The organism is Mycolicibacterium vulneris, assembly GCF_002104765.1.
Taxonomy (GTDB): Bacteria; Actinomycetota; Actinomycetes; order Mycobacteriales; family Mycobacteriaceae; genus Mycobacterium; species Mycobacterium vulneris.
In genome coordinates, this window is record NZ_NCXM01000040.1 from 1 (window position 1) to 46794 (window position 46794).

Consider the following 46794-nt stretch of genomic DNA (forward strand, 5'->3'; position numbering starts at 1 on the left):
GTAACCCACGAACATGGGTGAGCGAGGCCCCGGCCCGCAACCCCGACACAACGCCGACGGTCACTCATACCGTCTAGCGCGGTTACCGGGACCGGTCACTACCGTAAAGCGTTGGAGCTCAGATATGTTGCGGCATCGAACAATGCATACAGTCCGGCCGCCTACCGCGTCGTTGATGCCGTGCCCGACAACCGCAAAGCCTATAGCGGTGGTAGCTGGCCCTTGCAAATCAGCGTCTGCAGCTCGACGTACTCGTGCAGCCCCTCGGGCCCGAACTCACGGCCGATGCCGGACTGCTTGAAGCCGCCGAACGGCGCGCCGATGTCCAGGGTGTACATGTTGATGCCGTAGGTGCCGGTCCGGACGGCGGCCGCTACGTCCAGGCCGTGTTCGATGTCGGCGGTCCACACCGAGCCGGCCAGGCCGTAGTCGGTCTCGTTGGCGATGCGGATCGCGTCGTCCTCGTCGCGGTAGCGCAGCACCGTCAGAACGGGACCGAAAATCTCCTCACGGGCGATGCGCATGTCGTTGGTGGCGTCGGCGAACAGCGTCGGCCGCACGTACCAGCCGCGCTCGGACGGGCTCTGTTCCCCACCGAGCACGACGCGCGCGCCTTCGCTGCGGCCCGACTTGATGTAGTTCTGGACCCGGCGCTGTTGTCGTTGGGCCACAAGCGGTCCGATGTCCGTCGACTCGTCGGCCGGGTCGCCGACGTTCAGCGCCGACATCATGTCGGCCAGCGCGTCGACCACCTCGTCATGCTTACGGTCGCTGACCAGGATCCGGGTCTGCGCGACGCAGGCCTGACCGTTGTTCATCAACCCCGCGGACTTCAGGCCGGCCACCGTCTTGTCGATGTCGGCGTCGTCGAGGATGATCGCCGCCGACTTGCCGCCCAGCTCCAAACTCACCCGTTTCAGCTGCTCGCCGCACAGGGCGGCGATCCGGCGGCCGACGGCACTGGAACCGGTGAACGCGACCTTGTCCACCCCGGGATGGCGGACCAGCGCCTCACCGATCTCGGGGCCGCCGGGCAGCACCGACACCACGCCTTCGGGCAACCCGATCTGCTCGATCATCTCGGCCAACCACAAAGCGTCTAACGGCGTTTCGGGTGCGGGCTTGATGATGACCGTGCAGCCCGCGATCAGCGCCGGGATCAGCTTGGGCATGATCAGAAATTGCGGCACGTTCCACGGCACAATCGCGCCGACCACCCCGACCGGGGCCCTGCGCAGGTGGACCTCGCCGAGCACACCCTGGCGGCGTTCCTCCCACGGGAACTCGCGGGCGGCGGCCAGCGAGAGGTGGATCAGCGCCGCGGCGGCCGCCCCCTGGCCCATCCGGCTGAAGCTGCGCGGCGACCCCATCTCGTCGGTGATCAGATCGGCCATCTCATCGGCGTGGGGGGCGTAGATCCCGGCGAGCCGTTCGACCTTGGCCATCCGGTCGGCATGGCTCATCCGCGGCCACGGGCCGTGGTCGAAGGCGTGCCGTGCGGCGGCGACGGCGGCGTCGACGTCCTCGGGGCCCGCGACCTGGACATGCCCGACCGGCTCTTCGGAGTGCGGCGAGATCACGGCGAGCTGCTGGGGATTGGCGGGCTTGCGCCACTGGCCCCCGATAAACAGTTCGTTATAGGAGCGATGGCCGGAAGTCTCTGGCATCGGGGCACTTCCTCAGGGGATTGGACCGCGACCGCAATTTCGCTATTGACGCTAACATAGCGAAAAAAGCAGCGAGGCTCGATATGACCAGCGATTGGCGCAGTTACCCGTTCCAGTTGGTGCCCGGCGACAGCCAGTTGGACTTTCCCGCCGCCGAAGGCGAACACCCCAACCAGGAGTCGGACACCTGGTTCATCGCCGGTCAGCTTGACGCTGCCGAGACCGATCGATCGTTTGCGTTCCTGACCATCTTCAACAAGAACCGCCCCGCGGGAACCGTCGTCGCGGACTTCTACACGATGGCGCTGTTCAACCTCGACACCGGCGACTACGGCACCTTCACCGACTACGACATGCCGCCGGCCAATATGGAGCCCGGCGCCCAGCGCAAGCTCACGATGGCATCCGGCCATCTGGACATCACCTACCACAGCAGCGCGGGGACCGCGTCGTGGACGACCAGCCGCAACGGCGATGGCGAACTGCTGCCCTACACCTACCGGGTCAGCCTGGTCGGGCAGGACCAATCCGGGCGGCCGATGCGGCTGGACCTGGCCGTAACACCAACGCGCGCACCGACGCCGGTGGGCGCGTCGACGTACAACGGAAAGATCGTCTGCTTCGGTCAAAGCGACACCTACTCCTATTTCCAGACCGGCATGGCGATGACCGGCACCCTGCGCTGGGGTGACGTGGTGCAGCAGGTGTCCGGCGCCAGCGGGCACGTCGACCGGCAGTGGTTCCCCAAGTACGCCGGGGGCGGGGGATCGGGGGGAGACCCGCGGGCCAGGTCGCACGAATGGCGCACCATCAACTTTGACAACGGCGTCGACCTGAGCATCTGGCGCCAGTTCGACCGCACCAATGGCAATGCGCTGCAGCCGTTTACCGGGATCACGACAAGCCATCCGGACCCCGCGATCGCGCCGGAATGCGCCGAAGACATCGAGGTCACGGTGAGCAGCTACGTGCGATGGCCGGAGGCCATGCGGCCCCTGGTGCGACCCCTCGCCCCGGCCCGGTACCTGCCCGATCGGCACCGGATCACCTGTCCTACACTGCAACTTGACCTCATCGGCGAGCCGTTGGTGGCGGCCCCGGCGCACGGCCTGCCGATCGAGTACATGGAGGGCCCCTATCGCTACCGAGGAACGATGTGGGGGAAACCGGTGACCGGCTTCGCGTTCAACGAACGCTCGCTGGCGTTGTACCGGGATTGGGAACTCGTCGACGTGCTGTCCACTACCGTGGCGAGCCTGGCACCGCCGGAGCCCACTTTGCAGACCATGGTGGATCAGGTCGTGCCGCTGGTGGCGGCGGGCCGGCGCAAGGATGCCGTCGAGCTGCTGTTCCGCTCGGCGCCCGTCGAAAACGACACGCTGGCAAAGCTTCTCGACGATCTGATCGCGGTGCTGTCAGCCGACTCCAGCTGACTGGGACAGGGCCTGGGCCCACGTGATGTGGCGATGCTGCAAGCCCGGCTCGTTGCGGCCGAACACCAGGTGGTCGCGGGCGCCGGACTCGAGATTGGCTTGCAGCCCCTCGACCAGTCGGTAGTCCTCGTCGCGCACGGTCGCGTGCGCATAATCGAAAACGGCTTGGACGGCGGCTGCCACCACCTCATCGGAGACGTCCTGCGGAGTTGCGTTCTGGTGGACGGTGATTGACCTGCCGGGCCCATCTCCGGGGTATACCCGGAACAGCTCACCGTTGGCAATCGTCACCGAAAGCACGATGTTGGGGAACAGCGCATAGATCACCACCACGTTGTAGAACGGACTCCACTGATCCTCGGGTACACCATCGAGCTCCCGAATGGTGTTGAGCGGGAAGATCAGCCGGTGGTGCGGCCCGTAGGAGTCGAACACCGTGCAGTTGCTGCGCGCGATCGTGCCGAAGGTCTGCTGATGGACGGTGGCGAAATGGTAGTTCTCGGCGAAGGTGTCGATCGCCAGCTTCCAATTGATCGGGGAGTCCAGCACCTTCTCGCCCAGCGGCGACCAGCGCCCGATGCCCCACGAGTCGAGTTCGTCGGCGAGCGGGCCCAGGTGCGCCGCCACGTCCAGTGTTGCGCCGGGATCCAGTGCCACCCAGAGGAATCCGGCGAATTCGGCGGCCGGGAGCTCGGTCAGCCCGTCGGAATTGATGGCCACTTTCGGGAACCCCTCGCGTCCCGGAAGCGCCACCAAGTGCCCCGTGTTGTCGTATGTCCAGGCGTGGTACGGACAGGTGAACCGCTTGGCGGTGCCGCAACCCGACGCCACCCGCGACTGGCGGTGCAGACATACGTTGTTGAACGCCTTGACCGTTCCCTGCGAGGTTCGCGTCAGCAGGATGGAGCGCCCCATCACCGTCTTCGTGCAGTACGCACCCGGGGCGGGAAGTTCCGACACGTAGCCGACCAGCTGCGGACTGGCCAGCAGCATGGCCCGATCCCGGTGGTGCCGCTCGACACTCGTGTAGTCCCGCGCGTCGACCGTGTGCTGGGCCGGAGCGAGATCGGTCGTCTTGTCGCGCGCCAACTTCAACGCGCGCCGCGTCAGGTCGATGAGCTGGTCGTGCTCCATCTGCCCAGTACAGACCTTGTCACAGTTGTAAGGTCAAGGGGTGGCTGAGCAGCTGCTGATCGGCGACGTCACGGCCTTGACTGGCATCGCTTCCGGCCGTATTCGCCATTACGAGAAAATCGGATTGCTACACGCCCAGCACCTGTCCAACGGCTACCGGGTCTTCGACGTCGAGCAGGTCCTCGACTTGCTGCGCATCGATCTGATGCGAAGCCTCGGCGTCGGTATCAACGACATTGCCCGGTTGATCGAAGGCGGGCACAGCACGCTGGCCGGCCTGCTCGACGAGCACCGCGCGCTGCTGGTGCAGCAGCGGGAGCGGATCGACCAGCTGATCCGGGCCATCGATGTCGCTACCGAGCGCGGCGACGCGGACCTCAACGAGGACATCCTGCACCGGCTGGCGACCACGCACCGCGACAGCATCGGGGTGATCGGGCGGCTCAGCGCGCCGCTGCCGGCGCCCGTCGCCGCGATGTACGCCGACCTGTTCGACGAATGGGACCTGCCGGTTCCCGCGTTGTTCGGGCAAATGGTGCTTCCGACGGCGGCGAGCACACTGTTGTCGCAACTGGCCGAGACCCCGGGCCACGAGGTGCTGTTCGCTCGGTTGCGCAGCCTGGCCGCCGACGTGGTCGCGTTGGGCGAACACGATGCCGCGGCACCGGAACTCGCGCGCCGCTGGATCGACCAGCAGCTGGCCGACCCCCTGCCCGACGAGGTGGTCGGCGTGCTGCGGGGCGTGCAACCGCTGCTGGAGCGCGATCCGGTCATCGTGCAGGGATTTCGCACCTGGGCGGGATCGATCAGCCCGGCGGCCGCCGACTTCGTCGACGAGATCGCCCAGCAGACCGCCCGGCGTGGACTGGAGGCTGTGAGCGTGATCGTGCTGCCCGCTCACCAACCCGTTCAAACGAACGATGCGGCACTGTGATACACATGTGACCGGTGTGATCAATGTGTCATACGGGGTTTTTGTCGTACCCTGTGGCTTGTGTCCTCCGTTTCGCGGCGCGATCTGCTCAAATTCGCGGCCGCAACCCCCGCCCTGCTGGGCTTGGGCGCAGCCGGCGGGTCGCTGAGCGCGGCGCCCGCATCGGCCTCGCTCGGCACCCTGCTGGACTACGCGGCCGGCATCATTCCGGCCAGCCAGATCCGGGCCGCGGGCGCCGTGGGGTCGATTCGGTACGTCTCGGACCGTCGCCCCGGCGGCAACTGGATGCTGGGCAAGCCGATCCAGGTAGCCGAGGCGCGCGACCTCAACAGCAACGGACTCAAAATCGTTTCCTGCTACCAGTACGGCAAGGCCAGCACCGCGGACTGGCTGGGCGGTGCCAACGCCGGCCTGCAGCACGCGCAGCGCGGGATGCAGCTGCACGCCGCGGCCGGCGGGCCCGCCAGTGCACCCATTTATGCCTCGATCGACGACGACCCCTCCTACGAGCAGTACAAGAGCCAGGTGGCGCCCTACCTGCGTTCCTGGGAGTCGGTTATCGGTCATCAGCGCACAGGCGTGTACGCCAATTCGAAAACCATCGACTGGGCGCTGCACGACGGATTGGGCTCCTACTTCTGGCAGCACAACTGGGGCTCGCCCAAGGGATACGCTCATCCGGCGGCCAACTTGCACCAGGTTGAAATCGACAAACGCAGCGTCGGAGGGGTCGGCGTGGACATCAACGAGATCCTCAAGCCCCAATTCGGCCAGTGGGCCTAAGGACCGATGCCGTCGCCCGGCCCCGTCGGGGCGCGGACTCTTAGAAATTCCAGCAAACACTCGTTCGCTCATTTTCCGGACGCGCGCGGGCGGGCGATAGTCGTCCGATGCCGCCGACGGCGCTGTGACGGCACTCCACGACCCAAAATTTTAATATAACGATTCGATAACAAACTTGCCTTGATCTGCGCAGTTATAGCTACTCGACCGTAACCACCTTCATGCAGCGGGTTTGGTAATCGGGTTCGCGCCGCCGGTGAAACCGGGTGTTACCCAGGACACGGTTACCCATGCGTAGAACTCATCAGTAACCGATCAGCACGCGAAACGCGGGTCGGTCCTTATGACACTCTTAGTACAGCCGATGGAGTCCGTCGCGCCGCTCAGTACCAGCCGGGCGGTCCGCAGACAACACACCGGCCAGCCGTTTTCCCGGCTGTGATTCGACGCTGAACCACGCCGCATCGACAGAACCCCGCCCGGCGGTGGTGACCGCCAGACGAAGAGACCTAAAGACGCATACAGGGGAGACAAAAAGGTGACGATCCACGAGCACGACCGGGTGTCCGCTGACCGCGACGGCCAAGGCAAGGGCCCACACGCCGGGGACACCCACGCACTCGTCGACCGCCTGACGGCCGGCGAGCCCTACGCCGTGGCATTCGGCGGCCAGGGCAGCGCCTGGCTGGAGACCCTCGAAGAATTGGTGTCGTCGGCCGGCATCGAGTCCGACCTGGCAACGCTGGTCGGTGAGGTCAACCTGCTCCTCGAGCCGGTGGCCAAAGAGCTCGTCGTGGTGCGTCCGATCGGCTTCGAGCCGCTGTCGTGGGTGCGTGCGCTGGCGGCCGAGGACCCGGTCCCCTCGGACAAGCACCTGACCTCGGCAGCGGTGTCGATTCCGGGCGTGCTGCTCACCCAGATCGCGGCCGTGAGGGCGCTGGCTCGTCAAGGCATGGACCTGAAGGCGACGCCCCCGGTGGCCGTCGCCGGACATTCCCAGGGTGTGCTCGCCGTCGAGGCGCTGAAGGCCGGGGGCGCCCGAGATGTCGAGCTGCTGGCGCTGGCCCAGCTGATCGGCGCGGCCGGGACCCTGGTGGCCCGTCGGCGCGGCATCTCGGTGCTCGGCGACCGCCCGCCGATGGTGTCGGTGACCAACGCCGATCCCGAACGCATCGGCCGGCTGCTCGACGAGTTCGCGCAGGACGTGCGCACCGTGCTGCCGCCCGTGCTGTCCATCCGCAACGGCCGCCGTTCGGTCGTCATCACCGGCACCCCGGAACAGCTGTCCCGCTTCGAGCTCTACTGCCAGCAGATCTCGGAGAAGGAAGAAGCCGACCGGAAGAGCAAGCTGCGCGGCGGCGACGTCTTCTCGCCGGTCTTCGACCCGGTGCAGGTCGAGGTGGGTTTCCACACGCCCCGCCTCGCCGACGGCATCGACATCGTCGGCAGCTGGGCCGAGAAGGTCGGCCTGGACGTCGAGCTGGCCCGGCACCTGACCGAGTCCATCCTGGTGCGTCCGGTCGACTGGGTCGAGGAGATCACCCGGGTCAACGACGCGGGCGCCCGCTGGATCCTTGACCTGGGTCCCGGCGACATCCTGACCCGGCTGACCGCGCCGGTGATCCGTGGCCTCGGTGTGGGCATCGTGCCCGCGGCGACCCGCGGCGGGCAGCGCAACCTGTTCACCGTCGGCGCCGTCCCCGAGGTGGCGCGGGCCTGGTCCAGCTACGCCCCGACCCTGGTTCGCCTGCCCGACGGCAGGGTCAAGCTCTCGACGAAGTTCACCCGGCTGACCGGGCGCTCGCCGATCCTGCTGGCCGGCATGACGCCGACCACCGTCGACGCGCACATCGTGGCCGCCGCGGCCAACGCCGGGCACTGGGCCGAGCTGGCCGGCGGCGGGCAGGTCACCGAGGAGATCTTCGCCGACCGCGTCCAGCAGCTGGCCGGGCTGCTCGAGGACGGCCGCACCTACCAGTTCAACGCGCTGTTCCTGGACCCGTATCTGTGGAAGCTGCAGGTCGGCGGCAAGCGGCTGGTGCAGAAGGCGCGTCAGTCCGGCGCGGCGATCGACGGTCTGGTGGTCAGCGCCGGCATCCCGGATCTGGAGGAGGCCGTCGAGCTGATCGAGGAGCTGGGCGAGGTCGGCATCAGCCACGTCGTCTTCAAGCCCGGCACCGTCGAGCAGATCCGCTCGGTCATCCGCATCGCGACCGAGGTGTCCACCAAGCCGGTGATCGCGCACATCGAGGGCGGGCGCGCCGGCGGCCACCATTCCTGGGAAGACCTTGACGATCTGCTGCTGGCGACCTACTCCGAATTGCGGTCGCGCGCCAACATCACCGTCTGCGTCGGCGGCGGTATCGGCACGCCGGAGCGCGCGGCCGACTACCTGTCCGGACGCTGGGCGCAGGCATACGGCTTCCCACTGATGCCGATCGACGGCATCCTGGTCGGCACCGCGGCGATGGCGGCCAAGGAGGCCACCACGTCGCCGTCGGTCAAGCGGATGCTGGTCGAAACCCAGGGCACCGATCAGTGGATCGGCGCTGGAAAAGCCTCGGGCGGAATGGCTTCCAGCCGCAGCCAGCTCGGTGCGGACATCCACGAGATCGACAACAGCGCCTCGCGCTGCGGCCGGCTTCTCGACGAGGTCGCCGGTGATGCCGACGCCGTCGCGGAGCGTCGCGACGAGATCATCGCGGCAATGGCCAACACCGCCAAGCCGTACTTCGGCGACGCCGGTGAGATGACCTACCTGCAGTGGCTGCAGCGCTACGTCGAGTTGTCCATCGGTGACGGCGATTCCACCGCCGACACCGCTTCACCCGGTAGCCCGTGGCTGGCCGACACCTGGCGCGACCGCTTCGAGCAGATGCTGCAGCGAGCCGAAGCCCGTTTGCATGCACAGGATTTCGGTCCCATCGAGACGCTGTTCGACGGCTCCACCGACGATGGCGCGCGGCTGCTGGAAAATCCTGCCGAGGCCATCGCCACCCTGCTGGCGCACTACCCCGACGCCGAACGCGTGCAGCTGCACCCGGCCGACGTTCCGTTCTTCGTCACGCTGTGCAAGCTGCTGGGCAAGCCGGTCAACTTCGTGCCGGTGATCGACAAGGACGTGCGGCGCTGGTGGCGCAGCGATTCGCTGTGGCAGGCGCACGACGCCCGCTACGACGCCGACCAGGTGTGCATCATCCCGGGTACCGCCGCCGTCGCGGGCATCACCCGGATGGACGAGCCCGTCGGTGACCTGCTGGACCGTTTCGAGCAGGCGGCCATCGACGAGGCGCTCGCCGCCGGAGCGGAGCCCAAGGCCGTCACGTCACGCCGGACGGGCCGCGCCGACGTCACCGGCCCGCTGGCCGTCGTGCTGGACGCCCCCGATGTCCAATGGGCCGGCCGCACCGCGACCAACCCGGTCCATCGCATCGCCGACCCCTCCGACTGGTTGGTGCACGACGGACCCGAAAGCCGCCGCGCCACGCATTCGTCCACCGGCGCGCGGCTTCAGGTCGACGACGACCGCGTCGTGCTCAGTGTCCCGGTGTCGGGTTCCTGGATCGACATCCCATTCACGTTGCCGCCCAACACCGTTGACGGCGCCACCCCGGTGGTCTCCACCGAGGATGCCGCCACGGCCATGCGTGCCGTGCTGGCCATCGCGGCTGGCGTCGACGGGCCGGAGTTCCTTCCCCCTGTTACCGACGGAACGGCGACGGTCACGGTGGACTGGGACCCTGAGCGGGTCGCCGATCACACCGGCGTGACGGCCACCTTCGGGGAACCGCTGGCGCCCAGCCTCACCACCGTGCCCGACGCGCTCGTCGGACCGTGCTGGCCCGCCGTCTTCTCCGCGATCGGCTCGGCCGTCACCGACGCCGCCACCCCCGTCGTCGAGGGCCTGCTGAGCCTGGTGCATCTGGACCACGCCGCCAACATGGTCGGCAAGCTGCCGACGACGCGGTCGCAATTGACGATCACCGCAACGGCTTCGGCGGCCATCGACACGGACATGGGGCGCGTCGTCAGCGTCGCGGTCATTCTCAAAGATTCAGCCGACACCGACGGCCAGGCGATCGCCACCCTCGATGAGCGGTTCGCCATCCTGGGCCGCACCGGGGCCGCCGAACTGGCCGACCCCATGCGCGCCGGTGGCGCGGTCTCGGAAAACGCGACCGACACCCCGCGCCGGCGCCGCCGCGACGTCACCATTACCGCGCCGGTCGACATGCGTCCGTTCGCGGTGGTCTCCGGTGACCACAATCCCATCCACACCGACCGGGCCGCCGCGCTGCTGGCCGGTCTGGAATCGCCCATCGTGCACGGCATGTGGCTGTCGGCCGCCGCCCAGCACGCGGTGACCGCCACCGACGGTCAGGCCCGGCCGCCGGCGCGGCTGATCGGCTGGACCGCGCGCTTCCTGGGCATGGTGCGACCCGGCGACGAGGTCGCGTTCCGCGTCGACCGGGTCGGAATCGACCAGGGCGCCGAGGTTTTGGAGGTCACCGCCAAGATCGGATCCGATCTGGTGATGTCGGCGACGGCCCGCCTTGCGGCCCCGCACACCGTCTACGCGTTCCCCGGCCAGGGCATTCAGCACAAGGGCATGGGCATGGACGTCCGGGCCCGGTCCAAGGCCGCCCGCAAGGTGTGGGACAAAGCGGACAAGTTCACCCGCGACACCCTGGGCTTCTCGGTTCTGCACGTGGTGCGGGACAACCCGACCAGCATCATCGCCAGCGGTGTGCACTACAACCACCCCGAGGGCGTGCTGTACCTGACGCAGTTCACCCAGGTCGCGATGGCGACGGTGGCCGCGGCGCAGGTCGCCGAGATGCGCGAGCAGGGCGCCTTCGTCGAGGATGCGATCGCCTGCGGACACTCCGTCGGCGAGTACACCGCGCTGGCCTGCGTGACCGGCATCTATGAGCTGGAAGCCTTGCTGGAGACGGTGTTTCACCGCGGATCGAAGATGCACGACATCGTGCCGCGCGACGAGCTGGGCCGGTCCAACTACCGGCTGGCTGCCATTCGGCCGTCACAGATCGACCTGCCCGACGATGAGGTGCCGGCATTCGTCGCCGATATTGCGGCGAAAACCGGTGAATTCCTCGAGATCGTCAACTTCAACCTGCGCGGGTCGCAGTACGCGATCGCCGGCACGGTGCGCGGCCTGGAGGCGCTCGAGGAAGAGGTGGAGCGGCGCCGCGAGATCACCGGCGGCAAGCGTTCGTTCATCTTGGTACCCGGTATCGACGTGCCGTTCCACTCGCGCGTGCTGCGGGTCGGTGTGGCGGAGTTCCGGCGATCACTCGACCGGGTCATGCCGCGCGATAAGGATCCCGACGTCATCATCGGGCGCTACATCCCCAACCTGGTGCCGCGGCCGTTCACCCTGGACCGCGACTTCATTCAGGAGATCCGCGACTTGGTGCCGGCCGAGCCGCTCGACCCGATCCTGGCCGACTACGACACCTGGCATGCCGAGCGCCGCATCGAGATGGCCCGCATCGTCCTGATCGAGCTGCTGGCATGGCAATTCGCCAGCCCGGTGCGCTGGATCGAGACCCAGGACCTGCTGTTCACCGAGGAGGCAGCCGGCGGCCTGGGTGTGGAGCGGTTCGTCGAGATCGGTGTGAAATCCGCACCGACCGTCGCGGGCCTGGCCACCAACACCCTCAAGCTGCCCGAATATGCCCACAGCACAGTGGAAGTGCTCAATGCCGAGCGCGATGCGGCGGTGCTGTTCGCCACTGACACCGACCCCGAGCCGGAGCCGGAGGACGAGCCCGAGGCGCCCGCCGACAGTGCGTCGGCACCGGAGGCGGCCGCGACCGCTCCGGCGGCCCCCGCCGCCGCGCCGACCGCGCCCTCGGGTGCGGCCCGACCGGACGACATCGGGTTCGACGCCGCCGACGCCACCCTGGCGCTGATCGCGCTGTCGGCCAAGATGCGCATCGACCAGATCGAGGAGCTGGACTCCATCGAATCCATCACCGACGGCGCGTCGTCGCGGCGCAACCAGCTGCTGGTGGACCTGGGTTCGGAGCTCAACCTGGGCGCCATCGACGGCGCCGCCGAAGCCGACCTGGCCGGGCTGCGCGCGCAGGTCACCAAGTTGGCGCGCACCTACAAGCCTTACGGCCCAGTGCTTTCCGACGCGATCAACGATCAGCTGCGCACCGTGCTGGGGCCCTCAGGTAAGCGGCCCGGGGTCATCGCCGAGCGGGTCAAGAAGACCTGGGAGCTTGGCGAGGGCTGGGCCAAGCACGTCACGGTCGAGGTCGCGCTGGGCACCCGCGAGGGGACCAGCGTCCGGGGCGGCGCCATGGGCCACCTGCACGAGGGTGCACTGGCCGACGCGGCCGCCGTCGACAAGGCGATCGACGCCGCGGTGGCTTCCGTCGCCGCGCGTCGTGGCATCGCGGTGGCGCTGCCGTCTTCGGGCGGTGGCGGCGGCGGTGCGACCATCGACGCCGCCGCGCTGGGCGAATTCACCGACCAGATCACCGGCCGCGACGGCGTGCTGGCCTCGGCGGCGCGCCTGGTGCTCAACCAGCTCGGCCTGGACGACCCGGTCAGCGCTTCGCCGGCGGCCACCGATGCCGAGCTCATCGACCTGGTGACTACCGAACTCGGCGCCGACTGGCCGCGGCTGGTGGCGCCGGTGTTCGAGCCCAAGAAGGCCGTGCTGTTCGACGACCGGTGGGCCAGTGCCCGCGAAGACCTGGTCAAGCTCTGGCTGGCCGACGAGGGCGACATCGACGCCCGCTGGGTGGAGCTGTCCGAAAGGTTCGAGGGCGCAGGCCATGTCGTGGCCACCCAGGCCACCTGGTGGCAGGGCAAGGCCCTGTCCGCGGGCCGGCAGATTCACGCATCGCTGTACGGGCGGATCGCGGCCGGTGCCGAGAACCCGTACCCCGGCCCCTACAGCCACGAAGTTGCGGTTGTGACGGGCGCTTCCAAGGGCTCGATCGCGGCATCGGTCGTCGGGCGGCTGCTCGACGGCGGTGCCACGGTGATCGCCACGACGTCCAAGCTGGACGACGAGCGGCTGGCGTTCTACCGCGGGCTCTATCGCGACCACGCCCGGTTCGGCGCGGCGCTGTGGGTGGTCGCGGCCAACATGGCGTCCTACTCCGACATCGACGCTCTGGTCGAGTGGGTGGGCACCGAGCAGACCGAAAGCCTTGGGCCGCAATCGATTCACATCAAGGACGCGCAGACCCCGACGCTGCTGTTTCCGTTCGCCGCACCGCGGGTCGCGGGCGACCTGTCCGAGGCCGGCCCGCGCTCCGAGATGGAGATGAAGGTGCTGCTGTGGGCCGTGCAGCGGCTGATCGGCGGACTGTCGAAGATCGGCGCCGAGCGCGACATCGCGTCGCGGCTGCACGTGGTGCTGCCGGGCTCACCGAATCGCGGAATGTTCGGCGGCGACGGCGCATACGGTGAAGCCAAGTCGGCGCTGGACGCTCTGGTGAGCCGCTGGCACGCCGAGTCGTCGTGGGCGGCACGGGTCAGCCTGGCGCACGCGCTGATCGGCTGGACCCGCGGCACCGGGCTGATGGGCCACAACGACGCCATCGTCGACGCGGTCGAGGAAGCCGGCGTCACCACCTACTCGACCGACGAGATGGCGGCAATGTTGCTGTCCCTCTGCGACATCGAGTCCAAGGTGGCCGCGGCCGGTGCGCCGATCAAGGCGGACCTGACCGGCGGGCTGGGCGAGGCCAACCTCGACATGGCCGAGCTGGCCGCCAAGGCCCGCGAGCAGGCCACCTCGGGTGAGGAGGCGGCCGACGAGGCCGGCGCCGAGGGCACCATTGCCGCGCTGCCGTCGCCGCCGCGCGGCTTCACACCGGCGCCGCCGCCGGCATGGGCGGACCTCGACGTCGACCCGGCCGATCTGGTGGTCATCGTCGGTGGCGCGGAACTCGGCCCCTACGGCTCGTCGCGGACCCGCTTCGAGATGGAGGTCGACAACGAACTGTCGGCGGCCGGCGTCCTGGAGCTGGCCTGGACCACCGGCCTGATCCGCTGGGAGGACGACCCCCAACCCGGTTGGTACGACACACAATCCGGTGATCTGGTCGACGAGTCCGAGCTGGTCGAGCGCTACCACGACACCGTCGTCGAACGCTGCGGCATCCGCGAGTTCGTCGACGACGGCGCGATCGACCCCGATCACGCCTCGCCGCTGCTGGTGTCGGTGTTCCTGGACAAGGACTTCGCGTTCGTGGTGTCCTCGGAGGCCGACGCGCGCGCCTTCGTCGAGTTCGATCCGGAACACACGATCATCCGGCCGGTGCCCGACTCCAGTGACTGGCAGGTCATCCGCAAGGCCGGCACCGAGATTCGGGTGCCGCGGAAGACCAAGCTGTCTCGGACCGTCGGCGCGCAGATCCCGACCGGGTTCGACCCGACCGTGTTCGGCATCAGCCAGGACATGGCCAGCTCGACCGACCGGGTGGCGCTGTGGAACATCGTCGCGACCGTCGATGCGTTCCTGTCCTCGGGATTCACGCCGGCCGAGTTGATGCGGTGGGTGCACCCGGGCCTGGTGGCCAGCACGCAGGGCACCGGTATGGGCGGTATGACGTCGATGCAGACGATGTATCACGGCAACCTGCTCGGCCGGAACAAGCCGAACGACATCCTGCAGGAGGTTCTGCCGAACGTCGTTGCCGCGCATGTCATTCAGAGCTACGTCGGAAGCTACGGCGCGATGATCCACCCGGTGGGCGCATGCGCGACCGCGGCGGTGTCGGTCGAGGAGGGCGTCGACAAGATCCGACTCGGCAAGGCCGAACTGGTGGTCTCCGGCGGATTCGACGACCTGACGTTGGAAGCCATCATCGGCTTCGGTGACATGGCGGCCACCGCCGACACCGGCATGATGCGTGGCCGCGGCATCCACGACTCGAAGTTCTCCCGGCCCAACGATCGGCGCCGGCTCGGATTCCTCGAGGCGCAGGGCGGCGGCACCATTCTGCTGGCGCGCGGCGACCTGGCGCTCAAGATGGGGCTGCCGGTGCTTGCCGTGGTGGCCTACGCGCAGTCGTTCGCCGACGGCGTGCACACGTCGATCCCGGCGCCGGGGCTGGGCGCGCTGGGCGCCGGTCGCGGCGGCAAGGATTCGGCGCTGGCGCGGTCGCTGGGCAAGCTCGGTGTGGGAGCCGACGACGTCGCGGTGATCTCCAAGCACGACACGTCGACCCTGGCCAACGATCCCAACGAGACCGAACTGCACGAGCGACTCGCCGATTCGCTCGGGCGCTCCGAGGGCGCGCCGCTGTTCGTGGTGTCGCAGAAGAGCCTCACCGGGCACGCGAAGGGCGGCGCAGCGGTCTTCCAGATGATGGGCCTATGCCAGATACTGCGCGACGGGGTGGTCCCGCCGAACCGCAGCCTGGACTGCGTCGACGACGAGCTGGCGGGCTCCGCCCACTTCGTGTGGGTCCGCGAGACCCTGCGCCTTGGGGAGAAGTTCCCGCTCAAGGCCGGCTTGGTGACCAGCCTTGGGTTCGGCCACGTTTCTGGGCTGGTGGCGCTGGTGCACCCGCAGGCGTTCGTCGCCGCGCTCGATCCGGAGCAGCGCGCGGACTACCAGCGGCGCGCGGATGCGCGCCTGCTGGCCGGTCAGCGGCGGCTGGCATCGGCGATCGCCGGTGGCGCGCCGATGTACGAACGGCCGCCGAACCGTCGCTTCGACCATGACGAGTCCGAGAAGCGTCAGGAGGCGGCGATGCTGCTGAACCCGGATTCGCGTCTGGGTGACGGCGATGCCTACCAGGTCTCCGCCGGATGACGTCGGTCCGTTAGCCTGGCGACCCATGGGAATTGTCGGTGTGGGGATCGATCTCGTCTCCATCCCTGATTTCGCCGAGCAGGTCGACCAGCCGGGAACCGTCTTCTCCGAGACGTTCACCCCGGGGGAGCGCCGCGACGCGTCGGACAAGAGTTCGTCGGCGGCGCGTCACCTGGCGGCCCGATGGGCCGCCAAGGAGGCCGTGATCAAGGCGTGGTCGGGATCGCGGTTCGCCCAGCGGCCGGTGCTGCCGGAGGACATCCACCGCGACATCGAGGTGGTCACCGACATGTGGGGCCGCCCGCGGGTCCGGCTGAGCGGCGACATCGCCAAACACCTGGCCGACGTGATCATTCACGTCTCGCTGACGCACGAGGGCGATACCGCCGCCGCGGTGGCGATCCTGGAGACGACCGCCGACTAGCCTCGATCCCATGAGCGATCTGGTTGAGCGCGTCCGCGAGCTGCTGCCGTCGGTGCGTCGCGATCTGGAAGACCTGGTGCGCATCGAATCCGTGTGGGCCGACCCCGGCCGCCGCGACGAGGTACACCGCAGCGCGCAGGCCGTCGCGGACCTGTTGTCGCAGGCCGGTTTCGGCGACATCCAGATCGTCAGCGAAGGGGGAGCGCCGGCGGTCATCGCGCGTCACCCCGCGCCCGCCGGCGCGCCGACCGTGCTGCTGTATGCCCACCACGACGTCCAGCCCGAGGGCGACCGCAGCCAATGGCTGTCGCCGCCCTTCGAACCCACCGAGCGCGACGGCCGGCTCTACGGGCGCGGCAGCGCCGACGACAAGGCCGGAATCGCAACGCATTTGGCGGCGTTTCGGGCGCATGGCGGGCAGCCGCCGGTGGGTGTGACGGTGTTCGTCGAGGGCGAGGAGGAATCCGGGTCGCCGTCGCTGGGCCGGCTCCTGGCCGCGCACCGCGAGGCGCTGGCCGCCGACGTGATCGTCATCGCCGACTCGGACAACTGGAGCACCGAAATCCCGGCGCTGACGGTAACGCTGCGCGGCCTGGTCGACTGCGTAGTCGAAGTCGCCACGCTCGACCACGGCCTGCACTCCGGCATCTGGGGCGGCGTGGTGCCCGATGCGCTGAGCGTGCTGGTGCGGCTGTTGGCCAGCCTGCACGACGACGACGGGAACGTGGCCGTCGCCGGCCTGCACGAAAGCACCGCCCCCGCAGTCGATTACCCGCCCGAGCGGGTGCGTGCCGATTCGGGGTTACTGGACGGGGTGTCCGAAATCGGTTCGGGTTCGGCGCCGCAGCGGCTGTGGGCCAAACCCGCGATCACCGTGATCGGCATCGACACCACACCCATCGAGAAGGCGTCCAACACGCTGATCCCGAGGGCCCGCGCCAAGATCAGCATGCGCGTCGCGCCCGGCGGTGACGCGGCGGCACACCTGGACGCATTGACCGCGCACCTGCAACAGCATGCGCCGTGGGGCGCACAGGTCAGCGTCACCCGCGGCGACATCGGTGAGCCCTACGCGATCGACGCGACCGGCAGCGTCTACGACGCCGCGCGGGCCGCGTTCCGTCAGGCATGGGGCGTCGACGCGATCGACATGGGCATGGGCGGGTCGATTCCGTTCATCGCCGAATTCGCCGACGCCTTCCCGGAGGCGAAGATCCTCGTCACCGGCGTAGAGGACCCCGCAACGCAGGCCCACAGCATCAACGAGAGCCTGCACCTCGGGGTGCTGGAACGCGCGGCGATCAGCGAGGCGCTGCTGCTGGCCAACCTGGGGTGAGCGGGAAACTCGACCGCCAGAATGCTTAACGAGACCGATGGTCTCGTCGCATACTGCTTCTAGACGCAGCCACTCGTCCGCAGGAGACGCCACCGTGAGCACGGAAACCACCCTGACCGGAGACGCCGGCAAGATCAACCGTTACCACTTTGATCGCCACACCCCGGAGTACCGCGAGCGGTTCACCGCGATCACCGAGGACATGCACGCCAGGTGCCCGGTGGCGTGGACCGACACCTACGACGGGCATTGGGTGGCCGCGGGCAACCGGGAAGTCTTCGAACTCGCCCGATGCCCGCACGTATCCAACGACCACGACGTCACCGGCGAAGGCACCGGCTACAAGGGCATCACGATTCCCACGCTGCCGCAGGGCACCGGCGTCCGTGGCGGCATGCTCGAGATGGACGAACCCGAGCACTCCGCCTACCGCAGCATCCTCAACCCCTACCTGTCGCCGGCGGCCGTCAAGCGCTGGAAGCCATTTGTCGACGAGATCGTGCGGGCCAGCATCGACGAGAAAATCGAAGTCGGGCGGATCGACTTCGTAGACGATCTCGCGAACGTCGTACCCGCCGTCCTGACTCTGGCAATGATGGGTGTTCCCCTGAAGAAGTGGCAGCTCTATTGCGAACCGGCCCACGCCAGCGTCTACACCCCCGCCGATTCCCCGGACGCCCCAAGGGTTTTGGAGCAGACGATGGCGATGGGAGCGGACCTGTTCAACCACCTCATCGAGATCCGCGAGGACCCACGCCCCGGGATAGTGGACGCGCTGGCAAGACTGAAGATCGACGGCAAACCCGCCCCCGACGCCGAACTGCTCGGCATGCTCGGCTTGATCATCGGCGGAGGTTTTGACACGACGACGGCGCTGACCGCGCACGCGCTCGAATGGCTTGGTGAAAATCCCGAGCAGCGCGAACTGCTGAGGCGGGAATCGGAAACGCTGCTCGACTCGGCGACCGAGGAATTCCTGCGTTACTTCACGCCCGCCCCGGGCGACGGCCGCACGATCGCCGCCGATCTCGAAATAGCGGGCACGCAGTTCAAGGAGGGCGACCGCCTGTGGCTGTCCTGGGCGATGGCCAACCGCGATCCCGCGGTGTTCCCCGAGCCGAACCGATTGGACCTGAGCCGAAAGAACAACCGGCACTTCAGCTTCGGGCTCGGCATCCACCGCTGTATCGGCTCCAACGTCGCGCGTGTCGTGTTCAAGTCGATGCTCACGGCGGTGCTCGACCGGATGCCCGACTACCGCTGCGACCCCGAGGGCACCGTGCACTATCCGACGATCGGCGTGATCCAGGGCATGCAGCACCTGCCGGCCACCTTCACGCCCGGCAGCCGGCTCGGACCGGGGATCGACGAGACGCTGGAGAAGCTGCAGCGGGTCTGCGACGAACAGGGGGTCGCGCGGCCCATCACCGAATACAACCAGCCGGCCGTCATCGGCGCCTGACTACACCGACAGATCGCGGCGCAGCTTGGCGACGTGGCCGGTGGCCTTCACGTTGTACTGGGCGACGGCGATCTTGCCCTTCTCGTCGACCACGAACGTCGAGCGGATGACGGCGGTGACCGTCTTGCCGTACATCTGCTTCTCGCCGTACGCGCCATAGGCCGTCAGCACCTTGCGCTCGGGATCGGACAGCAACGGGAACGTCAGCTTCTCGGCGTCGCGGAACTTGGCCAGCTTCTCCGGCTTGTCGGGGGAGATCCCGATGACGTCGAGGCCGGCGCCGTTGAGCTCGGCCAGGCTGTCACGAAAGTCGCACGCCTGCTTGGTGCAGCCCGGCGTGGACGCGGCCGGGTAGAAGTACACGACGACGCGACGCCCCTTGTAGTCGGCCAGGGTTACCCTGTTGCCGTCGGCGTCGGGCAGGCTGAAGGAGGGCGCTTTGTCGCCCGGTGCAAGCCGCGTGGTCTCGGTCAAGGTGGGTCCCTTTCTGTTCACCGGAGCGTTGGGGTTACCGCCAGCTGATCTAGGGTAGTTCGGGCAGGTGCATGAGCCGGATAGTGGGCGAGTTGGAGGACACAGTGGCGGACCGGGACCCCGAAGCCATCAAGCAGGACATCGACGTCGCCCGTGACCAGCTGGCGGCCACCGTCGACTCGCTTGCAGAGCGGGCCAACCCTCGGCGCCTCGCCGACGACCTCAAGATCCGGGTGATCGGATTCGTGCAGAAGCCGGCGGTGCTGGCATCGCTGGCCGGGGTGGGGGCCCTCGTCGTGGTGGTGGCGGTGCGCCGCGTCAGGAATCGGTGACGCGGCCGGCCTGGACGTACACCGGAATGTCGTCGGCCCAGGGCTGATTCGTTGCCATGTCGTCGACGTCGCAGTAGCCGCGTTCGAATTCGCCCGTCGCCGCGTCGACCAGCCGGTATTCCTGCCGCTGGTGATGGATGGGCTGGGCGTCCAGGATGACGACCCGCACCTCGCCCGGCTCGAACCCGCACCGCTGCTGCAGCGCCTCGATCAGGCACTCGTTGTGCATGTGCCCGTCGCCGAAGTTCCAGCCCAGAACCATTGAGCACAGGACTTCGCCCTCACACAGGTTGTAGTCGTCCTCGTCGTAGTCGGCCATGGCCCGGTGCGCCAGGGTGAGCAGCGCGCGTCCGTGCGTATTCATGCCCCGAAACGCCAGGGCGAGGTGCAGCGGGATCAGGGTTTCCTCTTTGCTGCCGTACAACCGCTCGAGCTGCAGATGCTGCATCGGGCCCAGGGCGCGGGAGCCGACGCGGAACTTCTCGTCGGCCGACGGCCGCACGCACCACAGCGTGGTGTCCCAGTTGCCGGCGTAATACCGCATGCCGGGCAGGAACGAGACCTTGCGCGGGTAGAGGTTCCCGAGGACGACGGTGCCGGCGATGACCGCGAACAGGACGGCGATCGGCAGCGGGTGGGCGATGTTCGACAGCCCCAGGCGCGCGTGCGCGACGAACAGCCACAGCACCCCGAAGATCATGAACACGTTCCACTCCAGCGGCACGCCCATCGGGAAGGCCAGCAGGATGTTCAGGTGGAACACGATCATCACGAAGGCGGCGAGAGCCGTCGGCCACCCGCCGTGTGAGAAGAGCAGCACCAGCGGGACCAGGCCCTCCACCGCGGTCGAGAAGTGCGCGATGAAGCCCGCCAATGGGCTGGGCCGCAGGTCGTCCGGATGGTGCTTGAACATCGACCGCTTGAGCGGGCCCGACGGGATGAACGGATTGTTCGCCAGCATGGTCGAGATCACGAATGGGAAGTGCTTGTTCAGCTTCGAGGTCGCCGCGCCCAGCCAGATCACCATGAACACGACCTTCGCCCCGACGACGATGTCCACCCCCGTGAACAGAAACGTCAGCGCCAGCGGCACATAGACCTCGCCCCGCGCGGCCAGAAAGATCACCTTGTCGCGCAGGCTGAGCACTGCCAGCACCGCCAGAACCGCGGCGGTCCGCCACCACGGCAACACACCGATCACCGTGTGCAGAGCGGGAATTGGCCCGCTGCCGTCGGCCAGCAGCGCGGACACCAGCAGCAGCAGCAGAATGCCGTACAGCAACGCGTCGAACGGAGTCCGGTTGCTGCCGTTGGTGAACGGCACCCGGGTCGGCCAGGGTGGCAACCGGATGGTGCCCGGCCGCAGCCAGTACAGGATCGACCCCATCGGGGGGAAATAGCGCCCGGCCAACGGGCCGAAGCAGCAACCGAGGCCGATGACCTCGAACAGCATCGTGTAGAGCACGGCCTTCTGGAACACGATCGGCTCCGACCACCACGCGCCGACCTGTGTGAAGCCGCCGATGCCGGACGTCGACCAGGCGAACAGCCAGCCGCCGAGGATGTACAGCGCGATCTTCACGCCGTACATCACGTGCATCACCAGTGGGGTGCCGAACCCGTGCTCGGCGATGTGGCGCGCCATCGGCACGATCCGCTCGGCCCGTGAGCGGGCGCTCCACTCGGCCATGTCGACGACGGGCAGGTTGGGCCGGATGAACCCCATTGCAGCTCCTTCGACGCAGCGTGTCTCAAGGGGGCCTATCGGCGCTTCTGGCGCCAATCGGTGCCAGCAAGAAATTACTGCAGGAGGGGCTTTTGCGATGCGACACGACGGCAAACGGGTATTGTGCCCGGCGTCTCCGTGGCGACGGTGGTTCGGCCTACTCCCAGCCGGGCGGGTCGTTCTCGGCCATGTAGGCCTCCCATGCGGCGCGGCGCATGGTCCGGGTGTGCAGGTTCTGGCAGATCGCTTGCGCCTCGGCGGCGGTGGTGGCCCGGCCCAGGGCGTGGTGCACAAAGCCGTCATCGACGCGCTCGGCGCGGAAGCCACCAGTCGACACCGCATGGACTCGGTACTCGCTGCGGTCATCGATGTTGGCATGGAAGTGGCCGTCGTAGGGTTCGACCCACTTCAGCTCAGTTTTCACAAGTCCCCTCTGAAAAACCCCGTCGCAGAGATGGTAGGGCTCGCGGGGGCGCTGGGAACTCGCGGGCGCGCTGGGAAAAGGATTCCGGGGAGATTATTAGCCAACGGGCGAACCCCCATCGAAGTGGAGAAGCCCCCAAATAGATATCTGGTGGGCTGGTGCGCCGTCAGGGTTTCGAACCCCGGACCCGCTGATTAAGAGTCAGCTGCTCTACCAACTGAGCTAACGGCGCTTGTGGTCGGCCGAGACCGCGTAGGCGACAATAACAGGCGTTGCGCCACGGAGTGAAATCCCGACCCCGTTCCAGGATAGCTGCCCGGCGGTGTGCACGCTGGTAAACGTCCGAGCTCGCTCCGGCCGGCGATCGCCTGACTACCGTCTGCTTTTCGCCGCGCAATTCTGTGTACTGCTGAAAGATGTTGTCGCGCACTAAATTCGGTTACAACACCGTGCCGCAGAAGGGGGTCCGGTCGGTGCCGAACGCCGCGTCCAGCTCGCCCGGCGCTCCCTGGCGCACTTCGGTGATGCGGTTGGCGCGGGCCAGCTGCGAAGCCCGATGCGCCCCCATGTAGATGGTGGCCAAGTCGGCCAGCCCGATCTCGATGTCGGGGGACCCGTCGTGGGGCGTGCACTTCCCGGCGCCGTCGCGGATCTGCAACTGGAAGCGCCCTCCCGCCAGGCCGAGGGGGTCTGTGACTTCCAGCACGATGTCGGCATCGGCACGGTAGGTGCGGGCGCCGAGCGTTTCGGGGACGTCGTTGATGCGCACCCACAGGAAGTCACTCACGCCCGTGGTTTCGGCGGCGCGCAAGTCGACGAGTTTGAGCGGCAGCGGATCGTCGGGGGGCGCGTCGATCTCTATGCGATAGAACATCTCCAAGACCAGGAGCGTCTGCAGCAGCTCGGTGTGCGCTTCATCGGTGATGGGGCAGAAGTCTTCGACGACCACGGTGCCCAACGGCGGCCGGAACGCGTGCTGTTGTGAGCCGACGACACGGTAGGTCAGGAAGCCGTCGGGGTGGATGGTGTAATGCAACGCAGATCCGTTGCCGCGCTGGGTCGGTCGGTCGTCCAGCGAGTCGGCCCACCACGCGTCGTCCCGGGATATCGCGCCATTGGTTGCGGCACACCATCGTTCGTAGAGCTCGGGCAGGTGCCGTCGCGCCTCGACGGCGTTGACCTCGCGCGCACGGATCGGGCCGGGCTTGTCGCGCAACTTCGCGAAACGGCGGTCGATGGCGTAGGTGTGGCTGTAACTCGACACCCCCGCGCCGAAACCGTCGTACATCGCGGTCTGCGTCGGGACGCCACACACGATCGGATAGCCACGGTCCAGCAATATGCCAAGGCCGGGTGCGGTGACCTGGACCCCGGAGCTATACGCGTGCATTCTGGTCGCGGTGGGGGGCGTCGCGTGGAGCCAGTCGGCGTTTCGAGCGGGTCCGCTGACCGCGTCGATGCCGACCTTGCAGATGTCGCAGCCCGTGGTGGCGGCGGTGCTCGGCGTCGTCGTGCTCGGCGAGACGCTGAACACGGGCCGCGCCGGGATGATCGCCCTGGTGGCGGCGGCGTTGGTGATGACGGCGGCCATCGTCAAACTCGCGCGTCGAGGCCGTCAGCACCCGCGACAGGGTCGAGGCGCAGCGGCGCGACGAGGTCGGCTCGCCGGCCTGATCGGCCCGCGGCGGGGCCCGAATGACGAATTAATTGCGGTGGTGACACCGATCGGCAGCCCCGCCTCGCATGGGCAGGGGAGTGTCGGCAAAAGCCATTAGAATGCCTGCAGCTACCTCGCTGGTCAGCGGTGACCAACTGGAGATTCATACGGAAGGTCACTGGATGACGCATTTGCGGAAACGACGATCGTGGCTGCTAGTCGCGATGGTTCCGATTGCTGTCTTGGGTGCCGCATGCAATGGCAACCATGCGGCGGCGCCCGCGAAGGTCATCTTCGACAAAGGCACCCCGCTGGCCGATCTGCTGGTCCCCAAGCTCACCGCGTCGGTGACCGACGGCGCCGTCGGTGTGACCGTGGATGCGCCGGTCACGGTGGCCGTCGCCGACGGCGTGCTCGCGTCGGTCACCATGGTCAACGAGAACGGTAGGTCGATCAGTGGGCAGCTCAGTCCCGACGGGCTGCGCTGGTCGACCACCGAACAGCTCGGCTACAACAGGCGCTACACGCTGAACGCGAAGGCGACCGGCCTGGGCGGCGCGGCCAGCAAGCAGATGACCTTCGAGACTAGTTCACCGGCGCACCTGACCATGCCCTACGTCAGTCCGGCCGACGGCGACGTGGTGGGCATCGGTGAGCCGGTGGCGATCCGCTTCGACGAGAACATCGCGAACCGCGCGGCCGCCCAGAAGGCCATCAACATCACCACCAACCCTCCGGTCGAGGGCGCGTTCTATTGGCTCAACAATCGCGAAGTGCGTTGGCGCCCCGAGCGTTTCTGGAAGTCGGGAACCGCCATCGACGTGGCGGTCAACACGTACGGAGTGGACCTGGGCGACGGGATGTTCGGCGAGGACAACGTCAAGACGCACTTCACCATCGGTGACGAGGTGATTTCAACGGCCGACGACACCACGAAGACGGTGACCGTGCGGGTCAACGGTGATGTCGTGAAGACCATGCCGACGTCGATGGGCAAGGACAGCACCCCAACGGCCAACGGCGTCTACATCATTGGTGCGCGGTTCAAGCACATCATCATGGATTCCTCGACCTACGGCGTTCCGGTCAACTCGCCCAACGGATATCGCACCGAAGTCGACTGGGCCACCCAGATGTCCTACAGCGGCGTCTTTGTGCACTCCGCGCCGTGGTCGGTGGGCGCCCAAGGCCACACCAATACCAGCCACGGATGCCTGAACGTGAGTCCGAGCAACGCCGAGTGGTTCTACGACCACAGCAAGAGCGGCGACATCGTCGAGGTGGTGCACACGGTCGGGCCGACGCTGCCGGGCATCGAGGGGCTCGGCGACTGGAACATCCCGTGGGTGCAGTGGAAAGCGGGCAACGCCAACACCTGACGGCGGTCAGTCGATCTTTTGCCAGGTCCCGCAACTGCGCGTCATGAATGCGGTATCGGTCGGCAAGATCCGGACCACCTGAGGCCCGTCGCCGACGTTGTTGTCGATGATGTCGTTGGTGTTGAAACTGCGCAGCCTGGCCCAGTAGCACCCGTACTTGCCGCCCTCGGTGCGATAGGTGCCCGCCGCGATGTCCTTGTTGACGATGAAGGTGCCGTTGTTCTCGATCGAGGTCTTGGGCCCGGGCGGGGGCGGCGGGGCGACGGTCATCGTCACCGTCTTGGTCTCCGCCGGCACCGTCGACGTGACGGTCATCGTGGTGTGTGTCGACTCGCCGCAGCCCGCGAGGAACAGCGCGACCCCCGCGACAGCCGCTGGCCCCGGGCGGATGCGCCCGGGTCGGTGCGGGGCGGGACTTTGGCTGTTCACTACTTTCCACTCACGGGTGCGTCGGCGTTTGCGCGGAAACGGTAGCACCAAAAAAGGTCAGGGAGCGGTGATGCTCCCTGACCTGTGGGGTGAGTGACGGGACTCGAACCCGCGACATTCAGGATCACAACCTGACGCTCTACCAACTGAACTACACCCACCACGACCGCATGCCGACCCTCGCACGATGACGGTCAACGAGCGGCGACGTCGATACTAGCCGGTTGGCGGCGCGCTGGCCGAATCGCTTGGCCCCGGTGCGTCTCTTCCGCCGTCCAGGGCGGTGACCACCGCCTCGATTTCGCTGGTAGACGGCCCCGGCGGCGCGACAAACGCGGTTCGCCGGTAGAACTGCAGCTCGCGGATGGATTCGTGAATGTCGGCCAGGGCCCGGTGGGCCAGCCCCTTGACGGGCTGACCGAAGTAAATCCGCGGGTACCAGCGCCGGCACAGCTCTTTGATCGAGCTCACATCGATCATGCGGTAGTGCAGGAACGAGTCCAGGGCGGGCATGTCGCGCACGATGAAGGCGCGGTCGGTGGCGATGGAGTTGCCGGCGAGCGGCGCCGTCTTGGGTTGCTTGACGTGTTCGCCGATGTAATCCAGCACCATCGCCTCGGCGGTCGCCAGGTCAACGGTGGACGTCCGCACCTCGTCGGTCAGCCCGGAGCGCGAGTGCATTTCGGTCACCACGTCGCCCATCGCCGCGAGCGCGGCATCGTCGGCATGTATCACCACGTCGACCCCCTCGCCCAGAATGTTCAAATCGGCGTCGGTCACCAGCGCCGCGATCTCAATCAGCTTGTCCGAGCCCAGATCAAGCCCGGTCATCTCGCAGTCGATCCACACCAATTCGTCTCGCACAGCGCTCAGACTAGTGGCGATCGCAAGTGCGGCGGAGCCGGGCGGGGCGGGTCGCCACCATCAGACTCGGGCCCAGCTGGCGCCCGCGCCGGACCTCGCCCCCGGACAAGCTGGAGAAGTAGGGTGAGCGTTGTCGAACTGCATGCCGAATCATCGCCGGAACAGGGGCGCAGCACGATGAGCACTGATTCAGCGGCCACGGCCGCTGCGCGGATCGCCGACGGCTATGCCGTCGACGGCCAGGCACTGGAATTGGGCACGGTCGTCGTCGACGGCGCAGCCGATCCGACGGCGCAGATCCGTATCCCGTTGGCCACCATCAACAGGCACGGCCTGGTGGCCGGGGCCACCGGAACAGGCAAGACCAAGACGCTGCAACTCATCGCCGAGCAGCTCAGCGCCGCGGGCGTCCCCGTGCTGATGGCCGACGTGAAGGGCGACCTGTCCGGGCTGTCCAGGCCCGGCGAAGGCAACGACAAGACCGCCGCGCGGGCCAATGACACCGGCGACAACTGGAAGCCGACCGGTTTTCCGGTCGAGTTCTTGTCGTTGGGCACCAAGGGAATCGGCGTGCCGATACGCGCCACCATCGACAGCTTCGGCTCCGTTCTGCTGTCAAAAGTGCTGGGACTCAACGCTACTCAAGAGTCGACGCTTGGGCTGATCTTCCATTGGGCCAAGGATCAAAACCGCCGGCTGGTCACCACGGACGATTTACGCAGTGCCATCGGCTACCTCACCAGCGACGCGGGCAAGGAAGACCTGAAATCCCTGGGCGGCGTTTCGGCGACGACCGCGGGCGTCATCCTGCGGGCGCTGGTGAACCTTGATGCCGAGGGCGGCGACACCTTCTTCGGTGAGCCCAAGCTCGACCCGAACGACCTGCTGCGCGCCAACGGCCAAGGGCAGGGCATCATCTCGCTGCTGGAGTTCACCGGTCAGTCGGTGCGTCCCGTCATCTTCTCCACCTTCCTGATGTGGCTGCTCGCCGACCTGTACACCCAACTGGACGAGGTCGGTGACGTGGACAGGCCGAAGCTGGTGTTCTTCTTCGACGAGGCGCACCTGTTGTTCGCCGACGCGTCCAAGGCCTTCCTCGAACAGGTCGAACAAACCGTCAAGCTGATCCGGTCGAAGGGCGTCGGGGTGTTCTTCTGCACCCAGCTGCCCACGGACATTCCCAACGACATCCTCTCCCAGTTGGGCGCTCGAATTCAGCACGCGCTGCGGGCGTTCACGCCCGACGACCAGAAGGCGCTCAGCAGGACCGTCCGCACCTACCCGAAAACCGATGTGTACGACCTGGAGTCGGCGTTGACGTCGCTGGGAATCGGCGAGGCGGTGGTCACCGTGCTGTCCGAGAAGGGCGCACCGACGCCGGTCGCGTGGACCCGGATGCGGGTGCCGCGCTCGTTGATGGCGTCGATCGGCCCCGGGGACATCGAGGCCGCGGCGAAAGACAGTCCGCTGCAAACGAAGTACGGCCAGACGGCTCCCCAGCCCGCGCAGCCGCAGGCCGCACCACAGCCGCCGCAGGCGGTACCGCAGCCGCCGCAGGCCCAGTCCGGCTACCCGCCAGTCCCGCAGAATGAGCCGGTACCGCCGATGCCGGAGCCGGCGGAGCCGAAGGGCTCGAAGGGGCCCTCCATGTGGGAGGAGGTGCTGCAGAACCCGACGGTGAAAAGCGGGATCAACACCGCGATACGCGAAGCGGTCAAAAGCATCTTCGGTACCGGCCGCCGCCGGTAGTAGCCCCTACCCGCCGCCCAGCTTCTTGTAGAAAGCGCCGACGATGGGCGCCACGATTGCGCGTGGCCCGTACCCGCTGGCCACCGACATGGCCTTCGACGTCAGTCCCGGAACGACGCGCATCTTGTTGCGCGCCAACGCATCCAGCGATACCCGCGCGGTGTGCTCGGTCGAGATCCACAGGAAGTCCGGCACCAGCCGCTCGACGATCGAGGCCTCGGTGTCGTCGGGCAGGTCGGTCCGCACCGGGCCGGGCGCCAGCAGCGTCACGTTGACACCGGATCCGCGCAGCTCTCCGCGCAGCGACTCGCTGAAGGTGTTCGCGAACGCCTTGGTGGCCGCGTACGTGGCGTTGTAGGGAATCGGCGAATTGCCCGCCGCCGAACCGGAAATCAGGATCCCGCCGGACCTACGCTCGACCATTCCCGGCAGCACCGCCAACGTAAGGTCATGCACCCCAAGGACATTCAGCTGCAGCTGGGCCTTTTCGCCGGCCGGATCGAGCGTGGCGACCGGACCGAACGTCGCGGTGCCCGCGTTGGCACACAGGATCGAGATCGGGCGGGCGGCCAGCTCGTCACACAGCTTCGCGCGTTCGCCCGGGTCGGCCAGGTCGGCGGGGCGCACGTCGACGATGACGCCGTACTTGTCGGTCAGGCGGGCGGCCAGGTCCTTGAGCAGGTCTTCGCGGCGCGCGGTGACGATCAGGTTGTGTCCACGTGCGGCGAGTTCGGTTGCCAGCGCTTCACCGATGTTCTGCGAAGCTCCGGTCACAACGGCGCGCGCCTCGGGGCTTGGAGCGGGTAGCGGCATGCGCCAATCGTAGACAGCCGGCGAAATGGCGCCCGCAGCCGATCGCGAGCGCCTATAGAGTGCCGGGAATGAGCCAGCCGGAGTCGCGTTCCGTCAGCCCCGCGCGATCGCGGGTGGCGGCGTGGGCGCTCTGGGACTGCGGTTCGACCGGTCTGAATGCGATCGTGGCGACCTTCGTCTTCGCCGTCTACCTGACCAGCAGCGTTGGGGTGGGGATATCTGGCGCCACCACGCCGGCGAGCTGGTTGGGCCGCGCGGCGGCCGTCGCCGGGCTGACCGTCGCCGTGCTCGCGCCCGCCGTCGGCGTGTGGGTGGAGTCCCCGCACCGCAGGCGGGTGGCGTTGAGTGTGCTGACCGCCACGGCGGTGACGCTGACCTGCTTGATGTTCTTCATCCGGGACAGCCCCGGCTACCTGTGGGCCGGTCTGCTGCTGCTGGGGGCGACGGCGGCCTGCGGCGACTTGGCCAGTGTCCCGTACAACGCCATGCTGCGTCAGCTCTCGACGCCGCAGACGGCCGGGCGGATATCCGGATTCGGCTGGGCGGCGGGTTATGTCGGAAGCGTGCTGCTCCTGTTAGTGATCTACACCGGCTTCATCTCCGGATCCGGCAAGGGGCCCGACGCGACACGTGGTTTGCTGCGAGTTCCCTTGCGGGACGGGCTTTATGTCCGGGAGGCGATGGTGGTGGCCGCGATCTGGTTCGCGGTGCTGGCGCTTCCCCTGCTGTTCGTCGCGCACCGGCTGACGGAGTCGTCGGAGGGGTACCAGCCGACGAGCATGCTGGGTGGGTACCGCAAGCTGTGGACCGAGGTCGCCGCGGAATGGCGGCGCGACCGCAACCTGGTGTACTTCCTGTTCGCCAGCGCGCTCTTCCGGGACGGGCTGGCGGCGATCTTCGCGTTCGGCGCGGTGCTCGGCGTCAACGTCTACGGCATCTCGCAGGCCAACGTGCTGATCTTCGGGGTGGCGGCCAGCGTGGTCGCCGCGGTGGGCGCGGTGCTGGGTGGGTTCGTCGACCACCGGGTCGGCTCGAAGCCCGTCATCGTGGCGTCACTGTTCGCGATCGTCGTTCTGGGGCTGACCCTGATGACGCTGTCGGGGCCGGTGGCCTTCTGGGTGTGCGGGCTGCTGCTGTGCATGTTCATCGGGCCGTCGCAGTCGTCGTCGCGCGCCTTGCTGCTGCACATGGCCAAGCACGGCCGGGAAGGCGTCGCGTTCGGCCTCTACACCATGACCGGGCGGGCGGTGGCGTTCGTGGCACCGTGGCTGTTCTCGGTGTTCGTCGATGTCTTCGGCGCCGTGCGGGCCGGTCTGGGCGGAATTTCGCTGGTGCTGATCGCCGGATTGCTGGCGATGCTGGTGGTGCGGGTTCCGGCGCGCGGCGGCGCGGTGGCCGAACCCGCGGCCGAGCCGTCCTAGCCGGCTTGGAGGTAGCGGCTAGCCGCGAGCGTCGCAGATCGTCAGGCCGCCGCCGACGCGCTTGCTGACCTGAACCCCGTCGACGGTGAGCGTGCAGGTGACGCTGTGGCCGATGTTGACGATCGTGACATTGGGCGGGTGGTCAGCCGACTTCGACAGGCTGACCTCCTTGCTCCACGGCAGCGCGACGTTGAATTCGGTCTGGATGAGGCCACCGGTGTCGATGTACATGATGCTGATCGCGCGACCCTCACCCGAGACGGTGTAGACGACGTCTTGCATCGTGGCCGGCCCGGTCGTCTCGGGCGGCAGCTGGCCGCTGGTCGGCGGTATCGGGGCCGGGATGAGCGACGGCGACCGGTGCGGCGATGTCGTCGTCGTCTCCGGGGTCGGCTCCGGCATCGCCGGCAACGGCGGGACGGCGGTCTGGGTCTTGATCGCGTCGTTCGCCAGCACCAGGGCAATCACCAATGCGACGACCAGCAATACCGCCGCGCCGGCGCCGAGCCACAACCATCGCGACGATTTCGGGCCGTCGGGCGGCGGGGGGCCCATGGCGGTCGGTAGGTCGCCCGACGGGGGCAAATCCTGCTGCCAGTACGCCGGGAGCTGCTTTGTGGTGTTCGTCTCGTTCGGGGTGGGCGCCCAGGGCGACGCCGCCCCGCCATAGCTCTGCGCGTACGGCATCTGGTCGGCGTACGCGGGATCGGCGGGCGGCGCATACCTCGGTTGCTGTGGCCCCGGCTGCGATGTAGGAAACCGCTCGGTGGGACGTGAATCGTTCATGTCCACCTCATGGCTTGCAGGGTACCTGGGCTCGATGTTAAAACCCTGAGTCACCTTACGACGGACTGCTCAGCGGCACTGAATTTCCGGCCGCGAGCGCGGCCGCCGTCATTGCCCGCATGACGGCGCGCGACCTTGCCGCGCGGACGGTCTTGCTGCGCGAAGTATCGGGGGACTTCATGCTGTGCGGTGTCGAATTCAGCAGACCGAACACGGCGTGCGCGGCCAGCCGGGCATCGGCCTCGGCCAGCTCGGGGTTCAGCTCCCGCAGTACCCCCACCCAGACCTCGACGTATTGACGCTGGGATGTGCGCACCTGCTTTTCGGCGGCCGCGGGCAGGTACGCGAGGTCGCGATCCTGGATGCGAATCAGGTCGGGCTCGTTGAACACGAAGTCCAGATGGAAGTCGATCAGCCCGTCCAGGGCTGCGGCCGCGTCGGCGCCGTCGGTCTGCACCTGCCGGGCGCCGGCGAGCAGCCGCGTGCTGATGCCCACCAGCAACTCGACCAGCAGCGACTCCTTGTTGGGAAAATGCCGGTAGATGGCCGGACCGCTGACCCCGGCGGCCGCACCGATGTCTTCCAGCCGCACCGCGAGGAACCCGCGCTCGGCGAACAACCGCTCGGCGGCGGACAGCAGTTGTAGCCGGCGGTCGGACTTCAACTGGCTCCGGCGATTTGGAGCGTCAGCGGGACCGGCCTGGTCCTCGGAGGCGGACGCTGTCATGACGGACCTCCGTCTGGTCAACTGGCCCTAACGTAGCACGAGTTATTCGCGATTAACTCGCGCTTTGCGCCGACCGTGGTCCTCCCTGGACCGGTAACGACGGCAATGGTATTCTCGGCCCTTGAGTTAATGAGCATTAACTCAAGGGCCCGACCGCACGACGGCAAGGAGGCTGCTGCGGCGATGGACAACGTGGTGACCTCACCCGCCGAGGCCGAGGCGTCGTTCTCCGATGAGCACCGTCGGCTGGTGAGTGAGCTTAACGCCAAGCTCGCGGCGGCGGCGTTGGGCGGAAACGAACGCGCACGGGAACGTCACGTCAGCCGCGGCAAACTGTTGCCCCGCGAACGGGTGGACCGCCTGCTCGACCCCGGCAGCCCGTTTCTGGAGCTCTCCCCGCTGGCCGCGGACGGCATGTACGGCGACGAATCTCCGGGAGCCGGGATCATCACCGGCATCGGGCGCGTGTCGGATCGCGAGTGCGTGATCGTCGCCAACGACGCGACGGTCAAGGGCGGCACCTACTACCCGATGACGGTCAAGAAGCATCTGCGCGCCCAAGAGGTGGCACTGCAGAATCGGCTGCCTTGCATCTACCTGGTGGACTCCGGCGGCGCGTTCCTGCCCCGGCAGGACGAGGTCTTCCCCGACCGCGAGCACTTCGGCCGCATCTTCTACAACCAGGCGACCATGAGCGCCAAGGAGATTCCGCAGGTGGCCGCCGTGCTCGGTTCATGCACGGCCGGCGGCGCCTACGTGCCCGCCATGAGCGACGAGGCCGTCATCGTGCGCGAGCAGGGCACGATCTTCCTGGGAGGCCCGCCCCTGGTCAAGGCCGCGACCGGGGAGATCGTGTCGGCCGAAGACCTCGGCGGCGGCGACCTGCATTCCCGGGTCTCCGGTGTTACCGACCACCTCGCCGAAGACGACGAGCACGCCCTGCGGATCGTCCGCGCGATCGCGGCCACGTTCGGCCCGCGCGAGCCCAGCCCGTGGGAGGTGCGATCTCCGGTCGCGCCCCGGTGCGCCCAGACGGAGCTCTACGACGTGGTGCCGCCCGACCCGCGGGTACCCTACGACGTGCACGAGGTGATCGTGCGGCTGGTCGACGGCGGCGAATTCAGCGAATTCAAGGCCAATTACGGCAAAACGCTGGTGACCGCGTTCGCCCACATTCACGGCCACCCGGTGGGCATTGTGGCCAACAACGGCGTGCTCTTCAGCGAATCCGCTTTGAAGGGTGCGCATTTCATCGAGTTGTGTGACAAGCGCAAGATCCCGCTGCTGTTCTTGCAGAACATCGCCGGCTTCATGGTCGGCCGCGACTACGAGGCCGGGGGCATCGCCAAGCACGGCGCCAAGATGGTCACCGCCGTCGCCTGCGCCCGGGTGCCCAAGCTGACCGTAGTGATCGGTGGATCCTATGGGGCGGGCAACTATTCGATGTGCGGCCGCGCGTATTCGCCGCGCTTCCTATGGATGTGGCCCAACGCCCGCATCTCGGTGATGGGCGGCGAGCAGGCCGCGTCGGTGTTGGCCACCGTGCGCGGCGAGCAACTCGCCGGCGCGGGCAAACCGTGGTCGGCCGACGAGGAAGAGGCGTTCAAGGCGCCCATTCGCGAACAGTACGAAAGTCAGGGCAACCCCTACTACTCCACGGCCCGGCTGTGGGACGACGGGATCATCGACCCCGCTGACACCAGAACCTTTGTCGGACTGGCTCTTTCGGTGTGCGCCCAAGCACCGCTGGAGCCTGTCTCCTACGGCGTCTTTCGGATGTGAGTGCAGTGTTCGAGACCGTACTAGTGGCCAATCGCGGCGAGATCGCGGTGCGCGTGATCCGGACCCTGCGCCGGCTGGGCATCCGCTCGGTCGCCGTCTACAGCGACCCCGACGACGGCGCGCGGCACGTGCTCGAGGCCGACGAAGCGGTGCGGCTGGGACCCGCCGCGGCACGCCAGAGCTACCTGAACATCGACAAGGTGGTCGGGGCGGCCGTGCGCACCGGATCCCAAGCGATCCACCCCGGCTACGGATTCCTTTCCGAGAACGCCGATTTCGCCGCGGCCTGCGAGCGGGCCGGGGTGGTGTTCCTGGGGCCGCCGACCCGCGCGATCCAGGTGATGGGCGACAAGATCACCGCCAAGAACGCGGTGGCCGCCTTCGACGTCCCCGTGGTGCCCGGTGTCGCCAAGCCCGGGCTGAGCGATGACGAGCTCGTCGCGGCCGCGGACGAGGTCGGATACCCGGTGCTCATCAAGCCGTCGGCGGGCGGCGGCGGCAAGGGCATGCGGCTGGTGGAAGAACCGGGCAGGCTGCGCGAAGCGCTGGTGGGCGCGCGGCGCGAGGCCGCCTCATCCTTTGGCGACGACACCCTCTTCCTGGAACGGTTCGTGTTGCGGCCCAGACACATCGAGGTTCAGGTGCTCGCCGACACGCACGGCAACATCGTGCACCTCGGTGAGCGCGAGTGCAGCCTGCAGCGCCGCCACCAGAAGGTGATCGAGGAGGCGCCGTCGCCGCTGCTCGACGAGGCGACGCGGGCGCGAATCGGGGCGGCCGCCTGCGACACCGCGCGCAGCGTCGACTACGTCGGCGCGGGCACTGTCGAATTCATCGTCTCCGCGGACCGGCCCGACGAGTTCTTCTTCATGGAGATGAACACCCGCCTGCAGGTCGAGCATCCGGTCACCGAGGCGGTGACCGGGCTGGACCTGGTCGAGTGGCAGCTGCGGGTGGCTGCCGGCGAGAAGCTGGGGTTCGCCCAGGACGACGTCGAACTGCGGGGGCACGCCATCGAGGCCCGGGTGTACGCCGAGGATCCGGCGCGGGGCTTCCTGCCGACCGGTGGGCGGGTGCTGCAGGTGTCCGAGCCGTCCGGTGACGGTGTGCGGGTCGACTCCTCGCTGCTGCCGGGCACGCTGGTCGGCAGCGATTACGACCCGATGCTGAGCAAGGTGATCGCGCAGGGGAGCGACCGCGCCGAGGCGCTGGCGAAGCTCGACCGGGCACTGAGCCGAACCGCGATCCTGGGCGTCCAGACCAACATCGAATTCCTCCGATTCCTGCTCGCCGACGAGCGGGTGCAGGCCGGCGACCTGGACACCGCGCTGCTGGACGAGCGGCTGGCGGACTTCGCCCCCCTGCCGGCCCCCGATGACGTGCTGGCGGCGGCCGGCCTCTATCGGCAATCGGCCCTGGCCTTCCGGGCGGGCCGCTTCGCGGGCAACCCCTGGGCGGCGCCGACGGGCTGGCGGGTCGGCGGCACTCCGGCCCCGGTCCGCACCGACATGCGCACCCCGCTGCGCAGCGAGACGGTCTCGGTGCGGGGGCTGCCCGACGCGGCCACCGTGCAGGTCGGCGACGGTGAAACATTATCCGCCGCAGTGCAAGTCGAGCCGACACGGATGAGCGTGACACTGGACGGGGTACGCCGGGACTACCGCTGGGCCGAGGCCGACCGGCACCTGTGGATCGCAGACGAGCGAGGAACCTGGCACCTGCGTGAGGCCGAGGAGAACAAGATCCACCGCGCCGCGGGCGCGCAGCGGGCCGAGATCGTCAGCCCGATGCCCGGCAGCGTGATCGCGGTTCAGGCATCCTCGGGCACCAACGTTTCCGAGGGCGACGTGGTGGTCGTCGTCGAGGCGATGAAAATGGAACATTCGCTTGCCGCACCGGTTTCCGGACAGGTGGAGGTGCTGGTCTCCGTCGGTGATCAGGTGACGGTGGATCAGGTGTTGGCCCGGCTGGTGCCCGAAGAATCCAGCGCGGCAGCCGATTCGAGTAAGGACGCATCATGACCACATCCATCACCGCGGGGGCGTTGCCCAAGGAGTATCAGGATCTTCGCGACACGGTCGCCGAGTTCGCACGTACCGTGGTCGCTCCGGTGTCGGCCAAACACGATGAGGAGCACAGCTTTCCGTACGAAGTCGTGGCGAAGATGGGGGAGATGGGCCTGTTCGGCCTGCCCTTCCCCGAGGAATACGGCGGCATGGGCGGTGACTACTTCGCGCTGTCGCTGGCGCTCGAGGAACTCGGCAAGGTCGATCAATCGGTGGCGATCACCCTGGAGGCCGGCGCCAGCCTCGGAGCGATGCCCATCTACCGGTTCGGCACCGAAGAGCAAAAACAGAAGTGGCTGCCGGATTTGACCGCCGGCCGCGCGCTCGCCGGCTTCGGGCTCACCGAACCCGGAGCGGGCTCGGACGCCGGGGGAACGCGCACCACGGCGCGGCTCGACAACGGCGACTGGGTGATCAACGGCAGCAAGCAATTCATCACCAACTCCGGCACCGACATCACCTCGCTGGTCACCGTCACCGCCGTCACCGGAACCGCCGCGAACGGCAAGAAAGAGATCTCCTCAATCATCGTGCCCAGCGGCACACCGGGATTCACCGTCGAACCGGTGTACAGCAAGGTTGGCTGGAACGCGTCGGACACCCACCCGCTGAGCTTCGACGACGCCCGCGTCCCGCAGGAGAACCTGCTGGGTGCCCGCGGCACCGGCTACTCGGGCTTCCTGTCGATCCTGGACGAGGGCCGCATCGCGATCGCGGCGCTGGCGACCGGGGCCGCGCAGGGCTGCGTCGACGAAAGCGTCAAGTACGCCAAGGAACGCCAGGCGTTCGGCCAGCCGATCGGCGCCTACCAGGCGATCAGCTTCAAGATCGCGCGGATGGAGGCGCGTGCCCATGTGGCGCGTACCGCCTACTACGATGCGGCGGCAAAGATGTTGGCGGGCAAGCCCTTCAAGAAGGAGGCGGCAATCGCGAAGATGATCGCCTCGGAAGCGGCGATGGACAACGCCCGCGACGCGACCCAGATCCACGGGGGCTACGGCTTCATGAACGAATATCCGGTGGCACGACACTACCGCGACAGCAAGATCCTCGAAATCGGCGAAGGGACGACCGAAGTGCAGTTGATGCTGATCGCGCGATCGCTGGGACTGTCATGACCCGCGCCGGCGACGATGCAGAGCGGAGCGATGAGGTGGGGGCACCTCCCGCTTGCGGGGGAGAGCGGCGCTCATGACGGAAAGCAAGTCAGTTATCCAGCGCGGCTTGTGGTTTGAGGAATTCGAAATCGGCACCACCTACCTGCACCGGCCCGGCCGGACGGTCACCGAGGCGGACAACGTCTTGTTCACGACGCTCACCATGAACACCCAGTCGCTGCACCTGGACGCGGCGTGGGCCGCCGAGCAGCCCGGCTTTCGCGGCGAGCGGTTGGTGAACTCCATGTTCACCCTCTCCACGCTGGTCGGGCTGTCGGTGTCGCAGCTGACGCTCGGCACCATCGTGGCGAACCTGGGCTTCTCCGAGGTGTCCTTCCCCAAGCCGGTGTTCCACGGCGACACCCTGTACGCGGAGACGGTGTGCACGGGCAAGCGCGAATCGAAGAGCCGGCCCGGCGAAGGCATCGTCACCCTCGAGCACACGGGCCGCAACCAGCACGGCGATGTCGTCGCGCGTGCCGTGCGCACCACGCTGGTGCAGAAGCGCCCGAACGACGAGGAGACCACGTGAACCTGCACGCCGCCGGTCCCGGCTGGCTGTTCTGCCCGGCCGACCGTCCCGAACGTTTCGCCAAGGCCGCCGCTGCCGCCGATGTAGTGATCCTCGACCTCGAGGACGGCGTGGCCGAGGCGGACAAGCCGGCGGCACGCAAGGCGTTGCAGGACACACCGCTGGACCCCGAGCGCACCGTGGTGCGGATCAACGCGGCCGACACTGCGGAATATCCCCTCGACCTCGAGGCACTGGCCGGCACGGCGTACACGACGGTGATGCTGTCCAAGACCGAATCGGCCGCCCAGGTGACGGCGCTGGCGCCGCGCGATGTGATCGCCTTGCTGGAGACGCCGCGCGGTGCGGTGTTCGCCACCGAAATCGCGGCGGCACAGGGCACCGTGGCGCTGATGTGGGGCGCCGAGGATCTGGTCGCCACGCTCGGCGGTAGCTCCAGCCGCAAGGCCGACGGCAGCTACCGCGACGTCGCCCATCATGTCCGATCGACGGCCCTGCTCACGGCGTCCACCTTCGGTCGGGTTGCGCTCGACGCGGTGCACCTGGATATCCGGGACCTCGACGGCCTGCGGGACGAGGCCGAGGACGCCGTCGCGCTGGGCTTCGCCGGAACGGTGTGTATCCACCCGAGCCAGATCGCGGTGGTGCGCGAGGCGTATCGCCCCAGCGAGGAACGGCTGGACTGGGCACGACGGGTGCTGACGGCGGCGCGCTCCGAGCGCGGGGTCTTCGCGTTCGAGGGACAGATGGTCGACTCGCCGGTGCTCAAGCACGCGCAGATGACGTTGCGCAGGGCGGGTGAGACCGTCCCCGAGTGAAAGCCGGGCGGGGCACCCGCGGCGAAGCGCGACACGCTGCGCCGTCGTCGCAATCAGCGCGGTCTCTTCTCATTTGAGCGCATAATGGTGAGTACGTCAGTGTCGCGGCGAGCGAAGCCTTTCGTGTAACTGGCGATTGAACTCCGCTCGCGGTAGGTCCCGGCTGACCGTGTGCCGGGATCCGCTGTGGCTCACCGTGCCACGCGGCACCCCGGCGAGGGAGGCGGTGTGGCGCAGTGTCTTCGGTGCCGATGACTGTCGATCTCGAGCCGGTGCAGCTCGTCGCGCCCGATGGCTCACCGACTCCCGAAGACCGCTACAGCCGTGAGCTTCCCACGGAGACGCTGCGCTGGCTCTACGAGATGATGGTGGTCACCCGCGAGCTGGACGGCGAATTCGTCAACCTCAAGCGCCAAGGGGAGCTGGGGCTGTTCGCCTCCTGCCACGGCCAGGAAGCCGCTCAGGTCGGTGCCGTGGCGTGCCTGCGCAAGACGGACTGGCTGTTTCCCCAATACCGGGAACTCGGGGCATTTTTGGTGCGCGGCATCCCGCCCGGACACGTGGGGGCCGCGTGGCGCGGAACCTGGCATGGCGGCCTGGACTTCACCAAGAAGTGCTGCGCGCCGCTGTCGATTCCGATCGGCACCCAGACCCTGCACGCGGTGGGGGCGGCGATGGCCGCCCAACGCCTGGGCGAGGATTCGGTGACGGTGGCGTTCCTCGGTGACGGCGCCACCAGCGTGGGCGACGTGCACGAGGCGCTGAACTTCGCGGCGGTGTTCACCACGCCCTGCGTGTTCTTCGTGCAGAACAACCAATGGGCGATCTCGATGCCGATTTCCAAGCAGACCGCCGCACCGTCGCTGGCGCACAAGGCAATCGGTTACGGGATGCCCGGAATCCGGGTGGACGGCAACGACGTGTTGGCCTGCTATGCGGTGACGGCCGAGGCGGCCGCCCGGGCGCGCGCCGGCGGCGGCCCGACGTTGATCGAGGCGGTCACCTACCGCCTGGCCCCGCACACCACATCCGATGATCCGAGTCGCTACCGGACGCAAGACGAAGTCGACCACTGGTCCGCGCTGGAACCGATCGCGCGGTACCGCAGCTACCTGCAAGGCCAGGGCCTGTGGTCGGAACGGCTGGAGGAACGGGTTGCCGCCCGCGCGAAGCGGATGCGGACCGAATTGCGCGACGCGGTCTTCGACGCACCCGATTTCGACATCGACGAGGTGTTCACGTCGGTGTACGCGGAAATCACCCCGGGACTGCAGGAGCAGCGGCGGCAGCTGCGGGCCGAACTCGACCGAAGTGATTGAGAGGCGTCCATGACTCAGCTCGCTGATCGCCCGGCCGGCCACGACGAAACAATCACCGCGGCAGCGCAGGACGTCGCGCTCGGCGCGCAGTCGTTGACCATGGTGCAGGCGCTCAACCGCGCCCTGCACGACGCGATGGCCGCCGATGACCGGGTGCTGGTATTCGGCGAGGATGTCTCGGTCGAGGGCGGGGTGTTTCGGGTCACCGAGGGACTGGCCGCGGCGTTCGGCGAAAGCCGCTGCTTCGACACGCCCCTGGCGGAGTCCGCCATCATCGGGATCGCGGTGGGGCTGGCGCTGCGCGGCTTCGTGCCGGTACCCGAGATCCAGTTCGACGGGTTTTCGTATCCGGCTTTCGATCAGGTGGTCAGCCACCTGGCGAAGTACCGCACCCGCACCCGCGGAGAAATCAACATGCCGGTGACGGTGCGCATCCCGTCGTTCGGGGGAATCGGTGCCGCAGAACATCATTCGGATTCGACCGAGTCGTACTGGGCCCACACCGCGGGTTTGAAGGTGGTGGTGCCGTCCAGCCCGGCGGACGCGTATTGGCTGCTGCGTCACGCGATCAGCTGCCCGGACCCGGTCATGTATTTGGAGCCCAAGCGCCGGTATCAGGGTCGTGGCCTGGTCGACGTCACCCGGCCCGAACCGCCGATCGGGCAGGCGATGATGCGCCGGCCGGGCACCGACGTGACCGTCGTGACCTACGGCAGTCTGGTCAGTACCGCGGTCGGTGCCGCCGAAGAGGCGCAGCGGCAACGTGGTTGGAATTTGGAGGTCATCGATCTGCGGTCCCTGGTGCCGCTGGATTTCGATACCGTCGCCTCGTCGATCCACCGGACCGGACGTTGCGTGGTGATGCACGAGGGCCCGCGCAGCCTGGGGTATGGAGCGGGTTTGGCCGCCCGAATTCAGGAGGAGCTGTTCTACGAGCTGGAGGCCCCGGTGTTGCGCGCGTGCGGGTTTGACACGCCGTATCCGCCGGCGCGGCTGGAGAAGTGGTGGCTGCCCGGGCCCGACCGGCTGCTGGATTGTGTCGAGCACGTGTTGGCGCAGCCATGAGCGACGAGCGGGTCAAGTCGTTTCGGGTCCCCGACCTCGGCGAGGGACTGGAAGAGGTCACGGTGACCCAGTGGCACGTGGCGGTTGGTGATGACGTCGAGCTGAATCAGGTGTTGTGCACGGTGGAGACCGCTAAGGCCGAAGTGGAGATCCCGAGCCCCTACGCCGGGCGGATCGTCGAAAAGAACGGCGCCGAAGGCGATGTGATCGACGTAGGGGCGGTGCTGCTGCGGATCGACACGGCGCCATCGGGCGGTGACCTACCGTCGGCCGAAACCGAGGCGCCCACGCTGGTCGGTTATGGCGCCGACTCCGGCATCGACGCCAGCCGGCGCATCACCCGCCCGCTCGCCGCCCCGCCGGTGCGCAAGCTGGCCAAGGAGCTGATGGTGGACCTCAACTCGGTGCAGCATGGCGCCGGCGCCATCATCACCCGTCAGGACGTGCTGGCGGCGGCTCGCGGGAACGGCAATGGCGCCGACGTCCGGCCGGTCCGGGGTGTGCAGGCCCGGATGGCGGAGAAAATGACGCTGTCACACAACGAGATTCCCGCTGCGAAGGTCGGTGTCGATGTCGACTGCGCCGAGCTGGTCCGGCTGTCCGACCGGTTCCGACCGGCGGAGGAGACAATCACGCCGTTCGTGCTCGTGTTGCGCTTGCTGGTCATCGCGTTGCGCCACAACGAGATGTTGAACTCGACCTGGGTCGACTCCCCGCAGGGTCCGCAGGTGCGCGTCGACCACCGCGTGCACCTCGGCATCGCCACGGCCACCGAACGTGGGCTGCTCGTCCCGGTCGTCGCCGACGCACACCTGAAGACTACCCGCGAATTGGCTTGCTGTGCAGCCGAATTGATCGCAGGTGCGCGTGCGGGCAGCCTGGCGCCGGGGGAGTTGCGAGGCTCGACGTTCAGCGTGACGAATTTCGGGGCGCTGGGCGTGGACGACGGGGTTCCGGTGATCAACCATCCCGAAGCTGCCATCCTCGGCATGGGTGCGATCAGGCCGCGGGCCGTCGTGCGGGGTGCGGAGATCGTCGCGCGCCCGACGATGTCGTTGACTTGTGTGTTCGACCATCGCATCGCCGACGGTGCCCAGGCCGCCCAATTCGTCTGTGAGCTCAGGGATCTGATCGAGTCACCCGAAGCCGCGCTACTGGATCTGTAGCTTTCGCTCAGAAGTGCGGCGTACGGGGCGCGTCGCGTTACCGATCCGAACCTGCGCGCGTGCGGGAATGCCTACCGGCGTTGCGCCGCGGCCAAACGCTGTGCGAACTCCGGTGATTGGATGGAATAGGACTGCGGCCCGAGCTCGGCGCGCATCGCGAGCTCGTGTTGCTCGTTGTCCAGCGACCCCGGACTGACGGTGGCGCGCATGGTGGCCTTGGTCGCCAGCACCACTTCGCGCGGAGCCGCGGCCGGGCCGGCGGCGAGTTGCAGGGCCGCGGCGACCGGATCGTCGGCCACGCTTAACGCCAAGCCGTGCCGCACGGCGGCGTCGGCGTCGAAGCGCATGCCGAACAGCAGGGCCGCCCGGGCGACCTGCGGGCCGACCGCGCGCTGAAGCATCCACGTCGCACCTCCGCCGGGGTGAAGCCCCAGCTTCTGGAATCGCGCATCGAACATGGCGGCGGGTCCGGCTATGCGTACGTCGGCCGCGAGGGCCAGGTTCAGGCCCGCGCCCACCGCGGCGCCGTTGACCGCGGCGATGGTGGGCAGCCGGCAACTGCCGACGGCCATGAAACCGTCATAAATCTGCTGCAGGCCCGTCTCGGCCGCTCCGCCGCCGGCAGCGCCGAGTGCGCTGAGATCGGCGCCCGCGCAGAACGCCTTGCCCGCCCCGGTGATTACGACGGCGTGCACATCGGGGTCGGCTTCTGCCCGCCGGACGGCCTCGCGCAGGTGCCCGGACGACTCGGCCGTTATCGCGTTGCGGCGATCGGGATCGTTGACGGTGATGAGCGCGACGCGGCTGGCGACGTTGTAGAGGATCAGTTCGGACTGGGCCATCGGGCACCTCCGGCTTCGCATGTTGGCTGTGGATCCGCCCGACCTCACCGGTCCACCGGCGGCAGCGTCACGGGCGAGGTAAGACTACTTCGCGCCATCCGAGCGGGATTGGCCGGTGTGAGCGTGATTAGCGAGATCCAGCAGGGAAAGGTGGCATTGCACGCCGGCGTCCCCGTCATAGCGACCGGTCCGATGGTCGAACGCCATTCATGGGAGGCTCATGTAGTTACCGGCTGGTAGCGCAAACGACAATCTTTGCGGCCGGCGCGGCGCATATCGGAATCTACAAGTAATGCTGTCTTTATAGAAACGTTATCTGCAGCATTTGGCATCTTGGGTTAAACACCCGGGTCGACCTGGCGAAACGTGTGGTGAGACGCGGGCAAACCCGCCGGGCGCCGACGGCGCGCAACGGCGCGGTCGAGCCGTCGAGATTTGCCCGAGCCGCTACAGCTCCGGTTTCGCTAACTTCCTCGCTAGCTCATCGAGCTCGGCCTGGCGCTCACGCACCGCGCACCCCCGCCGCTCGATGCGCGCGCCCTGCAGGATGGCTTCCGGCAACGCATCGCTACGCAGTCTCGTGTTGGCGTAATGGATTGCGGCATCGATCATTTCGATGTACCGCTCCGCGTCATGCTCTGCGCAGGAGCCCTCGATCCGCTGGACTTCGTCCCAACAAGGATAGGAAGAATACCGGGCATCGAGTTGTTGCTGAGAGACCTGCGTTCCGAAGTAACACCGCCAGTCGCGGCTCAACCAACCCCTCGTCTTGACTTCGACTTTGATTCGATTTCCAACACCAGCTATGAACCTCGGCTCCCCGACGCGCACCACCGGCTGCCAGTCATTCGACGCCATATATCGCCAACCCCTCGAAGAGAAGACGCTCTAAGTAATGATCTCCCCGTAAGCGTCATCCGCTCGTTTTGACACGCTGTTCCCAGAACGATTAAACCGCAAACTTTTGGCGTTGACTTCGACTTTCGCGGGTTCGTCAAAAAGTATGGAAACAACGCGAATGCATTACCGGCGGTTCTGAGTTAGCGCTTTGCGGCCTTTCATCTCGGTCGCCCAAATATGGCCGTGACCTGCCCCACTGGCGTGACGTGACTTCCGCCAGCACCTGCGCCGGCAGGTTCGTGGCGCCCGTATCGGTCGAGTCTGGCAGCCGGGCCCAAGGATCCGTTGAGGATCCGCCAAGATGCACTCCGCAAGCTCATCTCAGCTCGAAAGAGCATCCCACTCGGCATCGACGCTAGGAGAGCACCTCATGCGGACAACGGGGTACAGGACGACGCGGTCCGGGACCATGGCGTACCGGGCGTACGCACGGACCCGCAATCAACGAATCGGATACGCCCGGCTGATGCTGGTCTCCGTCGCGACGGCCGGCCTGATCGGCCTCGGTGTCGGTGTCGCCTACCTCGATCGACCGCTGGCCGGCCGGCATTGTTCTGTTCCAGACGTGGCCACGCATGACGCAACCGGCCTCACGTTGTCGTGCAGCCCGGCGTCGACGGGAAACCGTGAGTTGGTGTGGCAGTATGTTCCGGCGTCGTGACCTCGATAGGTCAAGTGGCGCAACGCGTTTCGGTCGGGACGAACGCGCCTGGGGTGTCCACCTGGGCAAGGACGAACGAGCGCCACCACCGGTCGATGCCCGCCCGGCCCGCAGCGGGCCGAGCGTTTGACCCCGAGCACCGGATGGCCGACGCTTGACCGCATCCCCCTGCGGAGCGAACCAGAAGATATGCGATGGCGAAGGTGCCGGGCCGACGAGTTCGCGGCGCCCTACCGCGAGCTCACCGGCGCCGGTCATGAGGTCGTCGTCGTCACGCCGAACGGTGTTGTGCCGCATGTGGATGTGATGTGCCTGCGGCCGTCGATGGCCGGTAGCGAGAAGATCGCTTTGGGCTCGCCTACACCAATGACGAAGAGGATGCGGTCGGGCTGATGGAGAAGGCCCCGTGGACCGCGGAGGACGAACTGGTGAGGATGGGCGTCGAGTTCTCCCGTGGTGAGATGTGGAAGCCGTATACGGTCCACGACCGAAATCTCTTCACCGGCCAGAACCCGGCCTCGGCCGGGCCGTTGGCGCGCGAGTTCATGAAGGAACTCGGTTAGGCGACCTCAGAGGTGGCCGGCCACGAAAGTGGCGGCCTGACCGGGCATTCCGGACCCTCGGTAGGACAGGTCCGCTGCCGAGAACATCTCGTCGTGTGACGGCAGCGCCAGGGGTCCGCCCGGAGTGCACACCGGATCGCCGGGCGCACACAGGTCGATGGCCTTCGCGCCGTACCACGGGCTGACCACACTCACCGGTGCCCCGAGATACCGGGCCGACGGATTCCCGAACAGGGCCAGCGCCGCGACATGGTCGGCCTCGTCCGCCGTCAGGATCTGAGGATTCAAGCCCGCGATCGAGGCCTGGGCGATGGTGATCAGATCGATCACCATCGCGCCCTGCGAATAGCCGCCGAGCACCAATTTGGTGTCGGGGCAGTTCGCCACCATGGACTGAACGTGAGCGTGGGCGTCGCCGGCGCCCGCCGACGCTGACGGGGCGAAATCCTCGCCGGCGGGGTAGTTGACCGCATACACCCCGAGGGACCGGCCCCCGATCTGGGAACGCAGCGAGTCGATGAACGCTTGACCGACGCCGCCGACGCCGGGCGGCTCGGCCGTGCCGCGGGCGAACGTCACCTCGACGTCGGGACACGGCGCGGCGGACACCAATACCGGGGGGCACAGCAGCGTCGTACAGGTCGTCACCACCGCGACACCCAGCAAACGCGTTAATCCGCGTGCGTTCACGCTCCAATGCTGACACATCGAGGCCGGAAAGACACCGCCTAATTCAACGTCCTGCCTCCGCCGGAGCCGCTGGCCCGGGCCGCTTTTCTCGGCTCAGCAGTTCCTGTTGCTGCGTGCCCGGGTATTTCCGGGTGTCGCCGACGCGACGGGAATGCATGGCTCGGCGAATTGATATCGAAGGTTTCCATGGTTCTCGCCATTACCGTGAGTCATCGTGGCCGCAACGGTTCTCGATGACCGAAGATGTCGACGGTGTCGCAATCCGCGCGACGACCACCGACTGGCAGGGCGCGTGGTCTGAAGGGTTCTCCGCTAACTTCTTCACCGGCCGGACGAGCGCCGTCAGACACGACTTCCCTCGCGCCCTACGGCTATTGGCAAACAGAATTCGTTCTGTTCTCTTTGCAAGGAACGCAATACTCGTCGTCCTGATTCTGCGTTTCGTGGATCGAATTGCATTCAGGACACTCTTGAATGTATTTGTGTCGCGGATTCAGGCAGGAAGCCATTGACGCTTGCTTTTGCCTGAATATGCTTGTCGAACTTCTATTGGTACTAGACAACATCCCGACTGATTTCCCCACTCAGTAAAGCGCATGCGCAGCTGCGATAGCAGCTACGCCCGCGTTTGTCACTATCAACCACTGTTCCCAAACGCGGCCGGTTAAAACCCCGGCGAACAGATCCCCCAAAACTTCTCGCGGGGCCCGCGCGGTGGCCGCGTCAGCGGAAATGACGTAGCCGCCTACTCTAGACGGCTCGATCTGGCGCGCCGGAAACTAGTGAAGTCCCGCCCCTCTAGCGAAAGGTTCAACCATGACCATCATCGCTACTACGATCGTCCATCCCAACCCAGGGGTCGGCTGGGACGACGTTCAGAAGCAGCTGAAGCGAGCGACCGGGCTTGCCCGCAAACATGGCGCGGAGAATGTCACCGCGCTGGTGAACATGATCGGAGGTCAGGGCACCAACGCCATCGGCTTGATGACAACAGCCGAAGACTGGGCCACCTACGGCCGGATCCAGCAGAGCCTCAGCACCGACCCGGATTACCAAAGCCTTCTCATCGACGCGGGCCAGATCGCCACCTGGGAGAACTACGTCAGCCAGACGATCGAGGTCTAGTACCGCCAAGTAATACGTGATCGACGAATCCTCGGCCGGCGTTTGGCGCCGTTGGTCGTCGGTCCATGCAACGAACGCCTAGGTAGTCGCCATAACGACTACCTAGGCGTTCGGCGTTCGGCTCTCTACTGAACATTAACTCCCTCGTCTGGGGAGTGCCCAGGATCAAGCGACGTCACTACGCGAGCCCGGTGCCCCTGTTCAGAGTCGGTTGATTCTTGACGTTTCTGTTTCGGTTGATCCTTGACACTCGTGTTGTTTGTTTAGGTCCTGGTCCTGGTCCTGGTCCTGGTCCTGGTCCTGGTCCTGGTGCGCAGGGCCCGTTTGTTTCGTACCTCGCCGG

The 46794-nt window shown here is 67.4% G+C and carries 35 protein-coding genes, 2 tRNA genes and 3 pseudogenes; 24 read left to right on the top strand and 16 right to left on the bottom strand.

Going from position 1 to position 46794, the window contains the following annotated elements:
* Positions 1-200: 200 nt before the first annotated feature.
* Positions 201-1667, bottom strand: a complete 1467-nt coding sequence (locus tag B8W69_RS26490) for an aldehyde dehydrogenase (protein ID WP_085292665.1) — start codon at positions 1665-1667, stop codon at positions 201-203.
* An 83-nt stretch (positions 1668-1750) separates the two neighbouring features.
* On the opposite strand from B8W69_RS26490, the gene B8W69_RS26495 reads away from it, so the two are divergent.
* Entirely contained in the window at positions 1751-3100 is a 1350-nt protein-coding gene (locus B8W69_RS26495) for a lipocalin-like domain-containing protein (RefSeq protein ID WP_085292666.1), read from the top strand.
* Here the strand turns inward: B8W69_RS26495 and B8W69_RS26500 are convergent.
* Complete coding sequence (locus B8W69_RS26500) at positions 3083-4234, bottom strand: aromatic ring-hydroxylating oxygenase subunit alpha (RefSeq protein WP_085292667.1); 1152 nt, start codon at positions 4232-4234, stop codon at positions 3083-3085. The genes B8W69_RS26495 and B8W69_RS26500 overlap by 18 nt on opposite strands.
* Positions 4235-4274: 40 nt before the next feature.
* Between B8W69_RS26500 and B8W69_RS26505 the strand changes: the two genes are divergently transcribed.
* The 6 genes from B8W69_RS26505 to B8W69_RS26535 all read left to right on the top strand — a co-directional run bounded on the left by B8W69_RS26505 (position 4275) and on the right by B8W69_RS26535 (position 18984).
* On the top strand, positions 4275-5168 hold the full coding sequence (locus B8W69_RS26505; RefSeq protein WP_085292668.1) for a MerR family transcriptional regulator: 894 nt from the start codon (positions 4275-4277) through the stop codon (positions 5166-5168).
* Positions 5169-5228: 60 nt separating this feature from the next.
* On the top strand, positions 5229-5951 hold the full coding sequence (locus tag B8W69_RS26510) for a DUF1906 domain-containing protein (RefSeq protein WP_085292669.1): 723 nt from the start codon (positions 5229-5231) through the stop codon (positions 5949-5951).
* Positions 5952-6489: 538 nt separating this feature from the next.
* Positions 6490-15762, top strand: a complete 9273-nt coding sequence (locus B8W69_RS26520; RefSeq protein WP_085292670.1) for a type I polyketide synthase — start codon at positions 6490-6492, stop codon at positions 15760-15762.
* A gap of 25 nt (positions 15763-15787) precedes the next feature.
* A complete protein-coding gene (acpS, locus tag B8W69_RS26525) occupies positions 15788-16186 on the top strand; it encodes a holo-ACP synthase AcpS (protein ID WP_007774057.1) in 399 nt (132 codons plus the stop codon).
* A 10-nt stretch (positions 16187-16196) separates the two neighbouring features.
* Positions 16197-17522: a dipeptidase gene (locus B8W69_RS26530; RefSeq protein ID WP_085292671.1), complete on the top strand. Its 1326-nt coding sequence runs from the start codon at positions 16197-16199 to the stop codon at positions 17520-17522.
* A gap of 94 nt (positions 17523-17616) precedes the next feature.
* Positions 17617-18984: a cytochrome P450 gene (locus tag B8W69_RS26535; RefSeq protein ID WP_085292672.1), complete on the top strand. Its 1368-nt coding sequence runs from the start codon at positions 17617-17619 to the stop codon at positions 18982-18984.
* Here the strand turns inward: B8W69_RS26535 and bcp are convergent, their stop codons facing one another.
* Positions 18985-19458: a thioredoxin-dependent thiol peroxidase gene (gene bcp / locus B8W69_RS26540; protein WP_085292693.1), complete on the bottom strand. Its 474-nt coding sequence runs from the start codon at positions 19456-19458 to the stop codon at positions 18985-18987.
* A gap of 104 nt (positions 19459-19562) precedes the next feature.
* Between bcp and B8W69_RS26545 the strand changes: the two genes are divergently transcribed.
* Positions 19563-19790 carry a DUF3618 domain-containing protein gene (locus B8W69_RS26545; protein ID WP_085292694.1) on the top strand — a complete coding sequence of 76 codons (228 nt, stop codon included), beginning with the start codon at positions 19563-19565 and terminating at the stop codon, positions 19788-19790.
* Here B8W69_RS26545 and B8W69_RS26550 read toward each other — a convergent pair.
* The 4 genes and pseudogenes from B8W69_RS26550 to B8W69_RS26565 all read right to left on the bottom strand — a co-directional run.
* Positions 19777-21516 (bottom strand): DUF3556 domain-containing protein, encoded by a 1740-nt coding sequence (locus B8W69_RS26550; protein WP_085292673.1) that lies wholly within the window; start codon positions 21514-21516, stop codon positions 19777-19779. The two genes, B8W69_RS26545 and B8W69_RS26550, sit on opposite strands and share 14 nt — an antisense overlap.
* Positions 21517-21673: 157 nt before the next feature.
* Positions 21674-21940, bottom strand: coding sequence for a hypothetical protein (locus B8W69_RS26555; RefSeq protein WP_085292674.1), 267 nt, complete (start codon positions 21938-21940; stop codon positions 21674-21676).
* Positions 21941-22096: 156 nt separating this feature from the next.
* Positions 22097-22172 (bottom strand) — tRNA-Lys (locus B8W69_RS26560).
* Positions 22173-22379: 207 nt separating this feature from the next.
* Positions 22380-23306, bottom strand: a pseudogene (locus tag B8W69_RS26565) (GNAT family N-acetyltransferase); the annotation flags it as partial.
* Between B8W69_RS26565 and B8W69_RS26570 the strand changes: the two are divergent.
* Positions 23293-23614, top strand: a pseudogene (locus B8W69_RS26570) (DMT family transporter); the annotation flags it as partial. The pseudogenes B8W69_RS26565 and B8W69_RS26570 sit on opposite strands and share 14 nt — an antisense overlap.
* A gap of 165 nt (positions 23615-23779) precedes the next feature.
* Positions 23780-24976: a L,D-transpeptidase gene (locus B8W69_RS26575; RefSeq protein ID WP_085292695.1), complete on the top strand. Its 1197-nt coding sequence runs from the start codon at positions 23780-23782 to the stop codon at positions 24974-24976.
* A gap of 6 nt (positions 24977-24982) precedes the next feature.
* On the opposite strand, the gene B8W69_RS26580 is transcribed toward B8W69_RS26575, so the two are convergent.
* From B8W69_RS26580 to orn, 3 genes are all read right to left on the bottom strand, one after another.
* A complete protein-coding gene (locus B8W69_RS26580) occupies positions 24983-25291 on the bottom strand; it encodes an Rv1352/Rv1906c domain-containing protein (RefSeq protein ID WP_245843381.1) in 309 nt (102 codons plus the stop codon).
* 199 nt (positions 25292-25490) lie between these two features.
* Positions 25491-25566: transfer RNA gene (locus B8W69_RS26585), tRNA-His, on the bottom strand.
* Positions 25567-25621: 55 nt separating this feature from the next.
* Positions 25622-26269: an oligoribonuclease gene (gene orn, locus B8W69_RS26590; RefSeq protein ID WP_085292675.1), complete on the bottom strand. Its 648-nt coding sequence runs from the start codon at positions 26267-26269 to the stop codon at positions 25622-25624.
* Positions 26270-26446: 177 nt separating this feature from the next.
* Here orn and B8W69_RS26595 point away from each other — a divergent pair, with 177 nt between their 5' ends.
* On the top strand, positions 26447-28018 hold the full coding sequence (locus B8W69_RS26595; protein WP_085292676.1) for a helicase HerA-like domain-containing protein: 1572 nt from the start codon (positions 26447-26449) through the stop codon (positions 28016-28018).
* A 6-nt stretch (positions 28019-28024) separates the two neighbouring features.
* On the opposite strand, the gene cmrA is transcribed toward B8W69_RS26595, so the two are convergent.
* The gene (gene cmrA / locus B8W69_RS26600) at positions 28025-28831 is read right to left on the bottom strand and encodes a mycolate reductase (protein WP_085292677.1); all 807 of its coding nucleotides are present in this window, start codon (positions 28829-28831) and stop codon (positions 28025-28027) included.
* A gap of 68 nt (positions 28832-28899) precedes the next feature.
* Between cmrA and B8W69_RS26605 the strand changes: the two genes are divergently transcribed.
* Positions 28900-30252 carry an MFS transporter gene (locus B8W69_RS26605; protein WP_085292678.1) on the top strand — a complete coding sequence of 451 codons (1353 nt, stop codon included), beginning with the start codon at positions 28900-28902 and terminating at the stop codon, positions 30250-30252.
* Between the two features lie 18 nt (positions 30253-30270).
* Here B8W69_RS26605 and B8W69_RS26610 read toward each other — a convergent pair whose 3' ends face one another.
* Together B8W69_RS26610 and B8W69_RS26615 are read right to left on the bottom strand one after the other, a co-directional pair.
* Positions 30271-31044 (bottom strand): MmpS family transport accessory protein, encoded by a 774-nt coding sequence (locus B8W69_RS26610; protein ID WP_085292679.1) that lies wholly within the window; start codon positions 31042-31044, stop codon positions 30271-30273.
* A 49-nt stretch (positions 31045-31093) separates the two neighbouring features.
* Positions 31094-31765, bottom strand: coding sequence for an SACE_7040 family transcriptional regulator (locus B8W69_RS26615; protein WP_085292680.1), 672 nt, complete (start codon positions 31763-31765; stop codon positions 31094-31096).
* Between the two features lie 195 nt (positions 31766-31960).
* On the opposite strand from B8W69_RS26615, the gene B8W69_RS26620 reads away from it, so the two are divergent.
* From B8W69_RS26620 to B8W69_RS26655, 8 genes and pseudogenes are all read left to right on the top strand, one after another.
* Positions 31961-33547 carry a carboxyl transferase domain-containing protein gene (locus B8W69_RS26620; protein WP_110882072.1) on the top strand — a complete coding sequence of 529 codons (1587 nt, stop codon included), beginning with the start codon at positions 31961-31963 and terminating at the stop codon, positions 33545-33547.
* 5 nt (positions 33548-33552) lie between these two features.
* The gene (locus tag B8W69_RS26625) at positions 33553-35568 is read left to right on the top strand and encodes an acetyl-CoA carboxylase biotin carboxylase subunit (protein ID WP_085292682.1); all 2016 of its coding nucleotides are present in this window, start codon (positions 33553-33555) and stop codon (positions 35566-35568) included.
* A complete protein-coding gene (locus B8W69_RS26630; protein ID WP_085292683.1) occupies positions 35565-36731 on the top strand; it encodes an acyl-CoA dehydrogenase family protein in 1167 nt (388 codons plus the stop codon). The genes B8W69_RS26625 and B8W69_RS26630 overlap by 4 nt, the downstream gene beginning before the upstream one ends.
* A pseudogene (locus B8W69_RS26635) lies at positions 36728-37302 on the top strand (MaoC family dehydratase). The gene B8W69_RS26630 and the pseudogene B8W69_RS26635 overlap by 4 nt, the downstream one beginning before the upstream one ends.
* The gene (locus tag B8W69_RS26640; RefSeq protein ID WP_085292685.1) at positions 37299-38120 is read left to right on the top strand and encodes an HpcH/HpaI aldolase/citrate lyase family protein; all 822 of its coding nucleotides are present in this window, start codon (positions 37299-37301) and stop codon (positions 38118-38120) included. The pseudogene B8W69_RS26635 and the gene B8W69_RS26640 overlap by 4 nt, the downstream one beginning before the upstream one ends.
* A 251-nt stretch (positions 38121-38371) precedes the next feature.
* Positions 38372-39439: a pyruvate dehydrogenase (acetyl-transferring) E1 component subunit alpha gene (pdhA, locus tag B8W69_RS26645; RefSeq protein ID WP_085292686.1), complete on the top strand. Its 1068-nt coding sequence runs from the start codon at positions 38372-38374 to the stop codon at positions 39437-39439.
* Between the two features lie 9 nt (positions 39440-39448).
* On the top strand, positions 39449-40504 hold the full coding sequence (bkdB, locus tag B8W69_RS26650; RefSeq protein ID WP_085292687.1) for a 3-methyl-2-oxobutanoate dehydrogenase subunit beta: 1056 nt from the start codon (positions 39449-39451) through the stop codon (positions 40502-40504).
* Complete coding sequence (locus tag B8W69_RS26655) at positions 40501-41670, top strand: dihydrolipoamide acetyltransferase family protein (protein WP_085292688.1); 1170 nt, start codon at positions 40501-40503, stop codon at positions 41668-41670. Before bkdB ends, B8W69_RS26655 begins: the two co-directional genes overlap by 4 nt.
* Before the next feature lie 71 nt (positions 41671-41741).
* Here the strand turns inward: B8W69_RS26655 and B8W69_RS26660 are convergent, their stop codons facing one another.
* Together B8W69_RS26660 and B8W69_RS26665 are read right to left on the bottom strand one after the other, a co-directional pair.
* A complete protein-coding gene (locus B8W69_RS26660) occupies positions 41742-42512 on the bottom strand; it encodes an enoyl-CoA hydratase (protein ID WP_085292689.1) in 771 nt (256 codons plus the stop codon).
* Positions 42513-42959: 447 nt separating this feature from the next.
* A complete protein-coding gene (locus B8W69_RS26665; RefSeq protein WP_065030244.1) occupies positions 42960-43370 on the bottom strand; it encodes a hypothetical protein in 411 nt (136 codons plus the stop codon).
* Positions 43371-43782: 412 nt separating this feature from the next.
* On the opposite strand from B8W69_RS26665, the gene B8W69_RS26670 reads away from it, so the two are divergent.
* Both B8W69_RS26670 and B8W69_RS31655 read left to right on the top strand, forming a co-directional pair.
* The gene (locus B8W69_RS26670) at positions 43783-44073 is read left to right on the top strand and encodes a hypothetical protein (RefSeq protein WP_133058032.1); all 291 of its coding nucleotides are present in this window, start codon (positions 43783-43785) and stop codon (positions 44071-44073) included.
* A 392-nt stretch (positions 44074-44465) separates the two neighbouring features.
* Entirely contained in the window at positions 44466-44636 is a 171-nt protein-coding gene (locus B8W69_RS31655; protein WP_245843382.1) for a type 1 glutamine amidotransferase family protein, read from the top strand.
* Positions 44637-44642: 6 nt separating this feature from the next.
* Here B8W69_RS31655 and B8W69_RS26680 read toward each other — a convergent pair whose 3' ends face one another.
* A complete protein-coding gene (locus B8W69_RS26680; protein WP_165762704.1) occupies positions 44643-45326 on the bottom strand; it encodes a cutinase family protein in 684 nt (227 codons plus the stop codon).
* Between the two features lie 233 nt (positions 45327-45559).
* Here B8W69_RS26680 and B8W69_RS30385 point away from each other — a divergent pair, with 233 nt between their 5' ends.
* Complete coding sequence (locus B8W69_RS30385; protein WP_133058033.1) at positions 45560-45838, top strand: hypothetical protein; 279 nt, start codon at positions 45560-45562, stop codon at positions 45836-45838.
* A gap of 304 nt (positions 45839-46142) precedes the next feature.
* On the top strand, positions 46143-46451 hold the full coding sequence (locus tag B8W69_RS26685) for a hypothetical protein (protein ID WP_085292692.1): 309 nt from the start codon (positions 46143-46145) through the stop codon (positions 46449-46451).
* Positions 46452-46794: the final 343 nt, after the last annotated feature.

Bases quoted from the DNA above. Each gene is read 5' to 3' on its own strand.
- B8W69_RS26490 (WP_085292665.1), bottom strand. From the start codon at position 1,667: ATGCCAGAGACTTCCGGCCATCGCTCCTATAACGAACTGTTTATCGGG.
- B8W69_RS26495 (WP_085292666.1), top strand. From the start codon at position 1,751: ATGACCAGCGATTGGCGCAGTTACCCGTTCCAGTTGGTGCCCGGCGAC.
- B8W69_RS26500 (WP_085292667.1), bottom strand. From the start codon at position 4,234: ATGGAGCACGACCAGCTCATCGACCTGACGCGGCGCGCGTTGAAGTTG.
- acpS (WP_007774057.1), top strand. From the start codon at position 15,788: ATGGGAATTGTCGGTGTGGGGATCGATCTCGTCTCCATCCCTGATTTC.
- B8W69_RS26530 (WP_085292671.1), top strand. From the start codon at position 16,197: ATGAGCGATCTGGTTGAGCGCGTCCGCGAGCTGCTGCCGTCGGTGCGT.
- B8W69_RS26550 (WP_085292673.1), bottom strand. From the start codon at position 21,516: ATGGGGTTCATCCGGCCCAACCTGCCCGTCGTCGACATGGCCGAGTGG.
- B8W69_RS26575 (WP_085292695.1), top strand. From the start codon at position 23,780: ATGACGCATTTGCGGAAACGACGATCGTGGCTGCTAGTCGCGATGGTT.
- B8W69_RS26580 (WP_245843381.1), bottom strand. From the start codon at position 25,291: ATGACCGTCACGTCGACGGTGCCGGCGGAGACCAAGACGGTGACGATG.
- B8W69_RS26595 (WP_085292676.1), top strand. From the start codon at position 26,447: ATGAGCACTGATTCAGCGGCCACGGCCGCTGCGCGGATCGCCGACGGC.
- cmrA (WP_085292677.1), bottom strand. From the start codon at position 28,831: ATGCCGCTACCCGCTCCAAGCCCCGAGGCGCGCGCCGTTGTGACCGGA.
- B8W69_RS26605 (WP_085292678.1), top strand. From the start codon at position 28,900: ATGAGCCAGCCGGAGTCGCGTTCCGTCAGCCCCGCGCGATCGCGGGTG.
- B8W69_RS26615 (WP_085292680.1), bottom strand. From the start codon at position 31,765: ATGACAGCGTCCGCCTCCGAGGACCAGGCCGGTCCCGCTGACGCTCCA.
- B8W69_RS26630 (WP_085292683.1), top strand. From the start codon at position 35,565: ATGACCACATCCATCACCGCGGGGGCGTTGCCCAAGGAGTATCAGGAT.
- pdhA (WP_085292686.1), top strand. From the start codon at position 38,372: ATGACTGTCGATCTCGAGCCGGTGCAGCTCGTCGCGCCCGATGGCTCA.
- bkdB (WP_085292687.1), top strand. From the start codon at position 39,449: ATGACTCAGCTCGCTGATCGCCCGGCCGGCCACGACGAAACAATCACC.
- B8W69_RS26655 (WP_085292688.1), top strand. From the start codon at position 40,501: ATGAGCGACGAGCGGGTCAAGTCGTTTCGGGTCCCCGACCTCGGCGAG.
- B8W69_RS26660 (WP_085292689.1), bottom strand. From the start codon at position 42,512: ATGGCCCAGTCCGAACTGATCCTCTACAACGTCGCCAGCCGCGTCGCG.
- B8W69_RS26665 (WP_065030244.1), bottom strand. From the start codon at position 43,370: ATGGCGTCGAATGACTGGCAGCCGGTGGTGCGCGTCGGGGAGCCGAGG.
- B8W69_RS26670 (WP_133058032.1), top strand. From the start codon at position 43,783: ATGCGGACAACGGGGTACAGGACGACGCGGTCCGGGACCATGGCGTAC.
- B8W69_RS31655 (WP_245843382.1), top strand. From the start codon at position 44,466: ATGGAGAAGGCCCCGTGGACCGCGGAGGACGAACTGGTGAGGATGGGC.
- B8W69_RS30385 (WP_133058033.1), top strand. From the start codon at position 45,560: ATGACCGAAGATGTCGACGGTGTCGCAATCCGCGCGACGACCACCGAC.
- B8W69_RS26685 (WP_085292692.1), top strand. From the start codon at position 46,143: ATGACCATCATCGCTACTACGATCGTCCATCCCAACCCAGGGGTCGGC.